The organism is Mycobacterium sp. MFM001, assembly GCF_003402475.1.
Classification (GTDB): Bacteria; Actinomycetota; Actinomycetes; order Mycobacteriales; family Mycobacteriaceae; genus Mycobacterium.
Genome location: NZ_BFAB01000009.1, coordinates 112,087 through 166,762, shown reverse-complemented (window position 1 = coordinate 166,762; position 54,676 = coordinate 112,087). Strand labels below are relative to the sequence as shown.

Here is a 54,676-nt window from a genome sequence, read left to right as displayed (position 1 = left end):
GCGCCCGTGCTCTGCTCAGTTCCGGTCCCGCCGGCAGCGTCGCCAACACCGGCCAGGGCGCCGGAATGGCCGTCTGCGGCAGGCCCAGAGCCCGCGCGGCGTCGTCGTCGCGGATGGCGAACCGCACGCCGGTATCGGTGACCAACTGTCGGGTGCCGGCTTCCGGGTTGTCGCCAGACAAGCCGGTCGCGCGGACGTACGCGCTGCGACCGGGCGGGACGGCGACTGCGTCGACGGCGGGGCCCGCGCCGTCTCCTTGCGACAGCGCGACCGGCTGCTGGCCCGCTGGGAAGGGAAGAGCACCGGCGGCAATCGACACGGTGGCGCCCGCCGGCGTGGGTGTCCACGTCGCGCATAGCGGCATGTGGTCGATGTTCACCGGCGTCGAAGCCCGGTCCGGAAATGTGGATACCGGCAAATCGGTGACCGCCGGAGCGGAGCGGATGACGTCGGGAGCCACCGAGATGATGGTGCGGGCGCCGCGAGTGTCGCTGAGCCGCGCGAGATCTGCGGCAACCTGCCCGACGCGCTGAACCCCGCCCGCGAGCACGACGTAATGCTCGTCGCGGTCGGCGCGTGCGATGCGCAGCACACTTCCGATCGGGAATCCCGGTAACCGCCCCGGCCCGCCCCCGGGAATGCGTGGCGCGGTGATCGGCGGCGCCTCCGGGACGGCGTTCAGCAGGGCATGCGAAACCTTGTGCGGCACAACGCCGTCCAACCGCAGCGCACGGACCACTACGGGGTCGGCGAGATCCACCACTGCTCGACGCCCGTCGTAGAGCAGATAGGTCGACGCGCCGGGACCGGCGGTCGCCAGCACGGTCTGTACCGGCCGATGCGACGCGTCCCCGGAGCCGATGACGACCGTCGTGCCGGCGTCGCTGTCACAGACAGACCAGCTGGTTTCGTCGGCGCTCAGCGGCTCGGGCAGAAATTGGGGTGCACCGGGGATTCCCATCAGCGGGCCGCGCCTGGTGCGGCTCAGCGCGGATTCCGCCACGGGCTGCGGGTTGCTGTTGGTCGCCGCGATCAGCCGCGCCGACGCCAGGTTCAGCACCGGATGCCACGTGTCGCCGACGCGGACGTAGAGCGCTCCGGACTGCCGGCCCATCACGATCGGCGCGTCTCCCAACGCTCCCTGCGGCCGTAGCACGGCCAGTACTGCACAGCCGGCAACCACGGCGGTCGCCAGGAGGGCACCGGCCGCCACTGCCCGCATCGGATGGGCGCGGGCATCCCGGCCGAGCAGCGCGGACTCGATGCGACGGAGCAGAAATCGATACCCGCTGAGGTGCAACTGGGTCGTCGCCATTGTTCCCCCGGAATCGGGCTCACGATAAACCGGTGGCCGCTCCCGGCGTACCCCTCAATCCACAGGAAATGAGGATTTCGCAGGTAACCGGTACTATCGCTTCGTGCTTTACCACCACACCCGTCGCTGGAACCGCCTGGGCGCCGCGGTACTGGCCGCCGGCGCCATGTTGGTAGCCCCCAGCGCACTCCCGGCCGGCGTCCCGTCCGCCTCCGCAGTCGACTGCCCGGACGTCGAGGTGATCTTCGCCCGCGGGACCAGCGAGAAGCCCGGTGTCGGACGCGTCGGTCAGGCCTTGATCGACTCGTTGCGCCAGCAGACCGGGATGAACATCGACGCGTATGGGGTGAACTACCCGGCAGGCAAGTTGCAGTTGGGCGGCGGCGACGGCGCCAACGACACCATCAAACGGGTCAAAGACGTGGTGCAAGCCTGCCCGGACACCAAGATCGTGCTGGGCGGCTACTCGCAGGGCGCGTCGGTGATGGACATCGTGGCCGGGGTCCCGGTAGGAGGCCTGTCGTTCGGCAGCCCGCTGCCCGCCGAATACGCCGACAAGATCACCGCGCTTGCCACCTTCGGCAATATCGCCGACCGGTCGGGCAGCCCGATTTCCGCCCAGAGCGCACTGCTGGGTTCCAAGGCCATCGACCTGTGCAACCCCGGCGACCCGATCTGCCACGCCGGCCCGGGCAACGAGTGGAGCGACCACACCGACGGTTACGTGCCCACCTACACCACCCAGGCGGCGACGTTCATCGCGGCCAGACTGTTGGCCGGCCAGCAACATATGCAACCCGAGGTGCACATCAATTAGACCGGCTAATATCGGGCTATGAGTTTCCGCCCGATAGGCCGGTGGCTACCGGTGCTCGCCGCGTTGCTTGTCGCAGCGGCGTTGGTGACTGTGCCCGCACCCGCCGCGTCGGCGGCGTCCTGTTCGGATGTCCAGCTGGTGTTCGCCCGGGGCCGCCTGGAGCCGCCCGGGCCCGGGCAGATCGGCAACGCGCTGCTCAGCGCGCTGCGGTCCCGGGTGCCCAACAAGAACATCGGTCTGTACGCCGTCAACTACGCCGCGAACACCGACGTGCAACGGGGTGCCAACGACATGAGCGGCCACATTCAGTACATGGCCGACAACTGCCCCGACACTCGGCTGGTGCTCGGCGGCTACTCGCTCGGTGCTGCCGTCACTGACGTGGTCCTCGCGGCTCCCGGCCCGATGTTCGGCTTCGAAAACCCCCTGCCGCCTGGCGTGGACCAGCACGTCGCCGCAGTCGCGTTGTTCGGCAACGGAAGTCAATGGGTGGGGCCCATCACAAACTTCAACCCCACCTACAACGACCGGACCATCGAGCTGTGCCACGGCGACGATCCGATCTGCAACCCGGCCGACCCGAAGACCTGGCAAAACAACTGGCCTCAGCACCTGGCGCCGGCGTACATCCAGGCCGGCATGGTCAACCAAGCCGCCGACTTCGTCGCCGGCAAGCTCTGAGCTCAGTCGCGCGACCGCAGGTCGCGGGTCACCAGGGTCCGCGCCTGCAGTTCGTCATCAGGCGGGTAATCCACGCCGATCAGCGTCAAACCCTGCGGCGGCGCGGCCGCGAAGTCGCTGGACCGGCGCGTCGCGGCGAGCAGGCCGCGGCACCACTCGGGGCTGCGCCGGTGTTCGCCGACGGCCAGTAGTGCCCCGACCAGTGACCGCACCATCGACCAGCAGAAGGCATCGGCGCTGACGTGGGCGGTGACCAGATCGCCGTCGCGGGACCAGTCGAGCCGCTGCAGATCGCGGATCGTGGTGGCGCCCTCGCGCTGACGGCAGAACGCGGCAAAGTCGTGCAGCCCCAACAGGTTTCGCGACGCCCGCGTCATCGCGTCCACATCCAGCGGCCGCGGCCACCCTGTCACAAACCGGGCCTGCAGCGGATCCACCCCGTACGGCGCCGTGGAAAGCCGGTAGACGTAGTGCCGCCGCAGCGCCGAGAAACGGGCGTCGAAACCGACTGGGGCACGGCGGATATCGCGTACCCGGACATCGGCGGGCACCAACCGGCCCAGCCGTCGCACCAGCGGCACGAATTCCGGCTCGGCCGAACGCCGCGTGCGCGGATAGGCATTGGGCAGCGCATCGGCCGGGACGTCGGCATGAGCCACCTGCCCGGTGGCGTGCACGCCGGTGTCGGTACGTCCGGCCGCGCGAAGCCGCACCGGGGCGCGGAACACCGTCGACAGCGCCTCGTCGAGCACACCGGCCACCGTTCGTTGACCCGCCTGCACCGCCCACCCCGCGAAATCCGTTCCGTCATAGGCGATGTCGAGCCGCAGACGAACGTGCCCGCCACCGGTGTCGGTGGCGGGCACGTCCACAGGGTCGTCAGGACTCGTCGGCGTCGGCCTTGGCTTCATCGTCCTCGACAGGCGCCTCGACCGCCTCCGCGGCCTCGGCGTCGGGACCAACCGCAGCCTCCGGCTCGACCGCGGCCTGCGGCGCGGCGGCCGCCGCCACAGGCGCAGCCTTCGATGCGGCTGCCCGACGGGCCCGGTTGGCTTCCGAGGTCACCGTCTTCTCCTGCACCAGCTCGATCACCGCCATCGGGGCGTTGTCGCCTTGGCGTGCCTCGACTTTGATGATGCGGGTGTAGCCGCCGTTGCGGTCGGCGAAGTGCGGCCCGATCTCGGCGAACAGGGTGTGCACCACGTCCTTGTCGCGGATCTTCTTGAGCACCTCGCGCCGGTTGTGCAGCGTGCCTTTTTTGGCGTGGGTGATCAGCTTCTCGGCGTACGGCCGCAACGCCCGCGCCTTGGGCTCGGTCGTCTTGATCCGGCCGTGCTCGAACAGCGCCGTGGCCAGGTTGGCCAGGATCGCCTTCTGGTGCGACGACGACCCGCCGAGGCGACGGCCCTTGGTGGGCTTGGGCATTGGGACTCCTTGGTTAGTGCAGGCTGCTTAGAGCTGTTCGGTTTCGGCGTAGTCCTGGTCGTCGTAGCCGGCATCGTTGGACCAGGTGCCGGTGGCCACGTCGTAGCCCGCCACCTCGGACGGGTCGAAGTGGGCCGGGCTGTCCTTGAGCGACAGGCCCAGTTGGTGCAGCTTGACCTTGACCTCGTCGATGGACTTCTGGCCGAAGTTGCGGATGTCCAGCAGGTCGGACTCGGTACGCGACACCAGCTCACCGACGGTGTGCACGCCCTCGCGCTTGAGGCAGTTGTAGGAGCGCACGGTCAGATCCAGGTCGTCGATCGGCAGCGCGAACGACGCGATGTGGTCGGCCTCGGCCGGCGACGGCCCAATCTCGATGCCTTCGGCCTCGACGTTGAGTTCGCGTGCCAGACCGAACAATTCGACCAGCGTCTTACCGGCCGACGCCAGCGCGTCCCGCGGGGTGATCGAGTTCTTGGTCTCGACGTCCAGGATCAGCTTGTCGAAGTCGGTGCGCTGCTCGACGCGGGTGGCGTCCACCTTGTAGGTGACCTTGAGCACCGGCGAGTAGATGGAATCGACTGGGATGCGGCCGATTTCGGCGCCTGATGCCTTGTTCTGCACGGCCGGCACGTAGCCGCGGCCACGCTCGACGACGAGCTCCACCTCGAGCTTGCCCTTGTCGTTCAGCGTCGCGATGTGCATGTCGGGGTTGTGCACGGTGACACCGGCCGGCGGCACGATGTCTCCGGCGGTGACCTCACCCGGACCCTGCTTGCGCAGGTACATGGTCACGGGCTCGTCCTCCTCCGAGGACACCACCAGGCTCTTGAGGTTCAGGATGATGTCGGTGACGTCTTCCTTGACACCGGGCACGGTGGTGAACTCGTGCAGCACACCGTCGATGCGGATGCTGGTGACCGCAGCGCCGGGAATCGACGACAGCAGCGTGCGCCGCAGCGAGTTGCCCAGCGTGTAGCCGAATCCCGGCTCCAGCGGCTCGATGACGAACTGCGAACGGTTTTCGCTGATGGTCTCTTCGGACAGGGTGGGTCGCTGTGAGATCAGCATGGTGTTTCTTCTTCTCCTTCTCGGCACCCGCTATTTGATGCCGTTCAGACCTGTATCGGTTGATACAGGGGGTACTACTTCGAGTAGAACTCGACGATCAGCTGCTCGGTGAGCGGGATGTCGATCTGAGCCCGCTCCGGCAGTTGGTGGATCAGGATGCGCTGACGCTCGCCGACCACCTGCAGCCAGCTGGGGATCGGACGGTCGCCCGCGGTCTCGCGCGCGATCTGGAACGGCAGCGTGTTCAGCGACTTGTCCTTGATGTCGATGATGTCGTACTGCGACACCCGGTAGCTCGGGATGTTCACGCTGACGCCGTTGACCAGGAAGTGGCCGTGGCTGACCAGCTGACGGGCCATCCGACGGGTCCGAGCCAGCCCGGCGCGATAGACGACATTGTCCAGCCGGCTTTCCAGGATCTGCAGCAGCTCCTCGCCGGTCTTGCCGGGACGGCGGACCGCCTCTTCGTAGTAGCGGCGGAACTGCTTTTCCATCACGCCGTAGGTGAAGCGCGCCTTCTGCTTCTCCTGCAGCTGCAGCAGGTATTCGCTTTCCTTGATCCGCGCGCGGCCGTGCTGGCCGGGCGGGTAGGGCCGCTTCTCGAATGCTTGATCCCCGCCGACCAGGTCGGTGCGCAACCGACGCGACTTGCGAGTGACGGGTCCGGTGTAGCGAGCCATGACTAAACCCTCCGACGCTTGGGTGGACGGACACCGTTGTGCGGCTGCGGGGTGACGTCCGAGATCGCGCCGACCTCCAGGCCCGCGGCTTGCAGCGACCGGATGGCGGTCTCCCGGCCCGAACCCGGGCCCTTGACGAACACGTCGACCTTGCGCACGCCGTGCTCTTGGGCCTTGCGGGCGGCGTTCTCGGCGGCCAGCTGAGCGGCGAACGGCGTCGACTTACGCGAGCCCTTGAAGCCGACGTGGCCTGACGACGCCCAGGCGATCACGTTGCCCTGCGGGTCGGTGATGGTCACGATCGTGTTGTTGAACGTGCTCTTGATGTGGGCCGCGCCGTGCGGAACGTTCTTCTTTTCCCGCCGCCGGGTCTTTTGACCCTTCTTCGCTGCGGCGGCCTTCTTTGCGGGTGGCATGGGTTACCTGGCCTTCTTCTTGCCTGCGATGGTGCGCTTGGGGCCCTTGCGGGTACGCGCATTGGTCTTGGTGCGCTGGCCGCGCACCGGCAGGCCGCGGCGGTGCCGCAGGCCCTGGTAGCAGCCGATCTCGATCTTGCGGCGGATGTCGGCCTGCACCTCACGGCGCAAGTCACCCTCGATCTTGAGGTTGGCCTCGATGTAGTCGCGCAGGTGGGTCAGCTGTTCGTCGGTGAGGTCTTTGGTACGCAGATCCCGGTCGATGCCGGTAGCGGCCAGAATCTCGTTCGACCGGGTACGGCCGATGCCGTAGATGTAGGTCAGCGCGACCTCCATGCGCTTGTCGCGCGGAAGGTCCACGCCCACTAGACGTGCCATAAGTGGCGTTCCTCTTTCTTCGCGGAGGTCTGATCCCAGTCCGTTCCCGGCCAACTGCTCCGGGGCCCGGCCTCCGTTCCGGGCGTGGATGAGCGGCCTATCCGCTCAGTGGTGCTGGGAGGTCTGCATTCAGTTGTGTGTGGCTCAGCCTTGGCGCTGCTTGTGCCGCGGATCGGAGCAGATCACCATGACCCGCCCATGCCGGCGGATCACCCTGCACTTGTCGCAGATCGGCTTGACGCTCGGGTTCACCTTCACGGCTGTTTCGATCCTGTTCTGTCTTCTCGCTGGTCGGATAGTTCGGGCTTGGTCACTTGTACCGGTACACGATGCGGCCCCGGGACAGGTCGTAGGGCGACAGCTCCACTACCACCCGGTCCTCGGGCAGGATGCGGATGTAGTGCTGCCGCATCTTGCCGCTGATGTGGGCGAGCACCTTGTGGCCGTTTTCCAGCTCAATGCGGAACATCGCATTGGGCAGGGGCTCGACCACGCGGCCCTCGACCTCGATGGCACCGTCCTTCTTGGCCATAACCTTCCAGGGATTCTCGTCTTGGGTTCGGTCGGGTATCCGCCCGAATCGGCGCAGCATTCGCTCGACTCAAAACGTGGGCCGATGTTAGGAAATTCCGCAAATTCCTAGGACAGGGCACGCAAAAAGCCGGCGCGGATGACGCACCGTTGCTCCACGATACCCGCATTGCCGCGCTGCGCCAAAATGCTTGACCAGCGGAATAGCAGCCGTCCCGCGTCAGGTTCCACACACCATGACTGACGCAGCAGCAAGCAAACCAAACCTCGGCCGTTTCGGGTCGTTCGGCCGCGGTGTCACCCCCCAGCAGGCCAAGGAAATCGAGGCCCTGGGCTATGGCGCCGTGTGGGTGGGCGGCTCGCCGCCGGCCGAGCTGGACTGGGTGGAGCCCATCCTGGCGCAGACGACGACGCTGCAGGTGGCGACCGGCATCGTCAACATCTGGACGGCGCCGGCCAAGCCGGTGGCCGAGTCATTCCACCGCATCGACAAGGCCTACCCGGGCCGCTTCCTGCTGGGTATTGGCGTGGGCCACCCCGAGGCCCACACCGAGTACCGCAAGCCCTACGACGCGCTGGTGGAGTACCTGGACCGCCTCGACGACTACGGCGTGCCCGCCGAGCGCCGAGTGGTCGCCGCGCTGGGGCCGCGGGTGCTGGGCCTGTCGGCCCAACGCAGCGCCGGCGCCCATCCCTACCTGACCACGCCCGAACACACCGCACACGCCCGCGAACTGATCGGCCCGTCGGCGTTCCTGGCGCCCGAACACAAGGTGGTGCTCACCACCGACGCCGAGGAGGCGCGGGCGGTCGGGCGCAAGGCCCTCGACATCTACCTCAACCTGGCCAACTACCTGAACAGCTGGAAGCGGCTGGGCTTCACCGACGACGACATCGCCCGCCCGGGCAGCGACCGCCTGGTCGACGCCGTCGTCGCCTACGGCACCCCGGACGCGATCGCCGCCCGGCTGGGCGAACACCTCGACGCCGGCGCCGACCACGTCGCTGTGCAGGTGCTGACCCGACCTGAGAAGCTGGTGCCGGCGCTGGCCGAACTCGCCGGCGCGCTCGGACTGAACCCCGCCTGACCGAAGGACCTACATGACCGAGGCCGTTTCGCTCAAACCCGACCTGGGCCGCTACGGCGTGTGGCTGGGCACCCGCACCCTCTCCCCCGACCTCGCGGAGCAGATCGAATCGCTGGGCTACGGCGCGGCCTGGGTCGGCGGATCGCCCGACGCCGACCTTTCGTGGGTGGAACCGGCGCTGGCCGCAACCAGTGCGCTGCAGCTGGCCACTGGGATCGTCAACATCTGGTCGTCACCGGCCGCGACCGTCGCCGAGTCCTACCAGCGCATCGAAAAGGCCTATCCGGGACGGTTTCTGCTCGGCATCGGCGTCGGCCACCCCGAGCACACCCAGGAGTATCAAAAGCCCTACGACGCGCTGGTGAGCTACCTCGACGAACTCGACGCGGCAACGGTGCCGACCAGCCGGCGGGTGATCGCGGCGCTGGGCCCCAAGGTGCTGCGGCTGGCCGCCCAGCGCAGTGCCGGCGCTCATCCGTATCTGACCACGCCCGAACACACCGCACACGCCCGCGAACTCGTCGGCAACACGGTGTTTCTGGCGCCCGAACACAAGGTGGTGCTGGGCACCGACGCGGCGGAGGCCCGCCGGATCGGCCGCAAGAGCGTCGGCTTCTACCTGCGGTTGAGCAACTACGTGAACAACTGGCGCCGGCTGGGATTCACCGAGAGCGACGTGCGCGAGCCGGGCAGCGACAAGCTGATCGACGCGCTGGTGGCCTACGGGACGCCCGATGCCATCGCCGCCCGCCTCGACGAACATCTGCAGGCCGGCGCCGACCACGTGGCGATCCAGGTTCTGACCAAGCCCGACAATCTGGTGCCGGCGTTGACCGAACTCGCCGCCGCACTGGGACTGTCAGCCAAAAGTTGATCCGGCTGCTGGGCTGCACCTAATTGCCCGGCTCCTCCTCGGGCCTTGCGCGGCCCGCATCGTCGTCGGGCTAGGGTTTTAGACCATGCGGCTGCTGGTCACCGGCGGCGCCGGGTTCATCGGCGCCAACTTCGTGCACAGCACGGTGCGCGAGCATCCCGACGACACGGTGACGGTGCTCGACGCGCTGACTTATGCGGGCAGCCGCGAATCGCTTGCTCCGGTCGAAAACGAGATCCGACTGGTGCAGGGCGATATCACGGATGCCGAGCTGGTTTCCCGGCTGGTCGCCGAGGCCGACGCGGTAGTGCATTTCGCCGCGGAGACCCACGTCGACAACGCGCTCGCCGACCCCGAGCCGTTCTTGCGCACCAACGTGATCGGGACGTACACCATTCTCGAGGCGGTGCGACGCCACGGTGTGCGGCTGCACCACGTCTCGACCGACGAGGTCTACGGCGATCTCGGACTCGACGACCCACACCGCTTCACCGAGTCCACGCCCTACAACCCGTCCAGCCCGTACTCGGCCACCAAGGCCGGCGCCGACATGCTGGTGCGGGCCTGGGTGCGCTCCTACGGTGTGCGAGCGACGATCTCGAACTGCTCCAACAACTACGGGCCCTACCAGCACGTGGAGAAGTTCATCCCGCGCCAGATCACCAACGTGCTGACCGGGCGACGTCCCAAGCTGTACGGCGCCGGGGCCAACGTCCGGGACTGGATTCACGTCGACGACCACAACGCCGCGGTGCGGCGAATCCTCGAAGGCGGCCAGATCGGTCGCACCTACCTGATCGGCGCCGACGGCGAGCGCGACAACCTCTCGGTGCTGCGGACGATACTGGAGATGATGGGACACCGACCCGACGACTTCGACCACGTGATCGACCGCGCCGGCCACGACCTGCGCTACGCGATTGATCCCACCCAGATGCACGACGAATTATGTTGGTCGCCAAAGCATACCGATTTCGAGGACGGCTTGCGTGCCACCATCGACTGGTACCGTGACAACGAATCATGGTGGGGTCCGTTGAAAGACGCCGTCGAGGCGCGATACCAACAGCGCGGTCAGTGACATGAAGGCACGCGAACTCGACATCCCGGGCGCGTGGGAGATCACCCCAGCGGTGCACGGCGATTCCCGCGGAATGTTCTTCGAGTGGCTGACCGACCGCGAATTCACCGCGTTCGCGGGTCACCGCCTGAATGTCATGCAGGCCAACTGTTCTGTCTCGTCGGCGGGGGTGTTGCGCGGGCTGCACTTCGCGCAGCTGCCGCCCAGCCAGGCCAAGTACGTGACCTGCCTGTCCGGCTCGGTATTCGACGTCGTCGTCGACATCCGGGTCGGCTCACCGACATTCGGGCGCTGGACGTCGGCAGTGCTCGACGACCAGGACCGCAAGTCGGTGTACATCTCCGAAGGGCTGGCCCACGGATTCCTTGCACTGCAGGACAACTCGACGGTGATGTACTTGTGCTCCGCGGAGTACAACCCGCAACGCGAGCACACCATCCTGGCTACCGACCCGGCAGTCGGAATCGACTGGCCGGGTGGTTACGAGCTGGTGCTGTCCGAAAGAGATGCGGCCGCACCGACTCTCGAGGAGGTCAGTGCCTCCGGCTTGCTGCCCACCTGGGAAGCGACACAGGCTTTCGTCGAGGGCCTGCGGGCCAACACTTAGGATCCGTTTTCTTCCAAGCCCGCTCGTTCGACGGTCAACAGGCTTTCCGCTCGGTGTTCTTTCCAATAGGCTTCGGCTCCGCCGTTGAGCCCGAAGAGCCGTTTACTCCACAGCAGCCAGATCACCGCGACGACGTTGACCAGGAACGCGATGACGCGCAGCGTCGTCACCTTCTCTGTCAGCTCGTAGATTTCCAGCGGAAGGAACACACTGGTCGCGATCACCGCGAAATACTCGCCCCACCGGCGCACCAGCCACAAACCGACCGCCTCGACGAGCTCGATCAACGCATATGCGGTGAAGGCCACCGCGATCCATAGGAACGTCGACGACGACAGCGAAAACAGGTGCCCGATGTGGCGGACGATCTTGGAGTCGTCCGGGTTCCAGCCGAGCTGGTTGCCCAGCGGGCGAAGCAACGGAAGATCTTGCTCGAACGCCTGCTGCAACCGCTCGCGTGACCCGCGAACCTTGAGCACGCCGGCCGCCAACAGCAGAAAGACCACGGCACGGACCGCACGTTCGACGGCGAGCGCGCGCATCAGCGTGCGGTCCCGCAGCAATCGTCCGCGCGGGATCTCGGGCGCGGTATCCGCCGGACCGCTGCGGCGCGGCGGGCCGACGACAAACGTCTCGCACCGCAGGCAGCGCCATGCCTCTCCGGCCGGAGTCTCGGCCTTCAGGCGCTCCCGCAGCTTGGGCTCGTCGGGCGCAAATGTCGCGTGTCCGCGCAACCCGCACGAGCGCAGAGCGAAATCGACCATGTACGCACGCTAACGGTCACGGCGCGGGGCCCGCATGGCAATCTGACGATATGACGAGCACCGTCTTGGTCACCGGCGGCACCGGCACCCTGGGCCGCGTGGTGGTCGACCAACTCCTGACCGCCGACGCGAATGTCCGCGTTCTCAGCCGCGGGCGCCGTCCTCACCGTGCCGACGTCGAACACTTCACGGGCGACCTCCGGACCGGCGCCGGGCTCGACGCAGCGGTGTCCGGTGTCGACACGATCGTGCAATGCGCCGAGCACGTGGATCACCTGGTCGCCGCCGCCCAGCGAGCCGGTTCACCGCATCTGGTGTACACCTCCATCGTCGGGGTCGACCGCGTCCCGTTCGGGTTCTACCGGCGGAAGGTGGCCGACGAGCAGTTGGTCGCCACATCGGGTCTGCCGTGGACGGTGTTGCGGGCGACGCAGTTTCACGACTTGATCGCGGTGTTGCTGCGCTTCTTGGCCAAGTCGCCCGTCCTGGTGCTGCCGACCGGCTGGAGTTTCCAGCCGGTCGACGTGCGTGAGGTCGGGGACCGGCTCGCCCGGCTCGCGCTCGGCGAACCCGTCGGCAGGGCAGCGGATTTCGGTGGACCGCAAGTCCGCTCGCTTGCCGACCTCGCCCGAAGCTACCTTGCCATTGTTGGAAAGCGACGACTGATTGTCCCGGTGTGGCTGCCCGGCAAGGTGTTCCGGGCCTACCGCGCCGGCGGCCACCTGGCGCCCGACCACGCCGCGGGCACGGTCACCTTCGAGCAATACCTGACCGAGCAGCTGGCCGCGGGTCGCGTCCCCTACGCCGACGCCCTTCGTGCCTACCTGCCGCGGCCGCCTTGGCCTCGACCGCACTGAGCGGCGAGGCGGTGCGCACCACCCGTGTCATCCGGAAATCCGCCTGGCTGAGCAGGTCTCGATACTGGGCCGCGGTGCGTTCACGGCCTGCCAGATTCAACAGCATCTCCAGATCTGCCCACTTTCCGGGAAAGTCGCGGTCGTGGTCGGGGATGACCAATTCGATCAGCAGCACCGCGGCGTGAGACCCGGCCGCCGCGCGCACATTGCGCAGGATCTGCACCGCCTGCTCGTCGGGCCAGTCGTGAAGGATGTTCTTCAAGACGTAGATGTCGCCGCCACTCGGAATGCTGTCGAAGAACGAGCCGGTCACGATTCGTATCCGGTCGGCAATATTGCTCTGACACAACAGGTTAGGCGTTGACGCCACGACACCCGGCAGGTCGTACAGCACGCCGCGGGAGGCAGGCGCGGCTTGCATGATCGCGGCCAGCAGCTGGCCTTGTCCGCCGCCGACATCCACGATCGTCGGGTAGCGGCTGAAGTCGTAGCCGGCCACCACCGCCGCCGTCGTCAACTGCGAAATGCTTGTCATCGTGTGGTTGAACAGCTCGGCTTGTTCAGGATGATCGGCGAAGTAGTCGAAGCTGCCGGTGCCGTGCAACGCCGGGACGACGGCACTGCCGGTTCGCACCGAATCCGCCAGCAGGGTCCAGCGTTGTCGCTGTTCGGCCGACCCGTAGAACTGCGCAGCGCAGGCCATCGACACGGGCGCCGCCGAACGCAGGGTACCGGCAAGGGAATTCAGCGCGTAGCGGCCGTCGCGGCAACGACGGAAGATGCCCCGGCTGATCAATGCCCGCAGCAACCGCTGCAGCGCGTCGGCGTCGGCACCCACCCGCGCCGCCAACTCATCGATCGGCAGCGGACCCTCCGTTAGGGCGTCGGCGACGCCGAGTTGGGCGGCCACCGTGATCGCTTGCGACGTCCACGCCGCGATGAGCATCTCCAGCATCGCCGCCGGCGCGGGTATCAGTCGTTGGTGGATTCGGTAGAGATGGTGGCGAATCCATTCGACGATGCGGGCCAGCCCGGCCGGCGGCACCATGGTGCTCGTCACCCCCGCAGCCCGGCGGCCACAGCGCTGGCCTCGAGCTCGCGGCTGATCGCGACGGACATCCGGTGATGACTGACCGAACGCAGAAACGTTGCCAGCGCCCAGGTCATCAACCGATCCGAGATCATCGCAGCCGGCCGCAGCAGCGCCTCGCTGCGCGATACCTGTTGCGTGGTCACCCACGACACGGCCTGGACCTTGCGCCGCCTGGTGTTCTCATACCAGCGCAGCGCGTTTGGGGCGTGGTGGAATTCGCGCAAAGCCTTACGCAGCACCATCGTGTCGAGCAGGGCCTGATTGGTGCCCTGCGCAAGCGTGGGCGGCATCGTGTGCGCGGCGTCGCCGAGCAAGGTCACCGCGCCGCGGCCGGCGCCCGGAATGGGGTGGCGAAAGTGCGGGAACGGTGAACGGGCCAGGTCGTCGTCGGTCAACGTCGCCAGCAGGCGGTCGACCACGTCGGACCAACCGGTGAAATGAGACCGGATCATCTCGATCGGCCGTTGCGGCCGGGCGAAGTCCGCCGACCACGGCAGGTCGAACCACCACTGCACGGCGAAGCCGCCGGCCGGCCACAGGCCGAGATTTCCATGCGGACCGATCATCATCAGCGCGACGCGGCCCTCGGCGACCTCAGGAAGGCTGGCCAAACCCTGCCAGCTGCACCACCCGGTCGGCGTCGCCGGTCGCGCGCCGACGAGACGCCGAATTGTCGAGTGCAGGCCATCGGCGCCGATGACCACGTCGCCCACCGCCGAGTTGCCGTCGTCGAAATCGATCCGCACCCCGCTCGGCGTCTCGACCACTTCGACTGCCCGGGCGCCGCATCGGATGCGTTCGACCGGGAAGCCGTCCAGCAGCCGTTGCAGCAACACCCGGCGCGGAACCATCCGCACGGGTGCGCCCAGCCGGTCCTCGATGGTTGTCAGGTCCAAGGTGGCGATGGCGCGGCCCGTCGCGGTCAGGACCCGCACGGTGGAGAGCAGCTGGCCGGCGCCGTCCATGTCGACGCCCAGCTGCTCGAGAACCGTTGCGCCATTGGACCATATCGTCACCGCACCGCCACCGGCGGACACGTCGGGCCGCTGTTCGAACACGGTGACGTCATGTCCGTCGCGCACCAGTCCCCGGGCAACGGAAATCCCGCCGACACCGGCGCCGACAACCAGAACCCGCAGCGGCCGATGCATCACCTCAGTCCTCGACGTGGCGCTCGTAGTCCCAACGTTCAAGGCGCGCTTGCAGCTTCACCAGGCCCAGCCCGGCGATCGGCGCCCCGGCCGACAGGTAGACCATCAACAACTGACTCATGCTGCTTACACGGTGAACGTCGCCGAGAAGTTCACCGCGGCCGGGGGTCAGCCTCCGCGCAGCGCGACGAGCTGGCGCATGTCGGCCAGACCTTGTTCCTGCGCGTCGCTGAGGAAGGCCGGCAGCGGCGCCCGCACTTCGGGCAGCACCTCGTGGTCGATGAGGGCCTGCAACGCTGCTTCCTTGCCGTTGCGGCCGGCCTGGTTGTCGACTTCCTGACGACCCAACGGCGTTGAGTAGTCGTAGAGTTCGCGCTCGATCTGCCTTGTCGTGTCGATTTCCATGCCGCCGGGATTCCAGTACGAGTACATGCTCAGCTTGGCGTCCGGGGTCCGCACCGCCACGATGTGATTTGGCGCGGACGTGGGAATGTTGGTCGGCAAGTCGGCTCCGCCGAACACCGCCCGGATTTGCGGGGACTTCAGCAGGGTGGCCATCTCCTCGACCGACATGTCGTCGGTGACATGCGCAATCCACGGCCGGCCCCGCTCCGCTGGATTGCGCGCGATCGCGGCAAGGTCCGCGCGGGCCGCCAAATAGGAGTACCGGGGTTCGGTGCGCCAGCCGTTGCCCCCGTACCCGATCGTCAACAGCAGCGGGGCCAGGTCCACGCTTGAGGTCAACTGCCTGCGGGTGTCGCCCGGTTTGGGTGTGAGATGTCCGTGTGGGTCGCGAATGTACAGCGGTACCCGGATCGACTCCTCGTAGGCAGCGGCACCCTTGCCGCGCAAACCGTGCGAGCCGCCGTACTCGCCGTGGTCGGAGGTGAAGACGACGACGGTGTTGCACTCGATGTCGGGGCGTGACGCGAGTTTGTCGAGCACTCTGCCGATCTGGGTGTCGACCTGCTGCTGGAGCCACAGGTACATGTCCAGGCAGCGCGCCCACTGCCGCGCCAGGTCCGGCCCGGAGTACGGCAGCGTGCCGGTCATCAGCGGCGACATGAAGTTGAGGTAGTCGATCTGCAGTTGCGGCTTACCGCGCCGGCGCAGATCGTCGGGTGTTTCGAAGTTGACCGGTGCCGCGTCGAACCAATGCGGAACATCCTCGGGCAGCGGGTTTTTCGGCCACCAGCAGATGTCGTGCGGGTTGACCAGCGACACGGTGGTGCACCAGGGCCCGTTGCCGGCGTTGGCGTCGAACCAGCCGGAGAACTGATCTACGATTCCGGGATCCTTGTGCAGGCCCTGACTGGGTGAACCGTTCGGTGACGGATACGTGCCGCCGGAAAAGCCGTGTTCCTCAAGGCCTTCGGGTGTGGTGTCGCCCGAATGCCCCAGGTGCCACTTGCCCCACCACCAGGTCCGGTAGCCCTGCTCACGCAGCATGGTGCCCCAGGTCGGAAACCGGGGCGCCAGCGTCGACTCGCTCAGTCCCTCACCGGTGAACAGACATCCGGTCTGATGGGAATACAGCCCGGTGGTCATCACACCGCGCGACGGCGTGCACATGTTCGACGCGGTGTAGTGCGACTCGAACGACACGCTGCTGCGTTGCAACCGGCCGAGATTGGGCAACAGGGTGTGGAGCTGCTGGGGCGCAGGGAACCACTGCGGTGCCCGCATCTGGTCCACGACGATCACCAGGATGTTGGGCTTGTTTCCGCCACCGCTCACCGACTCGCTCCGGCCGGGCTTGCGCAGGAACTCGTATCCGCCGAATCCCGCCGCGGCGGCCCCCGCCGCCATCGCAGCACCCGTGAGTACCTTGCGTCGATTGATCGAAGCCATGCCATCAATCTAGATCTAGATCCGGGCGCGAACGGCACCTTGCCACCCCGTCCCGTCGATACTAGGATGTCCTAGTATCCACTTTTTGCATATTCGTAAGGGCACCCCATGACCGCACAGATTCCGCACTTCCTCGATGGCCGGCGCAGTGCCGGGCAGTCCGGGCGCACTGCCGAGGTGTTCGATCCGAACACCGGGCAGGTGCAGGCGCTGGTCCCCATGGCCGGCAAGGCCGACGTCGACGCCGCGGTCGCTTCGGCCGCGGAAGCACAGAAGGGCTGGGCGGCGTGGAATCCGCAGCGCCGCGCCCGGGTGATGATGCGGTTCATCGAATTGGTCAACGAGCATGTCGACGAACTTGCCGAGATGCTGTCGCTCGAGCACGGCAAGACGCTGGCCGATTCCCGCGGCGACATCCAGCGCGGCATCGAGGTGATCGAGTTCTGCATCGGGATCCCGCACCTGCTCAAGGGCGAGTACAGCGAGGGCGCCGGCCCCGGCATCGACGTGTATTCGCTGCGCCAGCCGTTGGGCGTCGTCGCCGGCATCACCCCGTTCAACTTCCCGGCGATGATTCCGCTGTGGAAGGCCGGGCCCGCGCTGGCATGCGGAAATGCGTTTATTCTCAAGCCTTCTGAGCGCGACCCGTCGGTGCCGGTGCGGCTGGCCGAGTTGTTCGTCGAGGCGGGCCTGCCGCCCGGGGTGTTCCAGGTGGTGCACGGCGACAAGGAAGCCGTCGACGCCATCTTGACCCACCCGGACATCGCTGCGGTCGGCTTCGTCGGCAGCTCCGATATCGCCCAGTACATCTACGCCGGAGCCACCGCCGCCGGCAAGCGTGCGCAGTGCTTCGGCGGCGCGAAGAACCACATGATCGTGATGCCGGATGCCGACCTGGACCAGGCGGTGGACGCGTTGATCGGTGCCGGCTACGGCAGCGCGGGCGAGCGCTGCATGGCGATCAGCGTCGCCGTGCCGGTCGGCGAGCAGACCGCAGACCGCTTGCGCGCCAGGCTGATCGAGCGCGTCAACAACCTTCGGGTCGGCCACAGCCTCGACCCGAAGGCCGACTACGGCCCGCTGGTCACCGGCGCCGCACTGAACCGGGTGCGCGACTACATCGGCCAGGGCGTGTCCGCCGGCGCCGAACTCGTCGTCGACGGGCGTGAGCGCGCCAGCGATGACCTGTCGTTCGGGGACGCCAACCTGGAGAGCGGGTTTTTCATCGGGCCCACGCTGTTCGACCGCGTCACCCCGGAGATGTCGATCTACACCGACGAGATCTTCGGACCGGTGCTGTGCATCGTGCGGGCGCACGATTACGAAGAGGCCCTGCGGCTGCCGTCCGAGCACGAATACGGCAACGGCGTCGCGATTTTCACCCGCGACGGCGACACCGCCCGCGACTTCACCTCCCGGGTGCAGGTCGGCATGGTCGGGGTCAACGTGCCCATCCCGGTGCCGGTGGCCTACCACACGTTCGGCGGCTGGAAGCGCTCCGGCTTCGGGGACCTCAACCAGCACGGGCCTGCGTCGATCCAGTTCTACACCAAGGTCAAGACCGTCACATCGCGCTGGCCGTCGGGCATCAAGGACGGCGCCGAATTCGTCATCCCGACAATGAAGTAGCTCGGCGATGCAATTCTTCGGTCTGGACGACGACGAGCGCGAGATCGCCGAGACGGCGGCGGCTTTCGCCGAGAAGCGCCTTGCCCCGCATGCGTTGGAATGGGATGCCTCCCAACACTTCCCGGTCGACGAGCTGAGGGAGGCGGCGCAGCTCGGGATGGCGGCGATCTACTGCCGCGACGACGTCGGGGGCAGCGCATTGCGCCGACTCGACGGGGTGCGGATCTTCGAGCAGCTCGCCATCGCCGACCCGACCACGGCGGCGTTCCTGTCCATCCACAACATGTGCGCGTGGATGGTCGACACGTTCGGCACCGCCGAGCAGCGCAAGAGCTGGGTGCCGCGGCTGGCGTCGATGGACGTCATCGCCAGCTACTGTCTGACCGAGCCCGGCGCCGGATCGGATGCCAGCGCGCTGCGCACCCGCGCCGTCAAGAACGGCTCCGACTACGTGCTCGACGGCGTCAAGCAGTTCATCTCCGGCGCGGGCGCCTCGGATGTGTACGTGGTGATGGCGCGCACCGGGGCGGAGGGACCGCGCGGGATATCGGCCTTCATCGTCGAAAAGGGCAGTGCCGGACTGAGTTTCGGTGCCCACGAGCAGAAGATGGGGTGGAACGCGCAGCCCACCGCGCAAGTGGTGCTGGAAGGCGTGCGGGTGCCGGCCGACGCGATGCTCGGCGGCCCGGACGGCGAAGGTGCCGGTTTCTCGATCGCGATGAACGGGCTCAACGGCGGCCGGATCAACATCGCGGCGTGCTCGCTCGGCGGGGCGCAGGCCGCGTTCGACAAGGCCGCGTCCTATCTGCGTGAGCGCCAGGCGTTCGGATCCCCGCTGCTCGACGAGCCCACCATCCGGTTCACGCTGGCCGACATGGCGACTGCGCTTCAGACTTCGCGAATGATGTTGTGGCGCGCGGCGACAGCGCTGGATGACGATGCCGACGACAAGGTCGAGCTGTGCGCGATGGCCAAGCGGTACGTCACCGACTCCTGTTTCGACGTCGCCGACAAAGCCCTGCAGTTGCACGGCGGCTACGGCTATCTGCGCGAGTATGGTCTGGAGAAGATCGTGCGCGATCTGCGGGTGCATCGCATCCTGGAAGGGACGAACGAGATCATGCGGGTGGTCATCGGCCGCGCCGAGGCCGCCCGGGTCCGCGCCGGCACGTAGGAGGGCTGGATGTCAACGGTGGCGTTCCTGGGGCTTGGCCACATGGGCGGGCCGATGTCGGCGAATCTTGTTGCCGCCGGCCATACCGTGCGGGGTTTCGACCCGGTGCCCGCCGCATCGGCCGCCGCGGCCGACAAGGGCGTGACGGTGTTCGACAGCGCCGCAGCCGCGGTGGCCGACGCCGAGGTCGTCATCACGATGCTGCCCAACGGCGATGCGGTCAAGCGCTGTTACGCCGACATCCTGCCGGCAGCGACCGAAGGTGCGCTGTTCATCGACAGCTCGACGATTTCCGTCGACGACGCACGTGATGTGCATGCGCTGGCCGGTTCGCATGGCTTCGCCCAGCTCGACGCACCGGTCTCCGGCGGGGTGGCCGGCGCCGTCGCCGGCACGCTCGCATTCATGGTCGGCGGCGATTCGCAGGCGCTAGAGCAGGCACGCTCTGTGCTGGAACCTATGGCGCGCAAAATCATTCATTGCGGCGACGCCGGCGCCGGGCAGGCCGCCAAGGTCTGCAACAACATGGTGTTGGCCGTGCAGCAGATCGCGATCGGTGAGGCGTTCGTGTTGGCCGAAAAGCTCGGCCTTTCAGCGCAATCGCTCTTCGACGTCATCACCGGCGCCACTGGCAACTGTTGGGCCGTGCACACCAACTGCCCGGTACCTGGGCCGGTGCCGACGTCGCCGGCCAACCACGACTTCAAGCCCGGTTTCGCGACCGCCCTGATGAACAAGGACCTTGGGCTGGCGATGGATGCGATCGCGTCGACCGGCGCCACGGCGCCGATGGGCACCCACGCGGCGCAGATCTACGCCGAGTTCGCAGTCGACAACGCCGACAAGGACTTCAGCGCGGTCATCGAGATGCTGCGCGACTGAGTCCCTGGCCGTGCCGTCGCCGTCGCGAAACAGAAACTATGGTCGCGATCCGGCCGCGTCCACAGCCCTGGCTTCTGTCTCGCGACAGGTCCCGACGCGTTTTTGGCGGATCCACCAGTGGCGGTGCAGCCGCTGGCAGCCATCGGCAGACTCCTGGCCGCCGGTATAGCCGTTCGTGACGACCGTAGTGGGCAACCCGGCGGCCATCGCCGCATGGAACCCACGATCCGAACCCGCGAACGCCAACGCGCTCTCTGGCGTTATCCCCAGCTCCCACAACGCCAACCGGTACAGTTCGGCGTCGCGGCCGGGCCGAGCCACATCGTCAACGGTGACAATGGTTTCGACGAGCCCGTCGCCGACCAGTTGGCGGACCAACGGCTCGACCCGTTCCCGACGGCCGGGGCTCACCACGCCGACCCAGATACCTGCGACGAACAAATCCATGACCAGGTCAACGAGACCGTCCCTCGGCTCACGTTTGCGGTCTGCAATGGCATCCAAGTCGAAGATCACCGCACGCAGCGGATGGACGTCGGCGTCGACCGCGGGGGCGCGGTCCCACCAGAACGTCCGGGCAGGACGTGTCACCGTGGTCTGCACGCCCATAGCGTGCCCGGCGGCCAGTCGTCTGGGCCTCCCCCATTAGGGGGATTGGCGTGGCGAATTGTGCTTAGGGTGGTGGCCATGGCGGCTCCAGTGCGGCTTGTGCTGGTCGACGACCACGAAATGGTCATCGAGGGGCTCAAGGCGATGCTGGCCGCGTTCAAGGACAGGGTGCAGGTGGTCGGGCAGGCGATCGGCGCGGAGCGGGCGGTCAGCGTGATCGACGAACTGCAGCCCGACGTCGTGCTGTGCGACGTGCGCATGCAGGGCTCCAGCGGCCTCGACCTGTGCCTGGAGCTGCGCGAACGGCAGCCCGACCGCAAGGTCGTGATGCTGTCGGTGTACGACGACGAGCAGTACCTGTTCCAGGCGTTGCGGGTCGGGGCGTGCGGCTACCTGCTGAAGAGCATCAGCAGCGACGAGTTGGTGCGCCAGCTGGAGTTGGCGCACAGCGGGGAAACGGTGATCGACCCCGGGATGGCGGCCCGCGCGGCCGACACGGCGGCGCGGTTGCAGCGCAACGAGTTCTGGCCCGGCGCGCGCCAAGGTTTGACGCAACGCGAAAGCGAGATCCTGTCGTACATGGTGAGTGGGCTGTCCAATCGAGGGATCGCCAACAAACTCGTCATCGGCGAGGAAACCGTCAAGAGCCACCTGCGCTCGATCTACCGCAAGCTCGGTGTTGCCGACCGCACCGGCGCGGTGGCCACGGCGCTCCGCGAAGGCATCTACCAATGACCGAGCGCCGTCGCCCGTCGAACGCAGTGCGCGATCTGGTCGACGCCGACCGGGAATTGGTGCTGCTGCGCGAGCTCATCCAGGCCGCCTCCAGCGGACCCGCAGTGGAACCACTGGCCGCCGCTGCCGCGCGGATGATCACCGCCGCCACCGGGACCGACGTGTGTTTCGTGCACGTGCTCGACGACACCGACCGCTCCCTGACGCTGGCAGGCGCGACGCCGCCGTTCGACGGCCAGGTGGGAAAGATCCGGCTGCCGCTGGGCTCCGGCATTTCCGGTTGGGTGGCCCGCCACCGCGAACCCGTCGTGATCACTCACGACAAGGAAGCCGACCCGCGGTACTTGCCGATCCAGTCGCTGCGCGGACGCGACTTCACGTCGATGGTGTCGGTGCCGATGGAAACCGACCCGGGCGGACTCGTCGGGGTGCTCAACGTGCATACCGTCGAGCGACGCGAATTCACCGACGGCGACGTCGAATTGCTGCGTGTCATCGGCCGGTTGATCGCCGGGGCGTTGCATCAGGCGCGGCTGCATCGCCAGCTGGTGGCGCGCGAACGCGCCCACGAGTTGTTCGTCGAGCAGGTGATCGAGGCGCAGGAGATCGAACGTCGGCGGCTGGCCGGTGACATCCACGACGGCATCTCGCAGCGGCTGATCACGCTGTCCTACCGGCTGGATGCCGCGGCGCGGGCCGTCGGCGACGATCCGGTGGAGGCTTCCGAGCAGGTCGACGAGGCCCGCCAACTGGCCCGGCTGACACTGGAAGAGGCCCGCGCCGCGATCAGCGGGCTGCGCCCGCCGGTGCTCGACGACCTCGGGCTGGCCGGCGGGCTGGCGAGCCTGGCCCGCTCGGTGCCGGACCTGGATCTCGAGCTCGACCTGTCCGATACCCGGCTGCCCGAGCACATCGAGCTCGCGCTGTACCGCATCGCGCAGGAGGGCTTGCAGAACATCGTCAAACACGCGGGTGCGACGACGGCGCGGCTCCGCTTCGCTGTACACGACGACACCGCCCGGCTCGAAATCGTCGATGACGGAGTGGGTTTCGACACGTTCGAGAATCCGCTGGGCGGCGACGAGATGGGCGGCTACGGGGTGCTGTCGATGGCCGAGCGAGCCGAGCTGGTCGGCGGGCGGCTCAACATCCGGTCGCGCCCCGGCGCCGGCACTGCGGTCACCGCGACGATCCCGCTGCCCTCCCCCTCCGCGCGAGCGTGCGTGTCCCCGGCCGACACGCCGGAGTAACAACCGGGTTTGCGAACTCTCGCGGCAAGAAGTGCCACTAGAAGTCGCCGGCGTTGTGGCGCAACGTTTCGATCGACGACACCAGTGCCTGCGATTCCTCCTCGGACATCCCGATATCGCCGAACACCTGCTCGTTGAGCGTGACCGTGGCGTCTTCGACGGTCGAGCGGCCGAGGTCGGTGATCTGCACCAGCGTTGTGCGCCCGTCGGTGGGGTGCGGCACCCGCTGCACCAGCCCGTCGGCCTCCAGTCGGCGGATCGCGTGGGTGACGCTGGTGACGTGGACTTGCAGCAGGTCGGACGCCTTGGTGATCGGCAGCGCCCCGGTGCGGCTGAACGCCAGCAGCCGCAGCAACTCGTACCGCGAAAAGCTCAGATCGTAGGGGCGCAACGCATTCTCGACGCGGGCCAGCAGGATCTGGTGGGCCCGCATCACCGACGTCACCGCGACCATGCCCTGCGCGACGTCGCCCCAGCCGGCGCGCTCCCAGTTGGCCCGCGCAGCGGCGATCGGGTCGCGGTTGTCGGAGCTCGAAGCGGCCACGCCCTTTCTTACCGCACTTTCGGGCGGAATCGGGTCAGCAGTGCGACTTTCCCACCGCGGACAGCACCGCCTGCGTCGACGCCCGGCTGCCGACGGTGACGCGCGCGCCGCCGTCGGCGTAGTAGCGGACCCGCAGTCCGCCGCCCGCGAACACCTCGCGCCACGGCCGACCCCTCGGCGGCAAGTACACGAAGTTGGCGTGCGCGTCCGTGCTGTACACGCCCATCGCGGACAACCGCGCCCGCAGATGGTGGCGCTCGGCAGCAATCATCCGAATACGTTGTCGCAGTTGTCCTTCGGCCTGATACGACGACGCCACAGCCAACAGGCTGGTGATCGGCATGCCGAACGGCAGTTGCTTGCTCCACAGCGTCCGGATCAAGGCCGCGGACCCGAGGCCATAACCGATCCGCAGCCCCGCCAGCCCGTATGCCTTGGAGAAGGTTCGCACCACCACCACGTTGGGAAACCGGTCAACCAACGCCTTCACGTCGATGCGGTGCTCGGGTGCGACGAACTCGATGTAGGCCTCGTCGAGCACGACGATCGTGTCCGGCGGCACCCTCCGCAGAAATTGCACGACGTCGACGGCGGGCTCGAGCGTGCCGGTCGGATTGTGGGGGCGGCACAACACCACCACCCGGGCCGTCGCCGCGGCGTCGGCCAGCCCCTCGAGGTCGTGGTGGCCGTGCTCGTCGAGCGGCACAGTCTTCGAGATCAGCCGGGCGATCTGCGCGAATATCGGATAGCCGTCGAATGTCGGCGCCGCCATGACGATCGTGTCGCCCGGATCGGTTACCGCGTGCAGGATCTGCATCACCACACCCGTCGCACCGGCGCCGAGTATCACCTGTTCCTCGCACACGCCGATCCGATCGGCGATCAGACGGCGCAGCCGCTCGGGCAGAAATTCCGGGTAGCGGTTGGCCACGTCGATCGAGCGAATCAGCGCAGAGCGCACTGCCGGCAACGGCGGAAACGGGTTCTCGTTGAGCGACAACGCAAACGGATCGACCGCGCTGGGTAATGCGTCGTCGATCATCACGATCGCCGCAGCCGACATCACCCTCGTCCGCCCCATCGAACCGCGGCCGCCCCCGCGAAATCACCGGCGTGCGCGAACGCGGCCATCAGCACCACGTCCCCGGATTCGAGCTGACCGTCGGAGATCGCCCGGTCCAGGTTGACCGGAATCCCGGCGCCGAACAGGTTGCCGCATTCGTCGAAGGTGTCGCGATGACGTTCTGGCGGCACCTCGAGCGCCTCGCGCCAGTTTCGCAGGAACAACCGGTTGGGCTGGTTGGTGACCAGTAGGTCGATGTCCTTGGCGGCCAATCCGATTCGATCGCAGACCGCCAGCGCCACCTCGGGCACCTGACGGTTCCCGCGGGCCAGTACCTTGGCGATTTTGGTTTCGGTGAACCCGATGCAGCCCTCCCCCGGGCCGGGCTGCCACCACTTGCGGGGTGGATCCATGGCGATCGTCATGTCGCCGGCGTATTCGCCGTAGGTGCGACATTCGACGTCCAGGATCGGTGATCGGTCGGACAGCGTCACCAATGCCACGGCGGCGCCGTCGCCAGGGATGGCCGACTGGGCCTTGCGCCGCACACCGGGCTGGTCGAAGACTTGGCCGGCGGCGTTCTGCGCAATCGCGATCAGCGCGCTGCGTCCCTCACCGGATACCAAAAGTCGACGAGAGACGTTGAGCGCCAACACAAATGCCGCGCATCCGCCGTTGTGCAGGTCGAGCACCCAGGACGGGCACATGCCCAAGCGGTGCGCGATGCCGCCGCCCGCGCCGTAGAACGGCATGTCCGGCATCTGCGTGTGGGTGATCAGTACGTCGACGTCCGAGATGACGTCGTGGCCATGACGCTCGACCAGCCCGGCACAGGCGCGTTCCACCATGTCGATCGCGGACTCGTCGGGCGCGACGTGATGGCGGAATCGCGGTGCGCGGAACATCACATTGTCGCGCATTTCGTCGGACTCGGCGTACTGCGCGTAGTAGTCGGCGCTGATCGGCTCACCGGGCAGATAGGTGGAGACGTCGGTCAAGCTGACTTGGTCCATGACGCCGTCACCTCATCCATGCCGGCGTGATCGGCAGACCGTTGCGGTGACGGTATTCGGCGATCGTCTTGAGGTTGTTCAGCTCCAGCCCGTGCCCTGCGCCGAACAGGTCCCAGAAGTCGCCGACCCAACCCGTGCGGCCCACCGGCGCGGTCTCGGGGTACGGGTTGTGGTCGTAGAACGGGTGGCGGCAATTAGTCCACAGCACAACCGATCCGGGCTTGTCGAGCACCACCTGCGCGTCGAGCACCCGCATCAGGTAGATCATCCACAGGTGCTTGCCCTGATCCCACGCGCAGTGGTAGTCGACGGTGCGCGCCTCGGCACTCGCGTAAGTGCGCGTGTAGATCTTGGTGTCGGGAAGCAACCGGTCGTAGGCCTCCCACAGGCCGGGCTCCTCGGTGGGGGTGAAGCCGCGCAGGGTGTAGGTCCACTCCTCGAGGCTGCGGGTGTCGGACAAGTATTCGAACAATTCGTCGGGCGGGCAGTCGACGTAGTCGTTGACCGTGCAGTACTGGCCGAAGACCTCGTCGTGCGGATATACCGACCGCATCTTCGCCATGAACATCGGGGCGGTTTCTTCCAACGGCGAGGTCTCGATGCGGACCACCCCGTCGATATCGTCAAGCGCTGGCAGGGACATGGTCTCGGTTCTCCTCATGGGTTGAAATGTGTTGTCGGGCAGCCGGAACAGCCTGGTTCAGGAACGCCGCGAAGGGCGGGATCTCGTCGGCGCAGCATTCGACGCTGACCACCGACGGGCCGTCGACGGCCAGCGCGTGTTCCAATGCCGCGGGTAACGCGTCGAGGTCGGCGACGTCGACCGAGGGCAGGCCGGGAAACATGGCCGCCAGCCCGCCGCCGAGATTGCTTGGGCTGAACCGGTTGTAGCTGTACAGGTCGTCGTAGAAGAGCTGCTCGCGGGTGACGCACATGGCGTGGGCATTGTTGTTGAACAACACGAACGTCACCGGCAGCCGGTATTGCACCGCGGTGTGCACCTCCATGCCGTGCATGAAAAACGCCCCGTCGCCGGCGATGACGACGGTGCGCCTGCCCCGGCCGAACGCCATCCCAATACCGGCGCCGAAGCTGTAACCCATGCCGCCCATGCCGAGCGCGACCGCGAATCGGCCGTCGCGCCGCACCGGCAGATAGTGAATTGCGGCCGCTCCGGTGTTGCCGGCGTCGACGACAATGTCGGCGCCGGCGGGCAGCGCAGCGTCCAGGACCGCCATCGCGTCGCGGTAGCGCACACCTGGACCGCCAATAGCCGGGGGCCGCAGTTCGGTGCGTGCCACGGCGTCGGGCACCCGCAAGCCAGTGGGCCGGCCGGCCCCGGAGAGTTCGCGGGTCAGCATGCTCAGCGACAGGCGCACGTCGTCGGTGTGCACATGCGTGCACGGCAGGTACGGCGGTGCCGAGCCAATCGAGATCGTTCGGGTCGCAGCCAGCGCGTCGTCGAGGCCGGCGCGCGCGGTCACCGGCAGCCGCGTGCCCACCACCAGGCACAGTCCGCTGCCCGCCACCGCCTCGGCCGCGCCGGGATGACCCATGACGCCGGTGAGCCCGAGTGCCGACGACGATCCGAAACCCGGTGTGCCGGCGACGTCTTTGGCATCGGGCACGCACGCCACCCGTGCGCGCAGCAGGGTGCGCAGCTCCTCGAGTTCTCGGCGGGCGTCATCGCGGGCCACCTGCTCGCCGGCGATGATCGTGACCGGTCCGTTGACACGGCGCAGTGCACGCACAATCGGATGCAGGTCGCCGATCCGCGGCGCCATACCATCGAGTTGGTAGCCATTCGCGGCGACGAGTCCTTGCTGAATGTCCTTGGGTAGCAACAACACCGCTGGCCCGCCGGTTCGCGCGGCGGCCACCGCAGCGGGCAGAGCCGACGCGATGTCGGCGGGCGCCACCACCCGTCGACAGAAGACCGATACCGCGGAGAACAACGCCTCCGCATTCAGCGAACCGTTGCGGCCACTGGTGTCCTGAAAGCTGCCGCGGCCGTCCATCGACGTCGCCGGCTGGCCCACCAGCGCCAGCACCGGCACCCGACTGGCGAACGATTCCCCCAGCCCCGGAACAAGATTCAGCGCACCCCCGCCCGATGTCGCCGCCACCACACCCAATCGGGCGCCGCCGCGGCTGTAGCCGTCGGCCATCGCCGCGGCGGAGAACTCATGCTTGGCCAGCACCGCAGTGATGTCGGAACGGAAATGCGCTGCGTCGTAAAGATCTTCGATGTTGGCACCGTCGACACCGAAGATATAGTCGATTCCGATCGTCGCGAGATGTTCGACGATGTGGTCGACCACCCGGTGTTGCCTGGCCATGCCAGTAATACGACTACCGGGTGGCTTTGGTTCACCGCGGCGTGGAATTTACAGCGAGCGTTCCAGCAACACGTTGCCGTTGTCCGCGGAAACCACCTGTACCGCGGCGATTTGGTCGACCGGTGTGGAAATGCTTCCGGCCGGGTTCGCCGTGTGGCCGGGTTCGGCCACCCAGGTCGCCAGCTGGGTGCGGCTACCGTCGCGCCCTACAACCACCATGGCCAACCTGTCGTGGTGGGCGTACACCGGCGCCAGGCAAACGCATTTCATGTCGATATAGGTTCCCCAGTGCTGGCCGCTGACTGACACGGTCGAGGCCAATGCCTTGGTCCCCACTTGCGCCATCTCCAGCGACGACGCGCTCGGCTGTGGCGCGGCGGGGACGGCCGGCGCACTCGCCTGCGGCGCGGGCACGGAGGCCGGGGAATGAGGCTTGACGCCGACGAACACGCCGATCGCCAGCACCGCGGCCGCTGCGCCCGAGGCTGTCCAGGTGATCACACGGGAGCGACGCCGCCGCCACGCCACCTTGGCCAGCAGCGACGGCAGCATCTCCGGGGGCACGGCTGCGTCACCGGTGTCATCGGCCGCTTCGATCTCGGCCACGACGTTGTCGTCGAGCCGTGAGAGCAGGGCCGGCATGCCGCTGAGTTCGGCGACGGCGCCGCGGCACGACGCGCAGTCCCGCAGGTGCGCCTCGAATTCGTGCCGGTCGGCGTCCGACAGCGAACCCAGCACGTAGGCGGCGTCCCACATCGCGTACTCATGGTCATCGCCCGGGGTTCGCCCACCGTCATCGGTTGGCCCGGCGCCCCATCGAGTAATCATCGGGTAACCCCCATCTCCTGCAGGGTGAGTCGTAGGGCTCGCAGGGCGTAATGCAGCCGTGATTTCACGGTACCCTCGGCGATCCCGAGGTCGGCGGCGATTTGAGCGGTGGTCCAGCCCCGGTAGTACGAGCGGGCGACCACGGCACGATGCTCGGGTGACAATTGCACCATCGCCTCGGCGATCAGCATCCGGTCCAGGGCCGAATTGACCTCGTCGGGACCGGCCTGCTCCGGCGCGTTGTCCAGCGAGCCGACTTCGTTTCGCGAACGCGCACTTCGGCTTTGGTCGATGATCATGTTGCGGGCGACGGTGAACAGCCACGCCCGCGCCGAGCGCTCGCCGTCGCCGATGACCTCGGGATGCTGCCAGGCCCGCAGCAGCGTCTCCTGTACGACGTCTTCGGCCCGGGCCCGGTCACCGGTCAGCCGCACCGCGAAACGCCACAACGGCGCGGCGTGCTCGTCGTAGAGCGCTTTCATCAGCGCCTCTTCCGGAGCCGCCCGCCCGGTGGCATCCCGGACCGGATCGTCCATCACCAGCCTCACTGTGAGTACACGAATCGAACGCCTATTTCGTTCAGTTGGCTAACCTCTGTTCAGTCGGTGATCCAGTTGCCGTGGAAGCCGTGCGGCACCCGTCGCGGCATCCGCACGCGGGCGATTGGTTCGACGCCGAAATCCGAAGCGTCGATGACCACCAGATCACTGCCGTCGCGCACCGGGTCGTACACGTAGGTCAGGTACCAGCCGGCCGACTCGTCCGACTGCTCGCCCGCGGGAACGAACACCGCCTCGTCGGGGGTGCCGCCGAACCGGTGTTCTTCTGTCGTACCGCGTAAGTGGTCGTAGCGGACCAATGCGTTGGTGCCGACCGCGACCGAGTAGCGGGCCGGCCGGCCCGTCAGCCTGTCGTCGATCCGCGGGAATTCGACAGCACGGTCGTCGAGCTGTTGCTCGTCGACGACGCCAACCTCAAGGTCGACCGTCCATTGCCACAACGCCGCGTCGGTGTCGAACACGCTGCCCTCTCGCCACAACTCCGGGTAGCGAACCACCTGCAGCACAATGGAATTGCCGACGTCGTACGCATTGGCAAGGTGGAAGACATAGCAGGGATCGATGTCGAACCAGCGCACCGGGCCGAAGGGGTCGTCGCGGCGCAGCACGCCGAGCCGCGCGCCGTAGGAGTCGTCCCACCGGTACGGCACGTCCTGATCGGCTTCCATCGTCAACGCAACGCCCAGGTCGAATACCACTGGAAGGTCGAGGAACACGACGTGCTCGGCGGTCAGCGCGAAGTCGTGCATCAGGGTCAGCCCCGGAACGTCGACGGGTCTGCTGATGATCAGCTCGCCGTCGGCATTCGCGCGGTGGTAGGTGACGTGCGGCGCGGAGATGCTGCCATAGCCGAAGAAGTGCAACTCGCCGGTGTCCGGGCAGATCTTCGGGTGGGCCGTCATCGCGTCGGCCAGCTTGCCGCCGAAGTCATAGGCGCCCAACGTTTTCAGATCGTTGGTGATCTCGTACGGCAGCGACGTCTCCATCAGTGCCAGGGTTTTGCCGGCGTGCCGTACCACGTGGGTGTTGGCGACGCTGGAGCGCAGGTTGCGCGTGCCGTCGGCGTTGTATGCGGGGAATGGATCGCGGAAACTCTCGGTGCGCACCCACCGGTTGCGGTACCAGGCGACGCGGCCGTTCTCCAGCCGTACCCCGTGCACCATGCCGTCGCCCACGCACCAATGTCCCTGAGCGTCCCGCGGGTTGGGGCCATTGCGCAGGTACCAACCATTGAGCTCGCGGGGGATGCTTCCTTCGACCGGCAGATCGAGGGCGGTGAGTTCGTCGGGCACCGGCGCGTAGTTGGCGGTCCGAAACATTGGGAAAACGGTCTGGGCGGGCACGGTATTGGTCGCCGGCCGGCTTGCCGCCATGCCGACCTTGTCGAGCACGCGCAGCGGCGCAGCATCTGCAGAGCGGTCGTCGAGCGCGGCCACCTCGTCGGAAGAGAGCAGGGCCAGCAGAGCCGGCATGTCGGCCAGTTCGTCGACGGCCCGCCGGCATGACGCGCAGGTACCGATATGCGTCTCGAATTCGTGCTGTTCGGCGGCCGACAGTGAGCCCAGCACGTAGGCCGCGTCCCACATCGCATAGTCATGGCCGCCGTACGGCTCACCGTTGTGGGCCATGCCATGGCCGTGTGCGCGCGTCATGGCGCCACCCCCATCTCCCTCAACGTCTGTCGTAAGGCGCGCAGCGCATAGTGCAGCCACGACTTCGCGGTACCTTCGGCGATTCCCAGCTCGGCCGCGATTTGCCCGATAGGCAACCTCTGGTAGTAGGCGCGGTGAACCACCACGCGATGTTCGGGGGACAACCGCGCCATCGCATCGGCCATCAGCGCCCGGTCCAGCCCGGCGTCGGCTTCCGGAATATCCATCACCAGCCCTCCGGTGAAATACGACTCAAACGCCCATCTGGTTCACCGGCGCGCTACACGTGGGTCAGCCAGTCGAGGTCACCGCCACGATGTGTGCTCCCAGTGTGGCCCTCCTGCGGCGTGGGCGCCAGACATCCAGCTGTGGAATCGGCCGTCGGGGTCGTAGGTCAAGCGGACCCTGTCCAGGCGTGCCATGTTGGGTTCGGTGATGAATCGCGCCGGACGCCGGCACAGATTCTCGTCGGCGAGGGAGATGCCGGTCGACAGGTGCGACATCGCCGCCATGTTGGAGGCGGCCCAGTCCCGGTAGCGTTCGTCGTCGGTCGGATCCCGCCAGATGGTGTAGAGCGCCAGGTAGATTTCGTCCTCCAGGCCGTACACTTTGTCGGCGCGCTCCGGGGACGTGTTCCATCCTGTGAAAATGAAATGCGACGGGTGCGGCGGCATTGTTTCGATGATCCTGCGGATGCCCGGAAGTAGTTCGTCGGCGGAAGCCGCGGTGAACATGCTGTCGGCAATGTAGCGGTAGCCCTTGGGGTAACTGGCCATCACGGCGCCATACCAGTTGGCCAAGGTGGTGGGCGCGTACGGAAGGTTGACGATCGCCTTGTCGATGACAGGGCAAGTCGCCAGCGGCGCAAGGGCTTTGACCGCTTCTGATTCCGATTCGGCGAAGACGGGAGAGGCGATCGTGATGCCGGGTTCGGTGAGGCCGGCCGCGGGAAAACTACGCGCGGTGTGGATCTGCAGTTCGACGCTGGCGTCGATCTCGGAACGGATCGCGCGTCCCCAGCTGAACACCTCGTCGGCGACGTCGATCGGATACATGTACAAACAGGTGCCCCACACTGGCGGGCGGGGATGAACCCGCAGTCTGAAAGAAATGACCACGCCGAAGAAGCCCGGCCCCGACCCGCGGGCCGCCCAGTACAGGTCGGGATGGATTTCGGGATCGCAGTAGACCTGTTCACCGTCGGCGGTGACGACCTGCAGTCCAAGCACGCTCTCGCAGGCCGGCCCGAGCGTCGGGCTGTTCCAGCCGTAGCCACCCTGCAGCAGATAGCCGCCGAGGCAAATACCTTCGCAGTGGCCCGCGGGAAAGAAGAGCCCCTGCGCATCCAGTTCGGTGGCGAACTCGCTGGCGACCTTGCCCGGCCCGACGTCGGCGGTCATCCGATCCGGGTCGACGCTGCAGTGATCGAGGCGGCTGACGTCGAGCAGCACACCGCCGTCACGGAGGTGACTGGCGGTCCAGCTGTGTCCGCCGGAACGTACGCCGACGCGATGCCCGTGAGCGCGCGCATAGCGGAGCGCTGCCACCACGTCTTCGGTGTCGTGCGCTTGCACGATCACATCGGGAAAGCGGTCGGGCACCAGGCCGTTCCACACCGTTGCCCGACGGGCCGCCTCGTAGCCGTCTGCGCCGCAGAAGAACGCCTTGTCGGCGGATATCATTGCAGCACCGCGCTTTTCGCCCGGTGCGATGCAGCCGACAGGTAGGCCGCCACCTGCCTCGCCAGCGGCGTGGCAGCGAGCCGAATCGCCCGCAGTGGGCCGTTGGGCGGGATGCCGTATCCGATGGCGAACATCCCATCGCCGAGGTGCGAGGCAAACCCGCCGCGCGGGGTGCCGCAGTCGTCGAGCACGCCCAGGTGGCCGACCAGACCGTCGAGGTCGGTGCGAAAACCGGTGGCGGCGATGATCGCCTGAGGTGCGACCGACGTGCCGTCGACCAGGACCACCCGGTCGGATTCGACCGCCTTGACGGCGGCCACGACGTGGACGCGCCCGGCTCGCACGGTGTCGATGAGTTCGTCGGCCAGCGTGGGGATGCGGCCCCGCGTTTCCACCGTCGCCTTCAGGCCGAGCGGCGGTGGGCCAAAACCAAAGGCCGCCAAGTCGTTCCACATCAGGCGGTTGAGGCGCCCGATCAACGGATCGACCAGCCGCGCCGGGACCCGCGCGAACAGTTCGAGGAAGATGTCCGACGGGACCGGACCGATGGCCCGCCGCACCAGGTGCGGCGGGGTACGTACCGCAAGCCAGATCTGGCGGGCGCCGCTGTTGGCGAGTTGGACGGCGATGTCGGCGCCCGAATTGCCGGCGCCGACGACGAGGACGTCGCACCCGCGGTAGGGCCAGGCGTTGATGAAGTTCCCGGAGTGCACGATCTCGCCGGTGAAGCCACTCAGGCCGGGCCAGGCCGGAATAGTGGGTGCGCTGTAGTTCCCGGTGGCGAGAACGATTGCCGCGGTTCGGATTTCACCCGACGACATATCGAGTTGCCACGCGTCGCCGACGCGGTCGATCCGGTGGACTTCGCACCCGAGCCGCAGCGCGATGTCCTGCCGCGCGACGTAGTGGTCAAAATAGCGGACCATGTCCTCCTTGGTCGGCCAGCGGCCGGCGTTCAGCGGAATCCGCTGTCCGGGAAGATGCGACAAGAATCCGTTGGTGTTGAGCCGGAAGTTGTCATAGCGTCTGCGCCACGAAATCGCAGGCGCGGCGGCTCGATCGAGAACGAGCGCCTTGACGCCGTGGTGATGGTCGAGTTGGCGCGCCACCGCAAGACCGGCGGGCCCCGCCCCGACGACCACAACCTCGGGTTCGTCGTCACTGGGCAGGCGAGGACCTCGGGTCACATCAGTGATACGACCGGCGACCGGTTGCGGTTCAGCGGGTCAGGATTCGCGGCCCGTCGTCGGTCACCGCGACGGTGTGCTCCCAGTGTGCCGCGCGCGACCCGTCAGCGGTCGTCACGGTCCATTCGTCGTCGAGCACCGTGGTTTTGCCCGTGCCCAGCGTCAGCATCGGCTCGATGGCCAGCACCGACCCGACGGCCAGCAGCGGGCCACGCCCCGGAGCCCCTTCGTTGGGCAAAAACGGATCCATGTGCATGTGTCGGCCGATGCCGTGGCCGCCGTAGCCCTCGACGATGCCGAACGCGCGCCCGTAGCGCTTTTCGGCGGCGTGCGTGGCGGTTTCGATGGCGTGCGAGACGTCGGTCAACCGGTTGCCGACCACCATCGCGGCGATCCCGGCTTCCAACGACTCCCTGGTGGCCGCCGACAGCGCCTCGTCGGACGAATCCAGCTGGCCAATACCGAACGTGACTGCCGCGTCGCCGTGCCAGCCGTCCAGGATTGCGCCGCAGTCGATCGACACCAGGTCGCCGGGCGCCAGGATCTCGCTTGCGGACGGAATGCCATGCACCACACGGTCATTCACGGATGAGCAGATCGACGCCGGGTAGCCGTGGTAGCCCAGGAACGACGGCGTCGCGCCGGCGTCGCGGATCACCGACTCGGCGATCTCGTCGAGGCCCAGGGTCGAGGTTCCGGGTGCGGCCGCGTCCTGCACCGCCCGCAGCGCCGCCGCGACCACCGCCCCCGCCGCGGCCATCGCGTCGAGTTCACCCGCGCTGCGCTGCGGCACCACCTTGCGGCTGCGCAGCCCGGCCAGGGCGATCACGGCTACTTACCCAGGGCTTGCAGGGCGCGGGCGAACACCTCGTCGACGGTGCCGACGGCGTCGACGGTTTTCAGCTCGTGCTCGTGCTGGTAGTACTCGAGCAGCGGCGCCGTCTCGTCGCGGTAGACCTTCATCCGATTGAGGATGACCTCGTCGTTGTCGTCGGCGCGTCCCCGGCCTTTGAGCCGCTCGAGCAACACGTCTTCGGGCACCCGGAACTCAAGCACCGCATCGAGTTTGGTGCCGCGGCGCTCGAGCATGTCGTGCAGCGCCTTGGCCTGCTCCAGCGAGCGGGGGTAGCCGTCCAGGATGAAACCGGACGCCGCGTCCGGGTCGTCGAGGCGGTCGTCGACGAGTTGGTTGGTCAGCTCGGAGGGCACCAGGTCACCGGCGTCGAGGTAGCGCTTGGCCTCCAGGCCGAGTTTGGTGCCGTCGCTGATGTTGCTGCGGAACAGGTCGCCGGTGGAAATCTGTGGGACTCCGAGTTTTTCGGCCAGCTTGACCGCCTGGGTGCCTTTTCCGGCGCCGGGCGGCCCAAGCAAAACAACTCTCACTTCAGGAACCCTTCGTAGTTGCGCTGCATGAGCTGGCTCTCGATCTGTTTGACCGTATCCAAACCGACGCCGATCATGATCAGAACCGCGGTACCGCCGAACGGCAGGTTCTGCACCTGTCCGGTGTTGCCGATCTGCAAGAACAGGTTGGGCAGCACCGAGATCACGCCGAGGTAGATCGAGCCGGGCAGCGTGATGCGGCTCAGCACAAACCGCAGGTAGTCGGCGGTCGGTTTGCCCGGCCGGATGCCGGGAATGAAGCCGCCGAACTTCTTCATCTCGTCGGCGCGTTCGTCGGGGTTGAACGTGATCGACACGTAGAAGTACGTGAAGAAGATGATCAGCCCGAAGTACAGGCCGATGTAGACCGGGTCGGCGGGGTTCGACAAGTAGTTGCCGACGAACTTGTCCCACCACGTGTTGCCGACGCCGCCGGTGCCGCTGCGGATCAGCTGGGTGATCAGATGCGGGATGTAGATCAGCGACGACGCGAAGATGACCGGGATAACACCTGCCTGGTTGACCTTCAGCGGCAGATACGTCGAGGTGCCGCCGTACATCCGCCGGCCCACCATGCGCTTGGCGTACTGCACCGGGATGCGGCGCTGGCCCTGCTCGACGAACACCACGCCGACGATGATGACGAGTGCGGCCACCAGGACCGCGACGAAGATCGGGCCGCCGCGGCTGTCCAGGATCGACTTGCCCTCGGCGGGAATGCGGGCCGCGATGCCGACGAAGATCAGCAGCGACATGCCGTTGCCGATGCCGCGCTCGGTGATCACCTCGCCCATCCACATCACCAGCGCCGCGCCCGCCGTCATCACCAGCACGATGACGATCAGCGTGAAGATGCTCTGGTCGGCGATGATGTCCAGGCTGCAGCCCTGCAGCAGCCCGCCGTTGGCGGCCAGCGCCACGATGCTGGTGGCCTGCAGGATGGCCAGCGCGATCGCCAGATAGCGGGTGTACTGCGTCATCTTGGCCTGGCCGGATTGGCCTTCCTTGCGCAGCTCTTCGAAGCGTGGGATGACCACGGTCAGCAGCTGCACGATGATGCTCGCGGTGATGTAGGGCATCACCCCGACCGCGAACACGGTCAGCTGCAGCAGCGCACCCCCGGAGAACAGGTTGATCAGCGAGTAGATCTGCGCCGCTTCGCCGCCGCTGACCTGCGCGATGCACTTCTGCACGTTGGGGTAGTCCACGCCGGGCGAGGGCAGCGAGGCACCAACCCGGTACAGGATGACGATGCCCAGCGTGAACAGGATCTTCCGTCTCAGGTCGACTGTCCGCAGCGATGAGATGAAAGCCGAAAGCACTCTTCCTCCTGCGCAGCCGGGCTCTGGTCGCGGCATGCCAATGGGCTGGTCTGGCGCCAGCGTCGGTTAGTCCTGCGTTGCGCGCCGACCCGCAGGCCAGGATATGCAGGGTCGCGCGTCAAGCAGTCTACGAGAGTAACAGCGCAGGCAGCGGTCCCCCGCACGCAGGCGTACAGTTTCTGCTGTCCTTACATTGGCTAAGTATCAAAGGGGTTCGTGGATGACCAGCACGCGGTTTGAGGGCGACACCTGGGACTTGGCCTCCAGTGTCGGGGCGACGGCGACCATGGTGGCGGCTGCCCGTGCCGTGGCGACCCGAAGCCCCGATCCGCTGATCAACGACCAATTCGCCGAGCCGCTGGTGCGCGCGGTGGGGGTCGATTTCTTCACTCGGATGGCCAGCGGGGAGCTTGATCCGCAGGATCTCGACGACGACGAGGCCAAGGGCCTGCGCCGGTTCGCCGACGCGATGGCCGTCCGCACCGAATTCTTCGACGGCTTTTTCGCCGACGCGGGTCGCGCCGGCATCCGGCAGGCCGTCATCCTGGCCTCCGGACTGGATTCTCGCGCCTACCGGCTGCCCTGGCCGGCCGGCACCACGGTGTTCGAGGTCGACCAGCCGCAGGTGATCGAGTTCAAGACCGCCGCGCTGGCCGAGCTGGGCGCGCAGCCGACGGCGGATCGCCGGGTGGTGGCGATCGACCTGCGCTTTGACTGGCCGGCCGCCTTGACGGCAGCCGGTTTCGACCCGGCCCAGCCCAGCGCGTGGATCGCCGAGGGGCTGCTGGGCTATCTGCCCGCCGCGGCCCAGGACCGGCTGCTCGACCAGATCACCGAGCTGAGCGTGCCCGGCAGCCGGTTCGCCACCGAAGGCTTGGTGGACGTCAACGATCTCGGCGAAGCGGAACTGCGCCGCCGCATGCAACGCCAAACCGACCGCTGGCGCCGCCACGGCTTCGAGCTGGACATGGCCGCCCTGGTCTATTTCGACCACCGCACCGACGTGGCGACCTACCTGACCGGCAAGGGCTGGCAGACCACCGGGGCCAGCGCGACGGATCTGCTGACCAGACATGGCCTGCCGCCGATCGATCCCGACGACGCCCCGTTCGGCGACGTCGTCTACCTCAGCGCGGAGCTGGCGCGATGACGCGCTCGGACCGCGACAGCTGGGATCTGGCGTCGAGCGTGGGTGCGACGGCGACCATGGTCGCCGCGGCCCGGGCCCTGGCCACCCGCGCCGAGCCTGCGCTGATCGACGATCCGTTCGCCGAGCCGCTGGTGCGGGCGGTGGGTATCGACTACTTCGTCCGCCTGCTCGACGGCGAGCTCCCCGATGCCGGGGACGCCGCGTTGCCGCTGGATGCCCGCCACATCGTCACGAACATCGCCGTGCGGACAAGGTTTTTCGACGACTTCTTCACCGCGGCGGCCAACGACGGACTGCGCCAGGCGGTAATCCTGGCCGCCGGCTTGGACACCCGGGCCTTTCGGTTGCCGTGGCCGGACGGCACCGTCGTCTTCGAGCTGGACCAGCCCGCCGTCGTCGACTTCAAGTCGGCGACGCTGTCGAAGCTGGGTGCTCAGCCCGCCGCCGAACGGCGGACCGTGCCCGTCGATCTGCGGGACGACTGGCCGGAAGCCTTGCGCGCCAACAGTTTTGACGAAACCAAGCCGACCGCCTGGATCGCCGAAGGGCTGCTGCTGTATCTGCCGCCGGACGCGCAGGACCGGCTGTTCGACACGATCACCGCGCTCAGCGCGCCCGGCAGCCGGCTGGCCACCGAATACCACCCCGACGGCGGCGCGGCCATGGCCGAACGCAGCAAGGCGATGGCCCCGCAGTGGCGCGAGCAGGGGCTGGACCTGGACCTGTCCGAGCTGGTGTACCACGGCGAACGCAAGGCCGTGCCGGACTACCTGGCCGCCCACGACTGGACGATCTCGATATCCAGCCGCGCCGAGCTGTTGGCCAGCTACGGCCTCGAGCTGCCCGACGACGCCGCGACGGCACCGATACGCAACACGGTTGCGATCACCGCGGTCCGATAACCCGCGACGGCCGCTCGGCCAGCTCCAGGAAGCGGTAGTAACGGTCCTCGGTCGCGCTCTTCCACGCCGGGTCGGGCTCGACGACGCGCTCGATGCGCGCCCACCGGGCGGCGTCGGTCATCGACGACTCCAGGCCGACGGCCATTCGCGCCAGGAAAGCCGCGCCCAGCGCCGCCCCCTCCGCGACCGCCGACACCTCAACCGGCCGGCCGGTCGCGTCGGCGATGGCCTGCATCCACGGCTGGAGCCGGCTCCCGCCGCCGGCGGCGACGATGCGCGAGACCGCGGCGCCGCTGCGTTCGACGAGCTGCCGCACGACAAAGCCGGACGACTCGTAGGCGGCCCGGCGCAGCGCGGCGGCGTCGTGAGTGAGATCCAGGCCGTCGAGCATGGCGCGACGGTCCGGGTCGTGGTAGGGCACCCGTTCGCCGCGCACATACGGCGACCACACCGGCACCCGCCGCGGGTCGGCGGTACTCGGGTCTGCCAGCGCGAGAAGGCGATCCACCCAGCCGAGGAACAGCCCGCCGGCGTTGCTGGGGCCGCCGAGCTGGCTCTTGCCGGCGGCGGTGTGCGGGATGGTCCACAGGCCCGGCACCTGCCGGTGTTCGGGAATGGTCACCCAGACGATCAGCGTCGTGCCGCACAGCACGAGCACGTCGCCGTCCTGGTCGGCGCCGGCCACCAGCTGCTCGCACAGCGCGTCGATCGCCCCCACCGCAAGCACTGTGCCGCTGTCGCGGACCTGTCCGCCTGCCGCGCCTGGGGCGTCCACCCGCGGCATCGCCTCGACGGCCGCGCCGCAGTCGTTGCATGCCTGTTCGTTCCAGCCGGTGCCGTCGAACAGCGGCAGGCTGGTGTAGGCGGTGGCGAAGTCGATCACCGCGTCGCCGGCCAGCGCGTGGTTGGCCACCGCCGGCGCGGGCCAGTACCCGGCGGCGTCGGGTGCCTCGGCGGCTGTCCAGCGCAGGAACTCCGCCGCCTCGCCGGTCGGCGGGAGCGATGCGCCGGCGTCGACGGGTGTGCGGCCGCGGCCGTCGCCGTACAGCAGTCCGGGGGTGAGGGGGCGGCCGGTCCGGTCGACAGCGGTCAGCGAGGGCACCATCGCCGACACCGCGGCGGCGCGGGCGTTGTGGTGGGCCAGCTCGCCCAGGGCGGCCAGCGGGCCGCGGCGCCACGCCTCGTCGGCGTCGTGCTCCAGCCGGTCCGGGGCCGGTACGCGTAGTTGGTGCGGAATGCGTGCCCGCGCGCTGACCCGGCCGTCCTCGTCGGCGGCCACGGCTTTGACGGCGGTGCTGCCGATGTCGATGCCGAGTGTGACCTCTTTGCGTGACACGGGCGTCACCGTACGCCAGCATTGGCAATCGTGATGCGTGCTTTGGTGACGGCGCCGTTGCGCGGTGACGGGTTCGACAAGCTGCGGCGGCTGGCCGACGTGATCTACGACCCGTGGATCGAAGCGCGCCCACTACGCATCTACAGCGCGCAGCAGTTGGCCGAGCGGATTGCTGCCGAACGCGCCGATGTCGTTGTGGTGGAAGGCGATTCGGTCAGTAGTCCGGTTTTCGAACTGGATCTGCAGGCGATCGCCTCCACCCGCGGCGACCCCAACAACGTCGACGTCGCCGGTGCCACCGCGGCCGGGATCCCGGTGCTGTTCACCCCTGGCCGCAACGCGGACGCCGTCGCCGAGATGACGATTGCGTTGCTGTTCGCCTGTACCCGGCATGTGCTGACCGCCGACGCCGACGTACGCGCCGGAGAGGTGTTCCGCGACGGCACAATTCCCTATCAGCGGTTCCGTGCTTGGGAACTCGCCGGGTTGACGGTCGGGCTGGTCGGGCTCGGCGCCGTCGGCCGCGCGGTGAAGTGGCGGCTAGAAGGGCTGGGCATGCGGGTGATCGCCTACGACCCGTACAACGACGAGGCCCGGCACAGCCTCGACGAACTGCTCGCGGAGGCCGACATCGTGTCGCTGCACGCGCCGGTCACCGAGGAGACGACGGGGCTGATCGGCGCCAAGCAGTTCGCCGCGATGCGCTCTGGTGTGGTGTTTGTGAACACCGCGCGGGCGCAGCTGCACGACACCGACGCACTGGTCGAGGCGCTGCGCAGCGGCAAGGTGGCCGCCGCCGGGCTGGACCACTTTGTCGGCGAATGGCTGCCGGTTGATCACCCGCTGGTGGGCATGCCGAATGTGGTGCTCACGCCGCACATCGGCGGGGCGACGTGGAACACCGAGGCGCGGCAGGCGCAGATGGTCGCCGACGACCTAGAAGCCCTGTTGTCGGGCCGTCGTCCCGTGCATATCGTCAATCCGGAGGTGTTGTCGTGAGATTCGTTGACGATCCGGAGGCCGCGGTACTGGCCGCGGCCAAGGACATGCTGCGACGTGGCCTGGTCGAGGGGACGGCGGGCAACATCTCGGCGCGACGGGAAGACGGCAACCTGGTCATCACGCCGTCGTCGGTCGACTACGCCGAGATGACGCTCGACGACCTGGTGCTGGTCGATCCCGACGGCGAGGTACTGCATGCCGCAGAAGGCCGGGCCCCGTCGACGGAGATGAAGCTGCACCTGGCCTGTTACAAGGCTTTCGACGACATCGGCGCCGTCATCCACAGCCATCCGGTGTGGGCGACGATGTTCGCCATTGCGCACCAGCCGATTCCGGCGTGCATCGACGAGTTCGCCGTCTACTGCGGCGGGGAGATTCGCTGCACCGAGTACGCCGCATCCGGCACCCCCGACGTCGGCGCCAACGCGGTGAAGGCGCTGGAGGGCCGGGCGGCGGCGCTGATCGCCAACCACGGCATGGTGGCCGTCGGCCCGCGGCCGGACAAGGCGCTGCACGTCACTGCGTTAGTTGAACGGACCGCGCAAATCGTCTGGGGCGCAAGAGCTCTCGGTGGCCCGGTGCCGATCCCCGACGACGTCAACGCCGGATTCGCCGGCATCTATTCATATCTGCGCGCGAATTAGCGCGACGTCGAACGTGGGGGATATGGACAAAAAGTGGTCGGATTGCGTACATTTCCCCCACGCTCGGCGCGCTAGGTCGCAGCGACTCGGTAATCTCCGCCGTCGTCTGCATGCACTTCAGGCGGCGGCGGCCCGCCAGCTCCGCGGTGAGGTGCCGTGTATACGGCGGAACAGCCTGCTGAAATAGCCCGGGTCGACGATCCCCACCCGTCCGGCGACTGCGGCCACTGGAAGGTCGGTGTCGGCCAGCAAGCTGCGGGCTTCGGCCATGCGACGCTCGATGATCCACTCTTGTACCGTCCGCCCGGTACGGCGGCGCACGACCGTCGTCAGATGCCCCGGCGTCATCCCGAGCTCGGCCGCGACGTCGCGCAGCGACAGCGGCTCGCCGTAGCGCCGGTCGATCACCGCGAACACCTCGGCCAGCAGCGGTTCGCCGCTGCGCCGCAGATCGCCCACGACGTCGCCGGCCAGCCGGGCGAGGTCTATCAGCAGCAGCGTCAGATGCGCTAGCGCCGCCTGACGATAACCCTCCTGCCGTGAGGTCAGCTCGGCCTCGATCGACCTGATCGTCGCGTCCCACACCGGCCGGCGCTTCGCGGGAACAGTCAGCTCCAGCAGCGCACCGGACTGTCCGTGCAGGAACGGGAACAGCAGTGGATGCGCCCGCCACGCCGGCCACGGCGAGCGCCCGTCGCCGCCCAGCGCCGCGGGGTCGAAGAACAGCCCGACCCCGCCTTCGGTGCGACTCACCCGCTCGAGGTCGATCACCTCACCGGGAGCGACCACGTACACCAGCCCCGTCGCATGCGCGTACCACAGCGCCGGGAAGTCGTGGATATGGCGGCCACGTTCGAGGACGTCGTCCCGGCCGCCCCGCACCACCGAGACCGGCGGCGTGTTCACGTCGGCCCGGTACGCGTAGACCGGTACGCCGCGGTGGCGAACCAGCCGAGCTGCTGCGGTCATGGCCTTAAGATAATCCTACTTTTCCTGACTATTGCCTAATTCACGGTGGCATCAACAGTTCACCATGTAAGCATGACCGAACATCGTCTACATCGACTCCTGGCCAACCACCACGACTACCTGCCCGCCGCCGGCCGGGACATCTTTCTTCCCACGTACGACCTCATGTCCCGGCTGCTCGGCATGAGCAAGGTCCACGACACCCTCATCGCGCAGGCTCAGCTCGACCGCAATCAGCGCGTTCTGGAAATCGGCTGCGGGACAGGCAATGTCACCTTGCACGCCAAGCGGTCTCATCCCGGCGCCGAGTTAATCGGCTGCGACCCCGACCCGCGCGCGCTGGCCCGGGCCCAACGAAAAGCGCAGGGGTTCAGCGGTATCCGCTTCGACCAGGCCTACGCCCAGCAGCTGCCCTACCCGGACGGCGAATTCGACCGGGTGCTGTCGTCGATGATGTTGCACCATCTCCCCGACGACGTGAAAGCCGACGCCGCGGCGGAAGTTTTTCGTGTGCTGCGTCCTGGCGGCAGGTTGCACGTGGTCGACATCGGCGGCGACATGACCGCCCGCGACGGCCTGGCGGCGCGGCGGATGCTGCGCAACCACCACATGGCCGGCAATCTCGGCGACGCGATTCCCGGCCTGTTGCGCGCGGCCGGGTTCGACTGCCATGAGGTCGCCAGCCATCGGCATCGCTTCGTGGGCCGACTCACCTACTACCGCGCCACCCGCCCGTAGCGCGAGCAGACGCAGAATCGCACTCCGCGACGCCTATTCGTGCGATTCTGCGTCTGCTCGCGCAACCTCAACGCTGGTCGAACGCCACCTTGACCGCCCCGCTTTCGCGCTGGTGGGCAATCGCGAGGAATGCCTCACGCCACTGGTCCAGCCGAAAAGTGTGAGTCAGCATGGGCCGCAAGTCAATACGGCCATCGACCGCCATGTCGAGGTAGTGGGCGATCGCGTGCTTGCGGACGCCGTGCACCTCCTCGACACCAAAGGCGTTGGAGCCCACCCAGCTGATCTCCTTGAAATACAGCGGGCTCCACTCCCAGCGGCCAGGTGCATGCACCCCGGCCTTCACCAGCGTTCCGCGTGCCCGCAACACCCGCACCCCAACTTCGAATGTTTCCGGCTTGCCGACGGTGTCGTAGACGACATCGACGGCACCCGGGTGGGCCATCGGCAAACCTTGCAGCGGATGGCGCAGCCGGCCGCCGCCCCACGAAACGAGCTCCTCGACCACTGCCAACCGCGGCTCGTGTGCCAGCACCAGATCGGCGCCGAACCGGCGGGCCAGCTCGGCCTGGGCGGCAAAGCGCGCCACCACCGCCACCGCCGCATCCGGGTAGAGCGCTCGCAGGATGGCGACGGCGCACAACCCCAACGACCCCGCCCCGTACACCAGAACCCGGCCGGATGCCGGCGGCGGATGACGGCTAATCGCATGCAGCGAAACGGAAAACGGGTCGGCGAACACCGCCAGCTCGTCGGGCACCGACTCCGGAACCGCGAACAGCATGCTGTCGTGCGCCGGCATCAACTCGGCGTAGCCGCCGGTCACGTCGGCCGACACTCCGCTGTGAATGCCAGGTTTGATGTCGCCGTCGCAAAAGCTCCAGCACAGGCTGTAATCGCCGGCTTGGCACGCCGGGCAAGGGTCGATGCCGCGCGGCCCACACGACAACCACGGGTTGAGCACGACGCGCTGCCCGACGTCCAGCCCCCGGGCGCGAGGTCCAACACGCACCACGTCGGCGACGACCTCGTGTCCCATCACTTGCGGGAACGAACAGAACGCGGCCATCGCGTTGTCGGTGTCGCCCTCGCCGAAATCCAGCAGGATCTGTTTGGAGTCCGACCCGCAAATTCCGGTCAGCCGTGGCCGGGTGATCACCCAATCGTCGTGCAGCAAGCCAGGTTCCGGGATGTCTTGCAGCGCAACGGGACTGTGGGCCAGAGCGTCGTCGTAGCCGTCGACCGGAGGCACCCCGAAGACCAGTGCCTTCATCGTCGGGCCATCGCCGCGGCGCCGGCGATGTAGGCGTCGAGGTCGGCGTTCTTGACGTCGACCACCGCCTTCATGTCCGGCAGGTAATGCTCGAACCGGTCGCTGCCCAACGCGGCGATGATGCCGTCGGCCACCTCGTCCGCCGGCACTTTGGGCCCGTCGTAGAGCGGGCGCTCGTTGTCCGGCTGATCCCAGATCTCGGTGTCGACCGGCCCCGGCTCGATCAGCTTCACCGAAACACCGGTGTCATGCAGATCGACGGCCATCGACTCGCTCCAGCCGCATAACGCGAATTTGCTTGCGCAGTAGGCGGCTTCGTGAACGATGCCCAACCGGCCGCCCATGCTGGACACGTTGACGATGACGCCGTCGCCGCGCGCCAGCATCCGCGGCAGCACGGCCAGGCACAAGCGCATCGGAGCGAAGAAGTTGACCCGCATCACCGCCTCCACGACGCCCGAGTCGAGCTCGGTGACCGCGCGCCGCTTGGGGATCGCCGCGTTGTTCACCAGTACGTCGATGCCACCGAGGCTCTCCCAGGCTTGTGCCGCCAACGGCTCGATACGCGCGGTGTCGGCGAGGTCGGCGACCCACATCCGCGACGCGGGCGTGCTGCGGCGGCAGTCGGCCAGCACCGCCTCGAGCCGCTCGCGCCGGCGGGCGATCAGTCCGACCACTGCCCCGCCTGCGGCCAGCCGGCGCGCCAGGGCGGCGCCGATCCCCGACGACGCCCCGGTGATCAATACCCGCTTGCCTGCCGTCAAGTACGCCACCGTCAAAGCCTCGCGCGCCCGGGCGGCGGCAAAGCGGGTTTCGCCAAGATCACCAGGTGGCCGACCACCCGACTTTAAGTTATATTGGCTAAGTAACGACTTGAAGGGGACTGGAAATGGCACGTACGGACAACGACACCTGGGATCTGGCATCGAGCGTGGGAGCGACGGCCACGATGGTCGCCGCGGCCCGGGCCGTCGCAACGCGCAGCGACCCCCCGCTGATCAACGACCCGTTCGCCGAGCCGCTGGTCCGCGCCGTCGGCGTCGACATCTTCACCCGGCTGGCCACCGGCGAGTTGAACCCCGCCGACCTGCAGGACGACGACCAGCCGGGCATGGACCGCATGACCGACAACATGGCCGTACGGACCAAGTTCTTCGACGAATTCTTCCTCCACGCCACGAAGGCGGGGATCAGGCAGGCCGTGATTCTGGCGGCCGGCCTGGACGCCCGCGCCTACCGGCTGCCCTGGCCCGCCAGCACCGTCGTCTACGAGGTCGACCAGCCGGACGTCATCGAGTTCAAAACCCGCACCCTCGCCGAGTTGGGCGCCGAGCCAACCGCCGAGCGACGCGCGGTGGCCATCGATTTGCGCGACGACTGGCCGGCGGCGCTGCGGGCGGCCGGGTTCGATCCGAGCCGGCCGACGGCGTGGAGCGCCGAGGGCCTTCTGGGCTATCTGCCACCGGACGCGCAGGACCGCCTGCTGGACACCATCACTGCGCTCAGCGCGCAGGGCAGCCGGATCGCCACCGAAAGTGCACCGACTCCAGGGCCTGGGGATCAGGACCGGATGAGGGAGCGGATGCAAATGGCGTCCGAGCGCTGGCGTGAGCACGGCTTCGACCTGGACATGACCGAGCTGGTTTACTTTGGTGACCGCAACGAGGCGGCGCCCTACCTGTCCGACCACGGGTGGCAGATGACCGGCAGCACCCTGCAGGATCTGTTCACCACCAATGGTTTTCCGCCGATCGACGACGATCTGCCGTTCGCTGACATGCGCTACGTCAGCGGCGTTCTGACCTCCTAGGAGCGATTCGCATGCCACGTACTCACGACGACACCTGGGATCTGGCTTCCAGCGTGGGGGCCACCGCGACCATGGTCGCGCTCTCGCGCGCGCTGGCCTCGCAGGGTCCCGACGCGCTGCTCGACGACCCGTTCGCCGACCCGCTGGTCCGCGCGGTGGGGGTGCCTCAGTTCGTCCGCCTGCTCGACGGAGAAGTCAACCTCGACGACGACCCGGTGCTGAACCGCAAGACCCGCATCCAGCAAATCGCGGTTCGCACAAGGTTTTTCGACGACTTCTTCACCGGTGCCGCCGACGCCGGCGTGCGGCAGGCGGTAATCCTGGCGTCCGGGCTCGACACCCGGGCCTACCGGCTGCAGTGGCCGGCGGGAACGGTGGTCTACGAGATCGACCAGCCCCAGGTCATCGACTTCAAGACCACCACGCTTGACGATTTCGGCGCCACCCCGGCCGCGGAGCGCCGCGCGATCGGCATCGACCTGCGCGACGACTGGCCCGCTGCCCTGCGCAAGGGTGGGTTCGACACCGGACAGCCGACCGCATGGATTGCCGAGGGGTTGCTGCCGTACCTGCCGCCGGAGGCTCAGGATCGGCTGTTCGACAACATCACCGCGCTCAGCGCCCCGGGTAGCCGGCTGGCTACCGAACACGTCCCCGACCCGGCCGCCTTCAATGACGACCGTGCAAACAAAATCAGTGAGCGGTGGCGCCGGCTCGGACTGGATTTCAACGCGAGCGACCTGTTTTACCAAGGCGAGCGCAGCGTCGTCATCGACTATCTGTCCCGTCACGACTGGCAGGTGACCGAATACCCGGTCCGGGAGCTGTACCGCCGCAACGGCTTCGAGTTCCCGGAGGACGAGATGATGGCCACCTTCGGTGAACTGAGCTACGTCTCGGCGACGCTCGGTTAGGACCCACATGCCACGCACACATGACGACACCTGGGATCTGGCCTCCAGCGTCGGCGCGACCGCAACCATGGTCGCGGCGGGACGGGCGTTGGCGACGAAGGATCCCCGCAAGCTGATCGACGACCCGTTCGCCGACCCGTTGGTCCGCGCGGTGGGGGTGGACTTCTTCGTCAAGATGATCGACGGCGAGCTCGATCTGTCGACCATCCCGAATGCGTCACCGGCCCGCGTGCAGGCGATGATCGACGGAATGGCGGTGCGCACCAAGTTTTTCGACGACTACTTCAGCGATGCCGTGAACACCGGCATCCGGCAGGCCGTGATCCTCGCGTCCGGGCTGGACGCGCGCGCCTACCGGTTGCACTGGCCGGCGGAGACCGTGGTGTACGAAATCGACCAGCCACAGGTCATCGACTTCAAGACGACCACACTTGCAGAACTCGGCGCCGAGCCCGCCGCGACGCGGCGCACGGTCCGCATCGACCTGCGCGCGGATTGGCCGGCTGCCTTGCGCGAGGCGGGATTTGACGCCACCGCCCCGACGGCGTGGCTGGCCGAGGGCCTGCTGATCTACCTACCGCCCGAAGCCCAGGACCGGCTGTTCGACAACATCACCGCGCTCAGCGTGCCGGGCAGCACGATCGCCACCGAATATGTGCCGGGCATCAAGGATTTCGACGCCGACCGGGTTCGGGAGATGTCGGCGCCGCTGCGGGAGCAGGGCGTCGACATCGATATGGCATCGCTGGTGTACGCCGGCGAGCGCAACCACGTCGTCGAGTATCTGCGCGGCAACGGCTGGGATGCCAGCGGCATCTCGCGCGAGGAGCTGTTCGTGCTCAACGATCTCGAGGTTCCAGTGCTCGAGGACGACGACGATCCGCTGGGCGAGATCATCTTCGTCAGCGGCACACTCGACCGCTAAAACCGAGACTCCCCCAGCCACAGCGCACTGGTGCCGGTGAACGTCCGCTCGACCTGGTCGAGCAGTCCGGCGACCGACTGGCCGATCAACGCGCCCAACGCATCTGGCAGTGACGCCGCGGCCGGTTGCGACGACGGCCGTGGCCGCAGGAATTCCCACAGCGACGACCCCGGGTAGCCGACCAGACGGGCCTCGGCGTCGGCGTCGAGGCCGGCCAGCACCTTGGCCCGGCGAACCGCCGTCCGCAACCCGCCGAGCTCGTCGACCAATCCGCGATCGAGGGCATCCGCACCACTCCAGATCCGGCCGCGGGCCACCTCGTGCACCGCCTCCGTGCTCAGGTGGCGAGCCTCTGCCACTCGTTGCACGAAATCGGCGTAGAACAGGTCCGCCTCGGCTTCGACCTTCGCGTGCTGTTCGGGCGTGAACGGCGCGTTGATGGACCACGCGTCGGCATTGGCGTTGGTGCGCACCGCATCCGACCCGACGCCCAGCCTGTCCTTGAGGTTGCGCGCCACCAGCTTTCCGCTCACCACGCCGATCGACCCGGTGATGGTGCCGGGGTTCGCGACGATCGCGTCGGCGGCCATCGCGATGTAGTAGCCGCCCGAAGCGGCGATTGCGCCCATCGACGCCACCACCGGCTTGCCGCGACCGCGGGCCTTGGCCACTGCACGCCAGATGGTTTCCGACGCGTTGATCTCGCCGCCGGGGCTGTCCACCCGCAACACGATCGCCGACACCGAGTCGTCGGCGGCCGCTTCGCGTAACGACGCCGCGATGGTGTCCGCGCCGCAGCTGGGCGTGCCGAACGGCAGCACCCGCGGGCCGCCGCGGCCACTGACGATCGGTCCGGCGACGGTGACCACGGCGACGGTCGGCTTGGGCCGCCGGCCCGGAATCGGCGGCACCGGCCGCGGGCCGCCGGCGCGTGCGTAGCGCGCCAGGTACAGCCGCGGCGGCGCGTCGTCGCCGTCGGCATCTCCGGATTCCGGCGAGATCCCTTCGGCGCCAACCAGTTCGGCGATCCTGGCGTACGCCTCGTCGCGGTAGCCGATGCGGTCGACCAGCTTGGAGCTCACCGCGTCGTCACGCAGCAGCGGTGCCCGGTCGGCCAGCGCGTCGACCTCGGCGGGGTCGATCTTGCGCGATTCGGCGACGGCCTGCCACACCTGGGCGTGCAGGCTCTCCAGCAGCCGGCTGTCGGCCTCACGATGCGCCTCGGTGTAGCGGTCCTGCGTGAAACGGTTTGCCGCCGACTTGTATTCACCGCGTGCCACGAATTGCGCTTCGATGCCGGCCTTGTCGAGCGCGTCACGCAGAAACATCGCGTTGGTGGCGAATCCGACCAGCCCGACGGTTCCCGACGGCTGCATCCACACCTCGCCGAACGCCGAAGCCAGGTAGTACGACAGCGTGCCAGGGTACGTCTCGGCCCATGCCACCGACGGCTTGACGGCGGTGAACGCCGCGACGGCCTCGCGCAACTCCTGGACCGAGCCCGCCGCGGCGGCCGGAAGCTGTACCCGCGCGATCAGGCCTGCCACCCGCGGGTCGTCAGCGGCGCGATGGATGGCGGCGACGGCCTCACGGAGCAGCAGTGGTCGGCCCCCGCCGCTGATGATCGCCAGAGGGTCGAAACCGCCGGTCTCGGGCGGGGTGGCGTGCAGGTCGAGTTCGAGCACGCAGCCCTTGGGTATGCCGTGGTGGCGGGCGGTGTCGACCCGGTGTACCAGCGCGCGCACGTCGTCGATGCCGGGTGGGTCGGGCAGAAAACCAAGCATGTCGTCGAGCCTACCGATGACCGGGCCTACGGTGATGGGGTGCGCTTTTCCATCTCGATACCTCAGCTCGCCAATCCCTTCGACGCCGCGGGCGTGCGCTCGTATCTCGCCCGCGCCGAAGAGCTCGGCTTCGAGGGCGCCTGGACGGTGGACCAGGTCGTCGGCGAGGCGCCGCTGCTGGCGCCACTCGAATTGTTGGCGTTTGCCGCGGCCTGCACCGAGCGGCTGCGGTTGGGTGTCGCGGTACTCGTTGCGTCCCTGCATGATCCGCTGCAACTGGCGGCCGCGGTGACGGCGGTCGACCAGCTCAGCAACGGCCGCCTGGACGTCGGGGTCGCCCCCGGCGGCGGCCATCACCAGTTTTCCGCCTTCGGGGTGGATAAGGCCACGTTTGTCCGGAGTTTCACCGAGGGCCTGCAGTTGATGAAAGCGGCGTGGTCCGACGAGCCGCGGGTGACGTTTCACGGCCGGTTCCGTCAGGTCGACAACCTGCCGATCCAGCCGAAACCCGTGCAGCGGCCGCATCCGCCGATCTGGTTCGGCGGGCAGGCGCCCAAGGCGCTGGCCCGGGCGGTGCGCCACGGCGACGCCTTCTTGGGCGCGGGATCGTCGACCACCGCCGCGTTCGCCGAGGCGGTGAAGACGGTGCGCCGCGAACTGGCCGACCAGGGCAAAGACGCCGCCCGGTACGAGATCGGCAAGCGGGTTTACGTGATGGTCGACGACGACGTGGCGCGCGCCCGCGAGCGAGTGCTGGCCGGCCTGCACCGCATTTACGGCCAGATGCGGGGCATCGAGGAGGTGCCGGTGTTCGGTGGGCCCGACGACGTGGCGCGCGGATTGCGTGAGGTGATCGACGCCGGCGCCGAGATGATCTTGCTCAACCCGGTCGGCGACGACGTCGCGCAGGACCGCGAGCAGATGGAACGCCTTGCCGCAGAAGTGATTCCAAGGTTGCGTTCTTATGACGAGCAGACGCAAAAGTCCCCGATTTCGCGCTGAAATGGAGTCCTTTGCGTCTGCTCGCGACCCTGGCGATGTGATCCGTCGAATAGGCATCAAGCTCGCCGCGCTCGCGCAGGACGGGCTGACCTTTGCCGCCAACGAGTACGACGAAGACCGCTACCGGCAACTGCGCGGGCTTGCCGCCGAGCTGATGTCGGCGCTCAGCGGCCGGCCCGCTGACGAGCTCACCGTCGAACTCGGCCGCGACTCCGGCTACGCCACACCGAAGATCGACGTGCGCGGCGTGGTGTTCGACGAGCAGGAGCGCGTGCTGCTGATGTGTGAAAAAGCCGACGGCCGTTGGTCATTGCCCGGCGGGTGGGCTGACCCGGGTGATGCGCCGTCGGCGGCGGTCACCCGGGAAATTCTCGAGGAAACCGGCTATCACAGTTCGCCGGTGAAGCTGATCGCGTGCTGGGACCGCGAGTTGCAGCACCACCCGCCGCCACTGCCCGTACACGTCTACAAGCTGTTCTTCCTGTGCCGCGCGCACGAGGCGGTGCAGCCGCCGGCAGCGCTGGAGACCCTGGCCGTGGGATGGTTCGGGCTCGGCGAGCTGCCGCCGCTGTCGGTGGGCCGCGTCAACCGCTAGCAGTTGGAGCGGGCGCTGGCTCACCATCGCGACCCGACCCTGCCGACTGAGTTCGACTGAGAACCCTCGCCGCGCGACCGAGCACGGTATAACCACTCAATGGTTCTCAAAGTGACGGTGTCGCCGGAGCTGATCGGCGGAGACGTCGACCAGGGGTACGGCAAGGTCGCGGACGCCTTTCGCGCCAACTTCGAGCGCGGCCGCGAGGTCGGCGCCGCGGTTGCGGTCTACCGCGACGGCGTCAAAGTCGTCGACCTGTGGGGCGGTTACCGCAACGGCGTCACCAAGGCGCCGTGGCAACAGGACACTCTCGTCAACATGTTCTCGACGACGAAAGGCGTTGCGTCCCTTGCCGTTGCCGTAGCTGCTTCGCGCGGTCTCGTCGACTATGACGCCAAGGTCGCCGATTACTGGCCGGAGTTCGCGCAGGCCGGCAAGGCCGAGGTGACGGTGCGGCAGCTGCTGTCTCATCAAGCCGGACTTCCGGTGCTGGACGCGTCGCTGCGGCTGGCCGATCTGGCCGACCCTGACAAGGTGTCTGCGGTGCTGGCGGCGCAGGCCCCGGTCTGGCCGCCGGGAACCCGGCACGGCTATCACGCCCTCACGCTTGGCTGGTATGAGTCCGAGCTGATCCGGCACACCGATCCGGCGGGCCGCACCCTGGGCCGGTTTTTCGCCGACGAGGTCGCCGCTCCGCTGGGTCTGGACCTGCACATCGGATTGCCCGCGTCGGTGGATCGTGACCGGGTCGCTCACCTACACGGCTGGCGACGCGCCGAGGCGCTGCTGCATCTCAATACGCTGCCGCCGCGCCTGGCGCTGGCCCTGTTGAATCCCTTCGGCCTCATCAGCCGGGCGGCCAACCTGCCCAACGGCATCGACCCGACACGCAGCGACTACAACCTCGACGAGATGCGCACCGTCGAGATACCGGCCGCCAACGGAATCGGCACGGCCCGTTCGGTCGCCAAGGCCTACGGTTGCGTGGCCACCGGTGGCACTGACATCGGTTTGACGCCAACCACTCTCGACGCACTGACCCAGCCGGCAATCACACCCAGCCGCGGGCTACGGGACAAGGTGCTGCACGTCGACTCGGTGTTCTCGCTGGGCTATTGCAAACCGGTCCCGCGTTTCGAATTCGGCTCGTCCGACAAAGCGTTCGGCACTCCGGGGCTGGGCGGGTCGTTCGGCTTCGCCGACCCGGACACCGGCGTCGGCTTCGGTTATGTGATGAACCGCTTGGGCTTTCACCTGTGGAGCGATCCGCGAGAACTCGCGGTGCGCCAAGCGCTGTTTCGCGACGTGCTGGGCGTGCGCGAGCAGACGTAAAAGCCCCCGACACGCCGTGCGTGCGGTGTGGGCCCAGCTCGCCCTACAGCTCGGTGACCGAACCGCCTGCGGCGGTGATCTTCTCGCGCGCGCTGCCGCTGAACTTGTGCGCAGTGACGTCGACCTTGACTGCCAACTTGCCGTCGCCGAGCACCTTCACCAACGAGTTCTTCCGCACTGCGCCCTTGGCCACCAGCTCGTCGACGCCGATCGAACCGCCTTGCGGGAACAGCCGATTGATATCCCCGACGTTGACGATTTCGTACTCGGTGCGGAACCGGTTGCGGAAACCCTTGAGCTTGGGCAGCCGCATGTGGATGGGCATCTGCCCACCCTCGAACGTCACGGGCACGTTCTTGCGGGCCTTGGTGCCCTTGGTGCCGCGGCCGGCGGTCTTGCCCTTGGAGCCCTCACCGCGACCGACGCGAGTGCGCTTGGTCTTCGACCCGGGCGCGGGCCGCAGGTCGTGAAGTTTGATCGTCATTTCTTAGCCTCCGCGGGTTCTACCTCGACGAGGTGGCGCACGACGGCGATCAAGCCACGGGTCTGGGCGTCGTCCTCACGAACCACCGATTGGCGAATCTTCCGCAAACCCAAGGTGCGCAGGCTCTCTCGCTGCTTCCAGCGGGCGCCGATCGTGCTGCGCACCTGGGTGATCTTCAGCTCTGCCATGGTCTATGCCGTTCCCTCACGCGCTGCGCTCGCGGCCAGCGCTTCGCTCTCTCGCCGCGCCTTCAACAAGCTGGCCGGAGCGACGTCCTCGATCGGCAGGCCGCGGCGGGCCGCCACCTCCTCGGGCCGCTGCAGCAGCTTGAGCGCGGCCACCGTGGCGTGCACCACGTTGATCGCGTTGTCGCTGCCCAGCGACTTGGCCAGGATGTCGTGGACCCCTGCGCATTCCAGCACCGCACGCACGGCACCACCGGCGATCACCCCGGTACCGGGGCTGGCCGGGCGCAGCAGCACCACACCGGCGGCGGCCTCACCCTGCACCGGATGCGTGATGGTGCCGCCAATCAACGGCACTCGGAAGAAGCTCTTGCGCGCCTCCTCGACGCCCTTGGCGATCGCCGCCGGGACCTCTTTGGCCTTGCCGTATCCGACGCCGACCATCCCGTTGCCGTCGCCGACGATGACCAGCGCGGTGAAGCTGAACCGCCGGCCACCCTTGACCACTTTGGAGACGCGGTTGATCGCCACGACCCGCTCGAGGTAGTTGCTGCCGTCGCGGTCGCGCCCGCGGCCGCCGCGGTCGTCGCGCCGGCCCCGGCCCTCACGCCCTTCGGCGCGTCCTTCACTGCGGGGCGCGCTGCCGGTGTCCGGAGCGGCGCCCCCTGAAGTCGGCTGCTCCGTCATCATGCAGTCCTTCCGTTGTCAAAGCTCGTCATCAGAATTTCAGCCCGCCCTCGCGCGCGGCGTCGGCCAGTGCGGCAATCCGACCGCCGTAGGTGTAGCCCCCACGGTCGAACACCACGGTGTCGATGCCGGCGGCCTTGGCCCGCTCGGCGATCAACTGGCCGACCCGCACGCTGCGGGCTTTCTTGTCGCCATCCACGCCGCGCACGTCGGCCTCGATCGACGAGGCCGCTGCCAGCGTGGTGCCGTTGAGATCGTTGACCAGCTGCACGTGGATGTGCCGCGCCGACCGGTGCACCACCAGCCGCGGACGCTCCGGCGTGCCCGAGATCTTCTTGCGCAGCCGTGCATGCCTGCGCAGCCGTGCGGCCCGACGGGCAGCGGATACGCTCTGCCCCACCGGCTTCCGCGC

Annotated in this window: 60 protein-coding genes and 1 pseudogene (2 of these 61 running past the window's edge); 24 read left to right on the top strand and 37 right to left on the bottom strand. The window is 67.8% G+C overall.

Translation table 11 applies throughout. From position 1 onward, the window contains the following. Window position 1: a 1-nt sliver of a type VII secretion-associated serine protease mycosin gene (mycP, locus tag MFM001_RS17020; protein ID WP_192886971.1), read on the top strand. 1,319 nt of this gene lie to the left of the window's left edge; a 1-nt sliver of its 1,320-nt coding sequence is all that appears in the window; the start codon falls outside the window, past its left edge; its stop codon straddles the left edge of the window (only 1 of its three bases is visible, at window position 1). Here mycP and eccB read toward each other — a convergent pair. After that, on the bottom strand, window positions 1–1,315 hold the 5' portion of the coding sequence (gene eccB / locus MFM001_RS17015) for a type VII secretion protein EccB (RefSeq protein WP_116376437.1). 32 nt of this gene lie to the left of the window's left edge; only the first 1,315 of its 1,347 coding nucleotides appear in the window; the start codon lies at window positions 1,313–1,315; the stop codon falls past the left edge of the window. The two genes, mycP and eccB, sit on opposite strands and share 33 nt — an antisense overlap. A gap of 166 nt (window positions 1,316–1,481) precedes the next feature. On the opposite strand from eccB, the gene MFM001_RS17010 reads away from it, so the two are divergent. Both MFM001_RS17010 and MFM001_RS17005 read left to right on the top strand, forming a co-directional pair. Further along, window positions 1,482–2,132: a cutinase family protein gene (locus tag MFM001_RS17010; RefSeq protein WP_116376466.1), complete on the top strand. Its 651-nt coding sequence runs from the start codon at window positions 1,482–1,484 to the stop codon at window positions 2,130–2,132. A gap of 18 nt (window positions 2,133–2,150) precedes the next feature. Then, complete coding sequence (locus MFM001_RS17005; protein WP_116376436.1) at window positions 2,151–2,813, top strand: cutinase family protein; 663 nt, start codon at window positions 2,151–2,153, stop codon at window positions 2,811–2,813. Window positions 2,814–2,815: 2 nt separating this feature from the next. Here the strand turns inward: MFM001_RS17005 and truA are convergent, their stop codons facing one another. From truA to infA, 8 genes are all read right to left on the bottom strand, one after another. Next, window positions 2,816–3,724: a tRNA pseudouridine(38-40) synthase TruA gene (truA, locus tag MFM001_RS17000; protein WP_116376435.1), complete on the bottom strand. Its 909-nt coding sequence runs from the start codon at window positions 3,722–3,724 to the stop codon at window positions 2,816–2,818. Continuing rightward, window positions 3,693–4,238: a 50S ribosomal protein L17 gene (gene rplQ, locus MFM001_RS16995; RefSeq protein ID WP_116376434.1), complete on the bottom strand. Its 546-nt coding sequence runs from the start codon at window positions 4,236–4,238 to the stop codon at window positions 3,693–3,695. The genes truA and rplQ overlap by 32 nt, the downstream gene beginning before the upstream one ends. Window positions 4,239–4,265: 27 nt before the next feature. Continuing rightward, window positions 4,266–5,309 carry a DNA-directed RNA polymerase subunit alpha gene (locus MFM001_RS16990; RefSeq protein ID WP_083130092.1) on the bottom strand — a complete coding sequence of 348 codons (1,044 nt, stop codon included), beginning with the start codon at window positions 5,307–5,309 and terminating at the stop codon, window positions 4,266–4,268. Window positions 5,310–5,383: 74 nt separating this feature from the next. Continuing rightward, a complete protein-coding gene (gene rpsD, locus MFM001_RS16985; RefSeq protein WP_116376433.1) occupies window positions 5,384–5,989 on the bottom strand; it encodes a 30S ribosomal protein S4 in 606 nt (201 codons plus the stop codon). A 2-nt stretch (window positions 5,990–5,991) separates the two neighbouring features. Further along, window positions 5,992–6,405, bottom strand: a complete 414-nt coding sequence (gene rpsK / locus MFM001_RS16980; RefSeq protein WP_067378322.1) for a 30S ribosomal protein S11 — start codon at window positions 6,403–6,405, stop codon at window positions 5,992–5,994. A gap of 3 nt (window positions 6,406–6,408) precedes the next feature. Next, complete coding sequence (gene rpsM, locus MFM001_RS16975; RefSeq protein WP_116376432.1) at window positions 6,409–6,783, bottom strand: 30S ribosomal protein S13; 375 nt, start codon at window positions 6,781–6,783, stop codon at window positions 6,409–6,411. Window positions 6,784–6,927: 144 nt separating this feature from the next. Next, on the bottom strand, window positions 6,928–7,041 hold the full coding sequence (gene rpmJ / locus MFM001_RS16970; RefSeq protein ID WP_003879483.1) for a 50S ribosomal protein L36: 114 nt from the start codon (window positions 7,039–7,041) through the stop codon (window positions 6,928–6,930). Window positions 7,042–7,093: 52 nt separating this feature from the next. Further along, window positions 7,094–7,315 carry a translation initiation factor IF-1 gene (infA, locus tag MFM001_RS16965; protein WP_003418601.1) on the bottom strand — a complete coding sequence of 74 codons (222 nt, stop codon included), beginning with the start codon at window positions 7,313–7,315 and terminating at the stop codon, window positions 7,094–7,096. Between the two features lie 235 nt (window positions 7,316–7,550). Between infA and MFM001_RS16960 the strand changes: the two genes are divergently transcribed. The 4 genes from MFM001_RS16960 (at window position 7,551) to rfbC (ending at window position 10,964) form a co-directional block, all read left to right on the top strand. Beyond that, entirely contained in the window at window positions 7,551–8,402 is an 852-nt protein-coding gene (locus MFM001_RS16960; RefSeq protein WP_116376431.1) for an LLM class F420-dependent oxidoreductase, read from the top strand. 13 nt (window positions 8,403–8,415) lie between these two features. Beyond that, on the top strand, window positions 8,416–9,276 hold the full coding sequence (locus tag MFM001_RS16955; protein ID WP_116376430.1) for an LLM class F420-dependent oxidoreductase: 861 nt from the start codon (window positions 8,416–8,418) through the stop codon (window positions 9,274–9,276). Window positions 9,277–9,361: 85 nt separating this feature from the next. Further along, window positions 9,362–10,357, top strand: a complete 996-nt coding sequence (gene rfbB, locus MFM001_RS16950; protein ID WP_116376429.1) for a dTDP-glucose 4,6-dehydratase — start codon at window positions 9,362–9,364, stop codon at window positions 10,355–10,357. Between the two features lies 1 nt (window position 10,358). Further along, window positions 10,359–10,964 carry a dTDP-4-dehydrorhamnose 3,5-epimerase gene (rfbC, locus tag MFM001_RS16945; RefSeq protein WP_116376428.1) on the top strand — a complete coding sequence of 202 codons (606 nt, stop codon included), beginning with the start codon at window positions 10,359–10,361 and terminating at the stop codon, window positions 10,962–10,964. Here the strand turns inward: rfbC and MFM001_RS16940 are convergent. Beyond that, window positions 10,961–11,728: a DUF2127 domain-containing protein gene (locus MFM001_RS16940; protein ID WP_116376427.1), complete on the bottom strand. Its 768-nt coding sequence runs from the start codon at window positions 11,726–11,728 to the stop codon at window positions 10,961–10,963. The genes rfbC and MFM001_RS16940 overlap by 4 nt on opposite strands. Window positions 11,729–11,778: 50 nt before the next feature. Between MFM001_RS16940 and MFM001_RS16935 the strand changes: the two genes are divergently transcribed. Beyond that, window positions 11,779–12,585: an SDR family oxidoreductase gene (locus MFM001_RS16935; protein WP_116376426.1), complete on the top strand. Its 807-nt coding sequence runs from the start codon at window positions 11,779–11,781 to the stop codon at window positions 12,583–12,585. On the opposite strand, the gene MFM001_RS16930 is transcribed toward MFM001_RS16935, so the two are convergent. The 3 genes from MFM001_RS16930 to MFM001_RS16920 form a co-directional block, all read right to left on the bottom strand. After that, complete coding sequence (locus tag MFM001_RS16930) at window positions 12,479–13,633, bottom strand: methyltransferase (protein ID WP_116376465.1); 1,155 nt, start codon at window positions 13,631–13,633, stop codon at window positions 12,479–12,481. The two genes, MFM001_RS16935 and MFM001_RS16930, sit on opposite strands and share 107 nt — an antisense overlap. An 8-nt stretch (window positions 13,634–13,641) precedes the next feature. Continuing rightward, window positions 13,642–14,829, bottom strand: coding sequence for an NAD(P)/FAD-dependent oxidoreductase (locus MFM001_RS16925; RefSeq protein ID WP_116376464.1), 1,188 nt, complete (start codon window positions 14,827–14,829; stop codon window positions 13,642–13,644). 168 nt (window positions 14,830–14,997) lie between these two features. Further along, complete coding sequence (locus MFM001_RS16920; protein ID WP_116376425.1) at window positions 14,998–16,680, bottom strand: sulfatase-like hydrolase/transferase; 1,683 nt, start codon at window positions 16,678–16,680, stop codon at window positions 14,998–15,000. 108 nt (window positions 16,681–16,788) lie between these two features. Here MFM001_RS16920 and MFM001_RS16915 point away from each other — a divergent pair, with 108 nt between their 5' ends. From MFM001_RS16915 to mmsB, 3 genes are read left to right on the top strand one after another with little or no spacing between them, the layout of a single operon-like run. Continuing rightward, on the top strand, window positions 16,789–18,309 hold the full coding sequence (locus MFM001_RS16915) for a CoA-acylating methylmalonate-semialdehyde dehydrogenase (protein ID WP_116376424.1): 1,521 nt from the start codon (window positions 16,789–16,791) through the stop codon (window positions 18,307–18,309). 7 nt (window positions 18,310–18,316) lie between these two features. Further along, a complete protein-coding gene (locus tag MFM001_RS16910) occupies window positions 18,317–19,483 on the top strand; it encodes an acyl-CoA dehydrogenase family protein (protein ID WP_116376423.1) in 1,167 nt (388 codons plus the stop codon). A gap of 9 nt (window positions 19,484–19,492) precedes the next feature. Continuing rightward, window positions 19,493–20,365 (top strand): 3-hydroxyisobutyrate dehydrogenase, encoded by an 873-nt coding sequence (mmsB, locus tag MFM001_RS16905; RefSeq protein ID WP_116376422.1) that lies wholly within the window; start codon window positions 19,493–19,495, stop codon window positions 20,363–20,365. 36 nt (window positions 20,366–20,401) lie between these two features. Here mmsB and MFM001_RS16900 read toward each other — a convergent pair whose 3' ends face one another. After that, window positions 20,402–20,974, bottom strand: coding sequence for an HAD family hydrolase (locus tag MFM001_RS16900; protein WP_116376421.1), 573 nt, complete (start codon window positions 20,972–20,974; stop codon window positions 20,402–20,404). 78 nt (window positions 20,975–21,052) lie between these two features. On the opposite strand from MFM001_RS16900, the gene MFM001_RS16895 reads away from it, so the two are divergent. Both MFM001_RS16895 and MFM001_RS16890 read left to right on the top strand, forming a co-directional pair. Next, a complete protein-coding gene (locus MFM001_RS16895) occupies window positions 21,053–21,709 on the top strand; it encodes a response regulator transcription factor (protein WP_192886970.1) in 657 nt (218 codons plus the stop codon). Continuing rightward, the gene (locus MFM001_RS16890) at window positions 21,706–22,959 is read left to right on the top strand and encodes a GAF domain-containing sensor histidine kinase (protein WP_116376420.1); all 1,254 of its coding nucleotides are present in this window, start codon (window positions 21,706–21,708) and stop codon (window positions 22,957–22,959) included. The genes MFM001_RS16895 and MFM001_RS16890 overlap by 4 nt, the downstream gene beginning before the upstream one ends. A gap of 37 nt (window positions 22,960–22,996) precedes the next feature. On the opposite strand, the gene MFM001_RS16885 is transcribed toward MFM001_RS16890, so the two are convergent. The 14 genes and pseudogenes from MFM001_RS16885 to secY all read right to left on the bottom strand — a co-directional run bounded on the left by MFM001_RS16885 (window position 22,997) and on the right by secY (window position 36,532). After that, entirely contained in the window at window positions 22,997–23,503 is a 507-nt protein-coding gene (locus MFM001_RS16885; RefSeq protein ID WP_116376419.1) for a MarR family winged helix-turn-helix transcriptional regulator, read from the bottom strand. 34 nt (window positions 23,504–23,537) lie between these two features. Then, window positions 23,538–24,566, bottom strand: coding sequence for a histidinol-phosphate transaminase (locus tag MFM001_RS16880; protein ID WP_116376418.1), 1,029 nt, complete (start codon window positions 24,564–24,566; stop codon window positions 23,538–23,540). Continuing rightward, window positions 24,566–25,579 carry a 3-oxoacyl-ACP synthase III family protein gene (locus MFM001_RS16875; protein WP_116376417.1) on the bottom strand — a complete coding sequence of 338 codons (1,014 nt, stop codon included), beginning with the start codon at window positions 25,577–25,579 and terminating at the stop codon, window positions 24,566–24,568. The genes MFM001_RS16880 and MFM001_RS16875 overlap by 1 nt, the downstream gene beginning before the upstream one ends. A gap of 7 nt (window positions 25,580–25,586) precedes the next feature. Further along, window positions 25,587–26,222, bottom strand: a complete 636-nt coding sequence (locus MFM001_RS16870) for an SRPBCC family protein (RefSeq protein WP_116376416.1) — start codon at window positions 26,220–26,222, stop codon at window positions 25,587–25,589. Continuing rightward, window positions 26,203–27,918 (bottom strand): thiamine pyrophosphate-binding protein, encoded by a 1,716-nt coding sequence (locus tag MFM001_RS16865; RefSeq protein ID WP_116376415.1) that lies wholly within the window; start codon window positions 27,916–27,918, stop codon window positions 26,203–26,205. The genes MFM001_RS16870 and MFM001_RS16865 overlap by 20 nt, the downstream gene beginning before the upstream one ends. A 48-nt stretch (window positions 27,919–27,966) precedes the next feature. Continuing rightward, window positions 27,967–28,746, bottom strand: coding sequence for a zf-HC2 domain-containing protein (locus tag MFM001_RS16860; RefSeq protein ID WP_116376414.1), 780 nt, complete (start codon window positions 28,744–28,746; stop codon window positions 27,967–27,969). Continuing rightward, window positions 28,743–29,282: a sigma-70 family RNA polymerase sigma factor gene (locus MFM001_RS16855; RefSeq protein WP_116376413.1), complete on the bottom strand. Its 540-nt coding sequence runs from the start codon at window positions 29,280–29,282 to the stop codon at window positions 28,743–28,745. Before MFM001_RS16855 ends, MFM001_RS16860 begins: the two co-directional genes overlap by 4 nt. Window positions 29,283–29,344: 62 nt before the next feature. Further along, complete coding sequence (locus MFM001_RS16850; protein WP_238159245.1) at window positions 29,345–30,958, bottom strand: carotenoid oxygenase family protein; 1,614 nt, start codon at window positions 30,956–30,958, stop codon at window positions 29,345–29,347. Beyond that, window positions 30,955–31,173 (bottom strand): annotated as a pseudogene (locus tag MFM001_RS16845) (sigma factor-like helix-turn-helix DNA-binding protein); the annotation flags it as partial. The gene MFM001_RS16850 and the pseudogene MFM001_RS16845, both read right to left, overlap by 4 nt. 90 nt (window positions 31,174–31,263) lie before the next feature. Then, the gene (locus MFM001_RS16840) at window positions 31,264–32,640 is read right to left on the bottom strand and encodes an FAD-binding oxidoreductase (protein ID WP_116376411.1); all 1,377 of its coding nucleotides are present in this window, start codon (window positions 32,638–32,640) and stop codon (window positions 31,264–31,266) included. Continuing rightward, window positions 32,637–33,827 carry an NAD(P)/FAD-dependent oxidoreductase gene (locus MFM001_RS16835; RefSeq protein ID WP_238159244.1) on the bottom strand — a complete coding sequence of 397 codons (1,191 nt, stop codon included), beginning with the start codon at window positions 33,825–33,827 and terminating at the stop codon, window positions 32,637–32,639. The genes MFM001_RS16840 and MFM001_RS16835 overlap by 4 nt, the downstream gene beginning before the upstream one ends. Window positions 33,828–33,858: 31 nt before the next feature. After that, the gene (map, locus tag MFM001_RS16830) at window positions 33,859–34,656 is read right to left on the bottom strand and encodes a type I methionyl aminopeptidase (protein WP_116376410.1); all 798 of its coding nucleotides are present in this window, start codon (window positions 34,654–34,656) and stop codon (window positions 33,859–33,861) included. Between the two features lie 2 nt (window positions 34,657–34,658). Then, window positions 34,659–35,210, bottom strand: a complete 552-nt coding sequence (locus MFM001_RS16825) for an adenylate kinase (RefSeq protein WP_116376409.1) — start codon at window positions 35,208–35,210, stop codon at window positions 34,659–34,661. Further along, window positions 35,207–36,532 (bottom strand): preprotein translocase subunit SecY, encoded by a 1,326-nt coding sequence (gene secY / locus MFM001_RS16820; protein ID WP_116376408.1) that lies wholly within the window; start codon window positions 36,530–36,532, stop codon window positions 35,207–35,209. Before secY ends, MFM001_RS16825 begins: the two co-directional genes overlap by 4 nt. A 220-nt stretch (window positions 36,533–36,752) precedes the next feature. Between secY and MFM001_RS16815 the strand changes: the two genes are divergently transcribed. Next, window positions 36,753–37,682, top strand: a complete 930-nt coding sequence (locus MFM001_RS16815; protein ID WP_116376407.1) for a class I SAM-dependent methyltransferase — start codon at window positions 36,753–36,755, stop codon at window positions 37,680–37,682. Continuing rightward, a complete protein-coding gene (locus tag MFM001_RS16810) occupies window positions 37,679–38,584 on the top strand; it encodes a class I SAM-dependent methyltransferase (protein WP_116376406.1) in 906 nt (301 codons plus the stop codon). The genes MFM001_RS16815 and MFM001_RS16810 overlap by 4 nt, the downstream gene beginning before the upstream one ends. On the opposite strand, the gene MFM001_RS16805 is transcribed toward MFM001_RS16810, so the two are convergent. Next, window positions 38,568–39,920: an FGGY-family carbohydrate kinase gene (locus MFM001_RS16805; protein WP_116376405.1), complete on the bottom strand. Its 1,353-nt coding sequence runs from the start codon at window positions 39,918–39,920 to the stop codon at window positions 38,568–38,570. The genes MFM001_RS16810 and MFM001_RS16805 overlap by 17 nt on opposite strands. A gap of 33 nt (window positions 39,921–39,953) precedes the next feature. Here MFM001_RS16805 and MFM001_RS16800 point away from each other — a divergent pair, with 33 nt between their 5' ends. Continuing rightward, a complete protein-coding gene (locus tag MFM001_RS16800) occupies window positions 39,954–40,919 on the top strand; it encodes an NAD(P)-dependent oxidoreductase (RefSeq protein ID WP_116376460.1) in 966 nt (321 codons plus the stop codon). After that, a complete protein-coding gene (locus MFM001_RS16795) occupies window positions 40,916–41,566 on the top strand; it encodes an L-fuculose-phosphate aldolase (RefSeq protein ID WP_116376404.1) in 651 nt (216 codons plus the stop codon). Before MFM001_RS16800 ends, MFM001_RS16795 begins: the two co-directional genes overlap by 4 nt. Before the next feature lie 117 nt (window positions 41,567–41,683). Here MFM001_RS16795 and MFM001_RS16790 read toward each other — a convergent pair whose 3' ends face one another. Further along, window positions 41,684–42,535 (bottom strand): AraC family transcriptional regulator, encoded by an 852-nt coding sequence (locus MFM001_RS16790; protein ID WP_116376403.1) that lies wholly within the window; start codon window positions 42,533–42,535, stop codon window positions 41,684–41,686. A gap of 72 nt (window positions 42,536–42,607) precedes the next feature. Here MFM001_RS16790 and MFM001_RS16785 point away from each other — a divergent pair, with 72 nt between their 5' ends. Continuing rightward, window positions 42,608–43,273 carry a class I SAM-dependent methyltransferase gene (locus MFM001_RS16785; RefSeq protein ID WP_116376402.1) on the top strand — a complete coding sequence of 222 codons (666 nt, stop codon included), beginning with the start codon at window positions 42,608–42,610 and terminating at the stop codon, window positions 43,271–43,273. Between the two features lie 67 nt (window positions 43,274–43,340). Here the strand turns inward: MFM001_RS16785 and MFM001_RS16780 are convergent, their stop codons facing one another. Together MFM001_RS16780 and MFM001_RS16775 are read right to left on the bottom strand one after the other, a co-directional pair. Continuing rightward, window positions 43,341–44,546 carry a zinc-binding dehydrogenase gene (locus tag MFM001_RS16780; protein ID WP_116376401.1) on the bottom strand — a complete coding sequence of 402 codons (1,206 nt, stop codon included), beginning with the start codon at window positions 44,544–44,546 and terminating at the stop codon, window positions 43,341–43,343. Then, window positions 44,543–45,319, bottom strand: a complete 777-nt coding sequence (locus MFM001_RS16775; protein ID WP_238159243.1) for an SDR family oxidoreductase — start codon at window positions 45,317–45,319, stop codon at window positions 44,543–44,545. Before MFM001_RS16775 ends, MFM001_RS16780 begins: the two co-directional genes overlap by 4 nt. A gap of 116 nt (window positions 45,320–45,435) precedes the next feature. On the opposite strand from MFM001_RS16775, the gene MFM001_RS16770 reads away from it, so the two are divergent. Genes MFM001_RS16770 through MFM001_RS16760 form a run of 3 tightly spaced genes read left to right on the top strand, consistent with a single transcriptional unit; the run spans window position 45,436 to window position 48,195 of the window. Continuing rightward, complete coding sequence (locus MFM001_RS16770; protein WP_116376399.1) at window positions 45,436–46,356, top strand: class I SAM-dependent methyltransferase; 921 nt, start codon at window positions 45,436–45,438, stop codon at window positions 46,354–46,356. Window positions 46,357–46,367: 11 nt separating this feature from the next. Next, complete coding sequence (locus MFM001_RS16765; protein WP_160118023.1) at window positions 46,368–47,270, top strand: class I SAM-dependent methyltransferase; 903 nt, start codon at window positions 46,368–46,370, stop codon at window positions 47,268–47,270. 7 nt (window positions 47,271–47,277) lie between these two features. After that, the gene (locus tag MFM001_RS16760) at window positions 47,278–48,195 is read left to right on the top strand and encodes a class I SAM-dependent methyltransferase (RefSeq protein ID WP_116376398.1); all 918 of its coding nucleotides are present in this window, start codon (window positions 47,278–47,280) and stop codon (window positions 48,193–48,195) included. On the opposite strand, the gene sppA is transcribed toward MFM001_RS16760, so the two are convergent. After that, window positions 48,192–49,979, bottom strand: a complete 1,788-nt coding sequence (gene sppA / locus MFM001_RS16755) for a signal peptide peptidase SppA (RefSeq protein ID WP_116376397.1) — start codon at window positions 49,977–49,979, stop codon at window positions 48,192–48,194. The genes MFM001_RS16760 and sppA overlap by 4 nt on opposite strands. A gap of 39 nt (window positions 49,980–50,018) precedes the next feature. On the opposite strand from sppA, the gene MFM001_RS16750 reads away from it, so the two are divergent. The 3 genes from MFM001_RS16750 (at window position 50,019) to MFM001_RS16740 (ending at window position 52,908) form a co-directional block, all read left to right on the top strand. Next, the gene (locus MFM001_RS16750) at window positions 50,019–50,981 is read left to right on the top strand and encodes an LLM class flavin-dependent oxidoreductase (protein ID WP_116376396.1); all 963 of its coding nucleotides are present in this window, start codon (window positions 50,019–50,021) and stop codon (window positions 50,979–50,981) included. A 37-nt stretch (window positions 50,982–51,018) separates the two neighbouring features. Beyond that, complete coding sequence (locus tag MFM001_RS16745) at window positions 51,019–51,576, top strand: NUDIX hydrolase N-terminal domain-containing protein (RefSeq protein WP_202864145.1); 558 nt, start codon at window positions 51,019–51,021, stop codon at window positions 51,574–51,576. Between the two features lie 99 nt (window positions 51,577–51,675). Further along, entirely contained in the window at window positions 51,676–52,908 is a 1,233-nt protein-coding gene (locus MFM001_RS16740) for a serine hydrolase domain-containing protein (protein ID WP_116376394.1), read from the top strand. A 43-nt stretch (window positions 52,909–52,951) separates the two neighbouring features. Here MFM001_RS16740 and rplO read toward each other — a convergent pair whose 3' ends face one another. Genes rplO through rplR form a run of 4 tightly spaced genes read right to left on the bottom strand, consistent with a single transcriptional unit; the run spans window position 52,952 to window position 54,664 of the window. Further along, window positions 52,952–53,392, bottom strand: a complete 441-nt coding sequence (rplO, locus tag MFM001_RS16735; RefSeq protein WP_045373390.1) for a 50S ribosomal protein L15 — start codon at window positions 53,390–53,392, stop codon at window positions 52,952–52,954. Continuing rightward, entirely contained in the window at window positions 53,389–53,580 is a 192-nt protein-coding gene (gene rpmD / locus MFM001_RS16730; protein WP_116376393.1) for a 50S ribosomal protein L30, read from the bottom strand. The genes rplO and rpmD overlap by 4 nt, the downstream gene beginning before the upstream one ends. A gap of 3 nt (window positions 53,581–53,583) precedes the next feature. Next, window positions 53,584–54,264, bottom strand: a complete 681-nt coding sequence (gene rpsE / locus MFM001_RS16725; RefSeq protein ID WP_192886969.1) for a 30S ribosomal protein S5 — start codon at window positions 54,262–54,264, stop codon at window positions 53,584–53,586. Window positions 54,265–54,295: 31 nt separating this feature from the next. Continuing rightward, entirely contained in the window at window positions 54,296–54,664 is a 369-nt protein-coding gene (rplR, locus tag MFM001_RS16720) for a 50S ribosomal protein L18 (protein WP_116376458.1), read from the bottom strand. Between the last annotated feature and the right edge of the window lie 12 nt (window positions 54,665–54,676).

Coding starts and splice junctions, on each gene's coding strand:
- MFM001_RS17010 (WP_116376466.1), top strand. CDS start 1,482: ATGTTGGTAGCCCCCAGCGCACTCCCGGCCGGCGTCCCGTCCGCCTCC.
- MFM001_RS17005 (WP_116376436.1), top strand. CDS start 2,151: ATGAGTTTCCGCCCGATAGGCCGGTGGCTACCGGTGCTCGCCGCGTTG.
- truA (WP_116376435.1), bottom strand. CDS start 3,724: ATGAAGCCAAGGCCGACGCCGACGAGTCCTGACGACCCTGTGGACGTG.
- rplQ (WP_116376434.1), bottom strand. CDS start 4,238: ATGCCCAAGCCCACCAAGGGCCGTCGCCTCGGCGGGTCGTCGTCGCAC.
- MFM001_RS16990 (WP_083130092.1), bottom strand. CDS start 5,309: ATGCTGATCTCACAGCGACCCACCCTGTCCGAAGAGACCATCAGCGAA.
- rpsD (WP_116376433.1), bottom strand. CDS start 5,989: ATGGCTCGCTACACCGGACCCGTCACTCGCAAGTCGCGTCGGTTGCGC.
- rpsK (WP_067378322.1), bottom strand. CDS start 6,405: ATGCCACCCGCAAAGAAGGCCGCCGCAGCGAAGAAGGGTCAAAAGACC.
- rpsM (WP_116376432.1), bottom strand. CDS start 6,783: ATGGCACGTCTAGTGGGCGTGGACCTTCCGCGCGACAAGCGCATGGAG.
- infA (WP_003418601.1), bottom strand. CDS start 7,315: ATGGCCAAGAAGGACGGTGCCATCGAGGTCGAGGGCCGCGTGGTCGAG.
- MFM001_RS16960 (WP_116376431.1), top strand. CDS start 7,551: ATGACTGACGCAGCAGCAAGCAAACCAAACCTCGGCCGTTTCGGGTCG.
- MFM001_RS16955 (WP_116376430.1), top strand. CDS start 8,416: ATGACCGAGGCCGTTTCGCTCAAACCCGACCTGGGCCGCTACGGCGTG.
- rfbB (WP_116376429.1), top strand. CDS start 9,362: ATGCGGCTGCTGGTCACCGGCGGCGCCGGGTTCATCGGCGCCAACTTC.
- rfbC (WP_116376428.1), top strand. CDS start 10,359: ATGAAGGCACGCGAACTCGACATCCCGGGCGCGTGGGAGATCACCCCA.
- MFM001_RS16940 (WP_116376427.1), bottom strand. CDS start 11,728: ATGGTCGATTTCGCTCTGCGCTCGTGCGGGTTGCGCGGACACGCGACA.
- MFM001_RS16935 (WP_116376426.1), top strand. CDS start 11,779: ATGACGAGCACCGTCTTGGTCACCGGCGGCACCGGCACCCTGGGCCGC.
- MFM001_RS16930 (WP_116376465.1), bottom strand. CDS start 13,633: ATGGTGCCGCCGGCCGGGCTGGCCCGCATCGTCGAATGGATTCGCCAC.
- MFM001_RS16925 (WP_116376464.1), bottom strand. CDS start 14,829: ATGCATCGGCCGCTGCGGGTTCTGGTTGTCGGCGCCGGTGTCGGCGGG.
- MFM001_RS16920 (WP_116376425.1), bottom strand. CDS start 16,680: ATGGCTTCGATCAATCGACGCAAGGTACTCACGGGTGCTGCGATGGCG.
- MFM001_RS16915 (WP_116376424.1), top strand. CDS start 16,789: ATGACCGCACAGATTCCGCACTTCCTCGATGGCCGGCGCAGTGCCGGG.
- MFM001_RS16910 (WP_116376423.1), top strand. CDS start 18,317: ATGCAATTCTTCGGTCTGGACGACGACGAGCGCGAGATCGCCGAGACG.
- mmsB (WP_116376422.1), top strand. CDS start 19,493: ATGTCAACGGTGGCGTTCCTGGGGCTTGGCCACATGGGCGGGCCGATG.
- MFM001_RS16900 (WP_116376421.1), bottom strand. CDS start 20,974: ATGGGCGTGCAGACCACGGTGACACGTCCTGCCCGGACGTTCTGGTGG.
- MFM001_RS16895 (WP_192886970.1), top strand. CDS start 21,053: ATGGCGGCTCCAGTGCGGCTTGTGCTGGTCGACGACCACGAAATGGTC.
- MFM001_RS16890 (WP_116376420.1), top strand. CDS start 21,706: ATGACCGAGCGCCGTCGCCCGTCGAACGCAGTGCGCGATCTGGTCGAC.
- MFM001_RS16880 (WP_116376418.1), bottom strand. CDS start 24,566: ATGTCGGCTGCGGCGATCGTGATGATCGACGACGCATTACCCAGCGCG.
- MFM001_RS16875 (WP_116376417.1), bottom strand. CDS start 25,579: ATGGACCAAGTCAGCTTGACCGACGTCTCCACCTATCTGCCCGGTGAG.
- MFM001_RS16870 (WP_116376416.1), bottom strand. CDS start 26,222: ATGTCCCTGCCAGCGCTTGACGATATCGACGGGGTGGTCCGCATCGAG.
- MFM001_RS16865 (WP_116376415.1), bottom strand. CDS start 27,918: ATGGCCAGGCAACACCGGGTGGTCGACCACATCGTCGAACATCTCGCG.
- MFM001_RS16860 (WP_116376414.1), bottom strand. CDS start 28,746: ATGATTACTCGATGGGGCGCCGGGCCAACCGATGACGGTGGGCGAACC.
- MFM001_RS16855 (WP_116376413.1), bottom strand. CDS start 29,282: ATGGACGATCCGGTCCGGGATGCCACCGGGCGGGCGGCTCCGGAAGAG.
- MFM001_RS16850 (WP_238159245.1), bottom strand. CDS start 30,958: ATGACGCGCGCACACGGCCATGGCATGGCCCACAACGGTGAGCCGTAC.
- MFM001_RS16840 (WP_116376411.1), bottom strand. CDS start 32,640: ATGATATCCGCCGACAAGGCGTTCTTCTGCGGCGCAGACGGCTACGAG.
- MFM001_RS16815 (WP_116376407.1), top strand. CDS start 36,753: ATGACCAGCACGCGGTTTGAGGGCGACACCTGGGACTTGGCCTCCAGT.
- MFM001_RS16810 (WP_116376406.1), top strand. CDS start 37,679: ATGACGCGCTCGGACCGCGACAGCTGGGATCTGGCGTCGAGCGTGGGT.
- MFM001_RS16800 (WP_116376460.1), top strand. CDS start 39,954: ATGCGTGCTTTGGTGACGGCGCCGTTGCGCGGTGACGGGTTCGACAAG.
- MFM001_RS16790 (WP_116376403.1), bottom strand. CDS start 42,535: ATGACCGCAGCAGCTCGGCTGGTTCGCCACCGCGGCGTACCGGTCTAC.
- MFM001_RS16785 (WP_116376402.1), top strand. CDS start 42,608: ATGACCGAACATCGTCTACATCGACTCCTGGCCAACCACCACGACTAC.
- MFM001_RS16780 (WP_116376401.1), bottom strand. CDS start 44,546: ATGAAGGCACTGGTCTTCGGGGTGCCTCCGGTCGACGGCTACGACGAC.
- MFM001_RS16770 (WP_116376399.1), top strand. CDS start 45,436: ATGGCACGTACGGACAACGACACCTGGGATCTGGCATCGAGCGTGGGA.
- MFM001_RS16765 (WP_160118023.1), top strand. CDS start 46,368: ATGCCACGTACTCACGACGACACCTGGGATCTGGCTTCCAGCGTGGGG.
- MFM001_RS16760 (WP_116376398.1), top strand. CDS start 47,278: ATGCCACGCACACATGACGACACCTGGGATCTGGCCTCCAGCGTCGGC.
- sppA (WP_116376397.1), bottom strand. CDS start 49,979: ATGCTTGGTTTTCTGCCCGACCCACCCGGCATCGACGACGTGCGCGCG.
- MFM001_RS16740 (WP_116376394.1), top strand. CDS start 51,676: ATGGTTCTCAAAGTGACGGTGTCGCCGGAGCTGATCGGCGGAGACGTC.
- rplO (WP_045373390.1), bottom strand. CDS start 53,392: ATGACGATCAAACTTCACGACCTGCGGCCCGCGCCCGGGTCGAAGACC.
- rpmD (WP_116376393.1), bottom strand. CDS start 53,580: ATGGCAGAGCTGAAGATCACCCAGGTGCGCAGCACGATCGGCGCCCGC.
- rpsE (WP_192886969.1), bottom strand. CDS start 54,264: ATGACGGAGCAGCCGACTTCAGGGGGCGCCGCTCCGGACACCGGCAGC.